Source organism: Wocania ichthyoenteri Th78 (assembly GCF_000789235.1).
In the GTDB taxonomy this organism is placed as follows: Bacteria; Bacteroidota; Bacteroidia; order Flavobacteriales; family Flavobacteriaceae; genus Wocania_A; species Wocania_A ichthyoenteri.
Genome location: NZ_KN525716.1, coordinates 3,602,543 through 3,660,213 on the forward strand (window position 1 = coordinate 3,602,543; position 57,671 = coordinate 3,660,213).

Below are 57,671 nucleotides of genomic sequence, written 5' to 3' on the forward strand. Positions count from 1 at the left end.
GGAAACCTTGTGGGTGGAGCCACGGCAGATGCTTCTTTTATTCCTAGTCTAAGTTGGGAACGATCTACTAAGACCAATTTAGGACTTGATATTGGACTGTTTAAGAATAAAATAACCATGTCGGTTGATGTTTTTAGAGATCTAAGAGATCAAATCTTATATAGAGAACCTATAGAAGTAGAAAATGGTGTTACTGCACCTTTTACTAATACTTTAGAAATGGAGAACAAAGGTTTTGAATTCATAATAAATTATAGAGAAACCTTAGGTGATTTTGGCTTTAATGTTGATTTTAATGTAGCTCATTCCAAAAATGAAGTGCTTAATCTTAGAGGGTCTGGACCTTGGATAGATGGATCAAGATATACAGAGGTGGGAGGTTCACTTGAATTGCCTTATGGTTTGCAATCTGATGGACTTTTCCAAAGTCAAGACGATATCGACAATAGTGCTACACAGATAAATGTAAAACCGGGTAACATCAAATATGTAGATCAACTTACGGTAGATACGAATAATGATGGGATTCCTGACGAAGCAGATGGTGTAATTAATGGTGATGACCGAGTTATATTGAATGATAAAAATGCATTCGTTTACGGTTTTAACCTAGGGTTTAATTATAAAAACTTAAGCCTTACGGCCAATTTTTATGGCAGAAATAATGTTAAAAGGTATATAAATAATTATGAGGGTTGGGCGTTTTTTCTATCAAATAACGCTAGACCAATGCATTTAGATAGTTGGACAGAAAACAACCTAGATGCCACTCATCCAAGGATAAGTCTTAATACAACTTCAAATGACACACAATATTCCGACTATTGGTTGCGTAAAGCAAATTATTTAAAACTACAAAGCCTTTCATTAGCGTATAAATTACCTAAGGAATTGATAGATGTATTGAATATTGATAATGCTACGGTTTCTCTAATAGGGCAAAATCTAGCGATGTTTACCAAATACCCTGGTTTTGATCCTGAGGGGGGAGGTTACCCATTACCTAGAACCATAACTATGAGTCTTCAATTAAACTTTTAATGCTAAGAAAAATGAAAAATATACATACAAAAATTATACTGATTTGTTTGGTGGCATTTACGTCTTGCTCAGACGTATTAGATCAGCCACCATTACATGCACCAGACGAATCATTGTTCTGGACTTCTGAAGTAGATGCAGAAAAAGCATTGGTAGCTCTATATCCTTATTTACCCAATGATACTTCATGGTGGGCAGAGTGTATAAGCGATAATGCCATCATGACGAATGCTTGGGGAGAAGGAGGAATGGGTCAAATAAGTCAAGGGGACTTAACACCTACGACTGGGTATTTAAGTAATGGTTTTCATGGCCAGTACAAATACGATCATATTAGGAATATTCTTTATTTTTTAGAGAATATTCAGAATATTGAAGGAACTGATAGGTTAGATGATATGGAAGGTCAAGCTAGATTTATCTTGGCAATGAAGTATTTTACGATGTCTAGATATTGGGGAGATATTGTTCTTTTTAAGGAAAGACCAGCGACTTTGGAAGAAGTAGATGTAGCTACCAGAGCTCCTCAAAAAGAAGTTTTTGAATATATAATAGAAAATCTAGATAAGGCTATTTCACTTTTGAGTGATGTACATGATAAGTCTGGAATCATAACACAAGATGCTGCAATAATGCTAAAGACCGATGTGTTGATGTGGATGGCGTCTATGGAAGATTTTAGAAGTACCAGTATTTCTGATAAAAGCAGTGTGCAACTATGGGGGGAGGCAGCCAGTACCATTGAGACTCTTATAAATAAGGGAAGGTACAGTTTGCATCCAGATTTGGTTAGCTTATTCCAAAGCTATACAAACAATAGTGATAACGAAACTGTTTTAGCACGCCAATATGTTGAGGAAGAGATTACTAATTTTATCAATATTTTAGGATTGCCAGGAGGCACTAGTTTACGTGGTGGTGGCTGGGCATCATTCAGCGCACCTAGAAATTTAGTAGACGAGTATGAGGTTACAGATGGTATGGATATTAAGGATTCTCCTTTATATGATATTACTGATCCTTTTATAAATAGAGATAAAAGATTAACGTCTTGGTTCTTACTTCCAGGGGTTGATGTGTTACGACAAGATGGGTCTTTCACTCCTTTTGATTCTCACCCTGACAATGGTAATCGTGAAGCTGTTGGAGGCGAAGGCGGCGGCGGAAGAAGTGGTTATTGGTGTATAAAACATGTTGAGATGGATAACAATCTTTGGTTCGGTCATCAAAATTGGATTATTTATAGATATGGTGAAGCCTTATTAATGTTAGCAGAGGCTCTTAATGAGTCCGACCCTTCTAATTCAAGTATAGTTTGGGCTATGAACCAAATACGTGATAGAGCAGAGTTACCTGGCGTAGATGCATTATTGGGTAATCAAGCGGCAATGCGTGATGCCATTAGGCATGAAAGACGTATGGAATTGGTGAACGAAGGAAAACGTTATTGGGATATTATGCGTTGGAAAACAGCACATATAGTATTAAACCCACCAACTGGATTTGTGTACGGTATCAATAAATCTTTGGACGATTATACTAATAGACAGGGTGATTGGACTGTAGAAAAAATTGTTGCAGAACCAAATAGGTTTGAGGATCATTTTTATTTCTGGCCTATACCTCAATCAGTTATAGATAAGAATCCTAATATTACTCAAAACCCTGGGTACTAAAAATTAATATAATCAATGAAAAGAGGAGGTTTAAATTTATTTAAAACCTCCTCTTTATAAAATTATTTTATTATTCAAATTTTATGAGTATAGAAATTTAATAACCCTTATCTAATATATTCTTGCCTAAATCTTATTAAAATATACGCCATAATAATAGTGGGATATAATATCCATAAGATTTAATACTAATTTTAAAGAACAAAATAAATTTACTACAATGCTACGAAGAATATTTTTGTCTCTTTTCCTCATTACCGTTTTACTTTCATGTGAAAAGAAAGAACAAGCTAATACTACACTAACTGATAGTTTAAGTTTTACTAGCTTAGACAAAACAGTTACTAATGTAAAGTTTTCAAATACTATTGCAGATGTACCTCAACTTAATTATTACAATTTTCCATACATGTACAATGGCGCAGGAGTTGCAGTTGGAGATATTAATAATGATGGATTACAAGATGTTTACTTTGTAGGAAATATGGTTAATAATGCCTTATATTTAAATAAAGGTAACTTTCAATTTGAAGATATTACAAATAAAGCCAAGGTATCTGGTCGTGAAAATTTAAGATGGTCCAATGGTGTTACTATGGTCGATATAAATAATGATGGATGGCTTGATATTTATATTTGCTCTTCTGGACCTTTTAAAACAAGGCGTAATCTACTTTATATTAACAATGGAGATTTAACTTTTACTGAAAAAGCTCAAGCATTTGGACTTGATGATAATGGCTATTCTACACAAAGTGTTTTTTTTGATTATGATAGAGATGGTGATTTAGATGTATACATAGGAACCTATGTGCCTACAGCCTTAGAAGCAACTAACGAATATTATGTAGAAAAATTAAAAACCCCACTTGAAGATGAAAAAGACAAATTATATAGAAATGATGGGAATAATCATTTCACAGACGTAACTGAAGAAGCTGGAGTTACCAACTTTGGATTAACACTTAATCTATCTGTTTCCGATTTTAATAATGATGGATGGTTAGACATATATGTTTCTAACGATTTTAATTCTCCCGACTTTATGTATTATAATAATGGAAATGGAACATTTACAAATAAACTAAATACAACCGTTAACCATACAGCCAACTTTGGCATGGGAACCGATGCTGCAGATATAAATAACGATGGGTTTATCGACTTAGTTCAACTAGATATGGGCAGCGATAACAATAAAGAACGAAAAACAAATATGTCTGGAATGGCTCCAGAGAAATTTTACGATGCTGTTAATAAGGGGTTGCACCATCAATACATGAAAAACAACCTGCAATTAAATAATGGTAACGGAACTTTTAGTGAAATAGGTGAGTTAGCAGGAATAGCTTACACAAATTGGAGTTGGGCAGCTTTGCTATGCGACCTAAACAATGATGGTTGGAAAGATCTGTTTATAAGTAACGGTATTAGAAGAAATGTAAACCACAATGACTTTAATAATTATGATAGATTATTACAGCAAAAAGGGGTATTACATGCAGACAATCGTCACCTTATATTAGATAAAATGCCTATAAAAAAACATGATAATTATGTGTTTGTTAATAAAGGTGATTTAACGTTTGAAAAAGGGAATAAAGACTGGGGGCTTAGCTATGAAGGCTATACACAAGGAAGTGCCTATGTTGATTTAGATAATGATGGCGATTTAGATATGGTAACGAATAATTTGAATGATGTTGCCTCTATCTTTAGAAATAATGCCATAGATAGCTTTCCAAATAATAACTTCCTGAAAATTAAATTAAAGGGTACAAGCGATAATTACTTTGGCGTAGGAACTAAAGTTAAAATAGTAAAAGGTAAAACAAAGATTTATCAAGAAATGTTGCCAACACGAGGGTATTTGTCATCCGTAGAACCCATTTTACATTTTGGCTTAGGAAACATAAAAAAAATAGATACACTAGAGGTCATTTGGCCTAATGGACTAAAACAATATGAACTAGATATTAGTACAAATAAATTAATTGAAGTTGTTCAAAATAAAACAGATAGCACAGAATTAATAGCAGAAAAACAAATATTAAAAACTCAGAAAACAATATTTACCAATAAAACAAAGATTTCTCAAATAAACTATATGCATCAAGAAAACAGTTATAATGATTATGAAAAAGAAATTTTGTTACCACATAGAATGTCTCAGCACGGACCAGCTTTATCTGTTGGAGATATAAACGGAGATAAACTTGATGATTTTTATATTGGTGGAGCTAAAGGTTTTTCTGGGCAGTTTTTTCTTCAAAATCCAGACGCAACATTTAGTAAACATTTTTCGGAAGTTATAAAAAATGACAGTCATCATGAAGATGTAGCTTCATTGTTATTTGATGCAGATAATGATGGCGATTTAGATATTTACATAGTTAGTGGAGGTAATGAAGAGCCTAAAGACTCTAAATATTATCAAGATAGATTATATACTAATGATGGTACAGGTAATTTTGAAAGAGTACTAACCAATTTTCCCGAAATTTTAGTTAGCGGTGCTAAAGTAAAAGCAGCAGATTACGATCACGATGGCGATTTAGATTTGTTTATTGCTGGCAGACAAATACCTGGTAAATATCCATACCCAACAAGTAGTTATTTGTTACAGAATAATAGTAAAAATGACGTTGTTAGTTTTGTAGATGTTACTAATGAAAAAGCAGCGATGTTAAAAGAAATTGGAATGGTAACAGATATGGTATGGACCGATTTCAATGGCGATAATAAAGTAGATATTATAACTGTGGGAGAGTGGATGCCTATTAAATTGTTAAAAAATAATGGCAATATTTTTGAAGATGTTACGACTAACTATGGGTTTGAAAATCAAACAGGATGGTGGTATAGCGTCATTACAGAAGATATGGATAATGACGGCGATCAAGACATTATAGCAGGAAACTTAGGTCTGAATTATAAATACAAAGCTTCTAAAAAAGAACCTTTTGAAGTTTATAGCAAAGATTTTGATGAAAACGGGAAAAACGATATTGTATTAAGTTATTATGAAGAAGGTAACCTATTTCCATTAAGAGGTAGACAATGTAGCTCAGACCAAATGCCATATATAAAAAAGAAATTTAAAAACTATGAAGCTTTTAGTAACGCTACAATTATAGATGTTTTAGGGCAAAATAAAATAGAAAGTTCTTTACACTATCAAGCAAATACATTTGCAACTACCTATTATAGAAACGATGGAGATACCTTTACAGCTATGCCTTTAAATATAGAAGCTCAAATCTCCTCTGTTAACTGCATTTACACAGAAGATTTTAATAAAGATGGACTTAAGGATATTGTTTTAGCAGGAAATTTATATGAATCGGAAGTAGAGACACCTAGAAATGATGCAAGTTTTGGTGTTTTTCTTAAAAATGAAGGAGCAAATAAATTTTCAGATGTATCACCTATAACTAGTGGATTGATGCTACGAGGAGAAACAAGAGGTTTAAAACATATAGAGTTGGCTGATGGTAACAGCGCTTTTATAGCAGTAAAAAATGAAGGAGAAATACAATTGTATAGCTATTAAATTTTTAAAGATACTCAGATAATATATGTTTGAAAATAAATAGATTAAATAAAACAATGTAGTTCGAAAAAATAATTCATTATCAAGAAGTGTTTTTTTAAGCCTATTTTTGGTAGCATCCACACAGTATAAGATTTATAGTATAAGCCTTAAAATAGAATGATCGTATAAAATAATTACAAATTAAATAAAACCATGAAAACAATTTTGAATAGGTCATTAAAAACTTTAACTCTAGCATTTTTTATTATAGCATTAATAGCATGCAAAAACAATAAAAAAACTCAAGAAATTCAATCTCAAGAAGAAACAGCAATTACGGGACCATTTCAAGAAGATGTTGATTTTATAAAAACCTACGAGAAAGATCTCATAGTACTAGAGTCAGGGAACAGTATGGTAGCAGTTGCACCTAGGTTACAAGGTCGCATCATGACGAGTTCTGCAAATGGTATGGAAGGAAAAAGTTATGGTTGGATAAATAAGGCACATTACGAGTTGGGAGAAATCAATCCGCAAATTAATGTTTATGGAGGAGAAGAACGTTTTTGGTTAGGACCAGAAGGCGGACAATATTCTATCTTTTTTGAAAACGGCGAAGATTTTACTTTTGATAAATGGGAAACCCCAAGACTAATCGATTTGGAGCCTTTTGATATTGTAGAACAATCAGAAAGCAAGGTATCCTTTACTAAATCAGCTTCACTAACAAATTATTCAGGGTTTACATTCGATATGCAGATTGATAGGACAGTAAGTGTTATTTCTCAAGATGAAACTTTATCCACTTTAGGAATATCTTCTATAGATGGTCTTAAAAGTGTAGGGTATAAAACTGAAAATCATTTAAAGAATGTAGGCGAAAAAGCATGGAAAAAAGAAAGCGGATTACTTTCAATATGGATGCTAGGGATGTTTAAACATTCAGAAACAACTACGGTAGTTATTCCTTATACAATCAATGATGAAAAAGTAGTTAATGTTTACGAATCATTTGGGAAACTGTCTGATGAACGTTTAATTGAGAAAGAAAACGTAGCGTATTTTAAAGCAGATGGTAAATACAGAAGTAAAATAGGTTTAGCACCACAACAAGCAAAAGATGTTTTAGGAAGCTAAGATGCCGAAAATGAAATACTTACCATAGTAAAATATAACAAACCAAATGATGTGACAGATTATGTGAATTCTAAGTGGGAAATACAAGAAAAACCTTTTGCCGGTGATGTTGTTAATTCGTATAACGATGGACCTGTAGATGGAGGAAAACCCTTAGGACCTTTTTATGAATTAGAAACATCATCGCCAGCAGCAGCTTTAGCACCAAACGAAACCATAACTCATATACAATATACCTTCCATATTGAAGGAGATAAAGCTAAACTTGATGTTATAGCTCAGGAAACTTTAGGTGTTTCTTTGAAAACCATATCTCAAATTTTTGAAAAATAATTATACAAAAACAACTTAAAAAGACTTTGTTTTAACTTTTTAATAGTTTTCTTAAAATTAGATTTTTAAAACAGATAAAAGAGTTGTACAAATGTAGTGCAATATCTTAAATAAAAAAAAGACAATTCGTTCAAAATCAAATGGTTGTATTTTGTTTTACGGAGAAAGAGGAACTATACATAATTTAATTTTTCTAGGCTACCATCTTTTGAATGGTAGAATGATTAGCTTTAACAGCTCTAATAGCTAAAAGTTCTTCGACATCTAGATAGTTTAGCGTGAATCTTAGTTTGAAATAGACAGCTTGTTTGATTATAATAGGAGGGTAGCAGGTGGTGTTTGGGCAAAATTGAACGTCATTTAAATGCCAGAATAGGTCGTTTTAAGGTGCTGCCACCTTTTACCTCTTGAAGAATATTTGAATGTTGAAACACTACCGCCGCGATTAGAAAAATCATAATTTTTGTGGTTATAGCGCACCCAAAAATCAATGAGGGTTATCGTGATAATGTCACCTGATAATGCTATCGGCTGAATAGAAATGACCCGTTTTCCTGTTCTTAAACTGCGCTTGTATTTCTTATCATAGATATCAATATATTTGATTTTGTAGGCGTCTATATATTTAGGAAGATAGCGAGTAGGGACTTCATTTGCGATGAAATTAAAAGACTGTATTTCATGAATGATGATATCTTTTGAGCGGATCTCTTTTTGCGCATTGATGTGGTTTTCAATCGCTATTGAATAGAGTTTTTTTAAATCCTTCCCGTTTGTTTGAGAAAAGCTGATAGCAAAAGATAGTAGAAAAAGCGCAAATATGGATTTCTTCATGAGCCTAAATTTACAACTTAATCACCAAACCAACCAACAAAAGCTTTGCAGCGTCCAGTCTCTTTATCTTCTTGTGCTTGTTTTCTTTTCATGCAGGCAAAGGTCAAGTTTTGTGAAAAATGTTTAAGAGAAAACTCAAGTGATGCAGCAAGAAATTCTCCACCTAAATTACCTATGACACGTATTTCGCAGAGACTACCTTTGGACATGGTATCAATAACATTTTTACCAACTTTAGGAGATTGTAGTCCTTTTTCTGCTTTCGTATAACGTCCTTCATATATCTTTTTACCATCGACAAAGATTTGAAAGATGTCCTTTACGATGTCATCACTCATATGTGCATAACAATCAAATGACATCTCATTTTTAGAATTTCCTTTAAAAGTGATTTTATACGCTTTATTTCCTTTTTTGATTTTGAGCATTTTGGCTTCCATTGAGAAGTAACCAGACATCCAAGTTAAGTCCCACCCATCTTTTTCCAGTCTATCGCTGCAAGACGGTAAGTCTTTTTGAAGCCAAGATACGATTTGACCACGTTTGTTTTCTTTGGCGATGGCTAAAGGCGAAATGACTCGATCACCCTCTTTTTTACATAGATGGGGGTTTGCTTTAATGGCGAGCAAATATGTAACGTTCACTGCATGACCTTTGCTCGATGCTATAAACAAAGCCGTAGAGCCATCTGTTTTTTGATGATCTATTTTTGCTCCAGTATCAAGCAACGCTCTTAAATTTTTGAAATGCCCGTTTTCAGCGGCGATATAGAGCGGTGATGTCTTGGTTTTATTATCATAGATGTTGGGGTCGGCCCCAGCCTCTAAAAGTTCTTTTATAATGTCATTCTCTTTCATGACGGTGGCGATGAATAATGGTGTTAGTCCGCGTGTTGTTGCTTTATTTACATTTGCTTTGGCTTTTATAAGAGCTTTGACCATTTCGATGTTTTTCTTTTGAGCGGCGTAAAATAGCGGTGTCCCTCCTGATTTTGGATGGAGAATATTTGGTCTCGCAGATGCTTCCAACAGAATACGAACACCTTGCGTAGAATTAGCGAGAACGGCCATGAAGAGAGGGGATGTTCCATAGCTATTTCTGAGGTTCACATCTGCGCCTTTTTTAATTAAAATAGAGATGAGATTTTCCTCTCCAACCTTATATTTTTCAGACAATAATTTAAGCGAAGCTGTCGCTTCTTCTGGTGTTTTTACATTTGCAAAAGGTTCGCCACTTTGAGCAGAAATATTTAAAAAGCTTATGATTGCGAAAAATTGCAACAGATATTTAATGGATTTATTCATCTAGATTTAATGATTATTAGCCTCTACGTATACAGACCTGTTTAGTGTCTACAATTATTGTTTAGTTTATTGCGAGCAGCTTGTTGCATTTTTTGTTGCCCCATCTGATTTACAAGCTGAAAATCATTAAGAGAAAAACTAGCGGAACATTTAAATTTTAAATCATTTTCATAAACAGTTTTGTTCGACGCTTTTGCCGTCCAAAATTCAATCTTGAGTGTTTTGCCTTTATATAGTCTTTCGAGCATTTTTTTATTGTTGAAGGTTTTACTATAACCATCAAAAATCTTTGCTCCATCAACAAACAACTTGATTTTCTTGTATTTGTCCCAAGTATTTGAAGTATAGAGGCGCATTTCTCCACTCCTATACACCCAAAGAGAAAACCTTTGATTTAAAGAGCAGTCTGTATCTTTTATAGTCCTAATAATTTCGTATTTCTTATCATTCCAAATTACACTCCAATCATCTTTTTTCATACGTCCAGAACAAAGAGGCGTGTTTAATTTGGATTGTAGAAGTAATTTTGTAATAGCTGAATGTTTGTTCTTTCTGGCGATCATCATTGGAGTCATTGGAGTAACTACGTTCTTAATTCTTTTACCCAATTCTCGATTTGCTTTTGCGTCTAGTAGCGATTTTACGATATCGGCATATCCAAAACTAGATGCTATATACAAGGCAGTCGTACCATCAGGTGATTGATAATCAACCTTTGCACCTGCTTTTAAAAGCTTTTGAACAAGAGGGAGGTTATTTTTTTCGGTAGCCAAATGCAGGGGTGATTTTTTCTCATTGTTAGATAAATTAACATCCGCACCTAACTCAATTAGTTTATTGATGTTTTTTGCCAAATACGATGGGTCAAATTTTATAGCTCGTGCCAATGGGGTTTCACCGTTTAAGATTTGTAGGTTAATATCTGCTCCTGCTTTGAGTAATAGTTCTGCTAAAACAAAATCTTTTTTGATAATCGCCGAATGTAAGGGCGATGGGGTTTTCGAATTGCTTATGTTTGGGTCAGCGCCAGCTTTAATCAATTTGGCCATCATTACAGGCGACCCCCACAAAGCAGAAGCATAAAGTGGTGTAAATCCATCTCCATTTTTAAAATTAACATCAGCCTTCGCATTCAAAAACAAATCAAATATTTGAATATTCTTATTTTTAACACCATGTCTAATAGCCAATGTTAATGGAGTGTCATAAGACTTAGGAATAATAATATCTGTTTTTGCTCCTGCATCTAAAAGGACTTTAACACCCTGTGTGGAATTAGCAAAAACCATGGACACAAGAGGCGTCACATTATCCTTATTAACCACATTCACATCTGCACCTTTGTTAATTAGAATAGGCAAAAGCTTTTCATCACCAGCCTTAAAGTTTTCTGAGATTAATTTGAGATAAATTGTCGCATCTTTTGATGTTTTTATTTTGGCAAAGGGATCATTTTGAGCGAATATGCTTGAAAAATGGATAATCGCTAAAATTAAAAGGAAGTATTTTATTTTCATATTCATTATGTGATGCTTCGATTTTTAATATTCAAACTGAGAGACAATGAATTTATACCCCATAGTGATTTTAAGTAGTTCAACCAGATTCTCTTATTCTTTGTAAATAGCATTATAAAATCCTTTAAATACATTATCTAGAAGGGCGGCATTTTGATAATGCATACTGACATGATGCAAAAGGGGGTTGTCTGGATTGTTGGGGTTTTTAGTCAAAATAGGTTGTACCACTGTTGCATTTCCACATTCTGTATAACTTTGGAATGTTCCCTGCCCTGCATATGTATCAATTATTTCGCTCCAAGGTTTGTAATGAATAATAGCGTTACCTCCATTTTCACTTCGGCTTCTAAGACCATTAATCATGTCATACACCTTTTTAGGGAAATCATCTGCTAATGTGGAGAGTTTGTTACATGGTGATGTCTTAGGTTGCATTTTCTTCCAAGTTGACCGTGCTGCCTTTAAATCACCAATATCGATGCTGTGACCTTTCTCTTTTTTATAGACCAAAAACGCTCCCGATTGATACAGAATATGCCCTTTATTCTCCATTAAGGCATGAAAATCTGCATAGGAGACCTGAACGGGATTGATGTTCGGATGTCTTAATTGGAGGGGTGACGGCTGATATCCTAAATAGGTATTAATACGATAGACAGTCAAATTATTAGGGTCTTTTAAATCGCCAGCCGCTTTTGTATAAACGTCAAGATTTATGACTATATCTTCACGAGAATACGATTTAGAAGCAAGCGATGAGGTTATTTTTGGTGCTATATTACGTATAGAGTGCGCCGCGTATCTAAAATAGCTTGCTTGTCCATTTTTTAAATACTCTTTCGTACGCACGAAATTGGAATCAGCACTTCCAAGCCAAACGACTTCGCCTCCCTGAGCCTCTATGGATTTCTTGACTTGCGCTAATGTTTGGCCAAGCTCAATGCCAAGAAAGTTTACCGTGTTCTCTGCTTGGGCTTCGCTTATAGGTGTAAAATTCGTTCGTGATGATTGGCCTCTTCTTTGAGCGTTTATAGATTGACTGAGTATAGCTGTGACGACACAGAGCGTTGTAAAAATTCCTTTCATAGATGTTGGATTAGTTAAAATGGTTTAAAATCTTCATATGTTATCAGCTCAAATATAGAGAAAGAATAACGTCATAAATAGCGTGCTGCATATAGCAATTACTTTAATTTTTAGAGAGGTTTAAATTCATGCTCTTGCTCTTTTATTTATTAGCGTATTTTCCTTCTGAATAACTCGCTACAATACTGCTATTAGGTGTTTTACAATTATTAGGGTAATCAAAAAAGTATATACAATCTGGCAAACCATTTACAAAAGTTACTTTTACTGATCCTTTTGCATTACCTCCAAAACCTTTGTAAATATAATTTGCTTTTATAGTTCTTGGTCTTCCTTTATTATCTTTTGAAAGTACAGATAAGCCAGAAATACTCCCAGAATTATAACGATTAAAAGCCCAGGTTTTTGCTTGATTTGCAACTAGGTCATTGACTAACTTATTAAAATTTTGCGACCCTAACGGCCCTCCTGATATTTTCATGATGGCATATTTACTACTACCCTTCATGCGTATTCCAGACTTATCAAGGGCAAATAGTTTAAGGTTTTCTTCAAACCGTCTTACACCTTGGCTATTGCATTGGTTTAATGTGAAAAATTTAGACATATCGTTATTCAGCCCTTTTCTTCTATGCATTAAGTCCACAGAATTTCCCATAGCATTTTGGTCTGTTATCATTCCAAAAAAAATAGACAGCCCGTTTGCTTTATGTATTTTTTCAATTTCTATTTTGGCATTGTATAAATCTGGTCTTGCAAAAAGACCAGTGCCATCCCATCTGTACTTTATGCAATCTCTTCTAATTTCTTGCCCATAGCCATTATACCCTACTTCTTCTTTGGCACAAACCAGCTCCATAATTTCAACTTTATTAGTAGGTAAATAATTTGAACATTTAGCACCATAGGTTCTTAAATATTGCTCAAAAATCATTAGAAAATTTGGGTCATCTCTTTTCATTTTAATGTTTTCAAAATGCCCTCTAAAAATGTAGTCATAGAATTCAGCATAGTATAATCCATCTATATTCAGCTCAATGTTTTGAGGAGTCTCTACTGGTTTTGAATCTACTCTTGAAAAAGATGATATTATTAAAAATAAAAAAAGGAGAATGGTAAACTTAAATTTCATGTTTTCTAGGTTTATATGGGTTTTTGGCTCGCTTTGGCTTGTTTTTTATATCTATGTTTCAAAATCTGAAAACCAATAATAAAGGGCAGAACAATCCAAAGAGAATACCCCATTAAATAATCAAAAAAAGAAATACTATATTTTGGCAAAGGATTAGGTAAATGACCTTGTTCTTGAAATTCTTTAATTTGTTTTTCATCTAATGGATAATAAGAACCATAGCCTTTTTTGATTCCTAAGACATAGCCATCATCTTTAAAATAAACTCCAAAGAATAGAAATAATGCAGAAGTCTTATAGGCTAAATACAAGTCTTCACCTTTAGAGCCTTTTAAGTATACGTCTTGTATTTTTTTTATTGTTTCTTGTTTGCCAAACAAACCTCTTTTCACAAGAAAAGTAGTATTTGGAATTGTTATAAAAAATGTAATAAATAAGAGTAATGTTTTCATGTCATGTAATAAGGGTTATTTTTAGTTCATTCAAGTCATTTTTAAAAAAAACAACCAGTATAAATTTAATTATTTAAGCCTATCTCTTTTTCATAGAATTGGTATTCGGAAAGGATGAATTGGTAAGTGGTAAAACTGTCCAATATTATTTCTATTCATTTAATAAAAAAGTGATTTTCAAAAGTATTACATTTATGACGTGATAAAAATTAAGATAATATTCATTACCTTCTTCTTGTTTCAAACTACTTTGGCACAAGAAAAAGACTCTATATCCACTCTGTTAGATTTTCATATAAAGCGTGATACGATAAGAAGTAAACACCTAATAAACGCATCAAATCATTTTACTTATAGTAATCCCGAAAGGGCTTTAAGGTATATAAATGAAGGGCTTTTAATTGCTAATGACAAGAACTGGGAGCAAGGGATGGCCTTAGCCCTAAATCAAAAAGGGATTATCTATTATACGATGGCAGATAACCTAAAAGCTTTAGATTTCTTTTTAAAAACATTGCGAATATCTGAGAAAATAGGTAATCAAAATTTGGTACTTAACTCATATAACAATCTTGCCAATATTTATGCCGATATGAAAGATTTTGACAAGGCATTAAATGACTATACCAATTGTTTAAATATCTCAATCCAACGAAAAGATACGATTAATCAAATTCGAGCGTATAACAATATAGGGAATGTTTATAGTGAAACAAATAAGGTAGATAAATCTCTTGGCTATTTTGATAAAGCATTGGCTCTAGCTAAAGAATTAGATAATACTTTTTTTGTCGCGGCAATTATCAATAATAAAGGGTTGGCTTATAAAAGAAAAAGAGATTATCAGAATTCCCTAATGTATTATTCTGAAGCCCTAAAGCTTTCAGATAAAATTGATAATAAATACATTAAGGCATCTGCACTAAATAGTTTAGGAAAAGTATCGGTACTACAAAATAAATATATTCAAGCACAAAATTATGCAAAAAAAGCATTAGATGTTTCTAAAAAAATAGATGCAGTTGAATGGCAAGCAGACTCTTGGCTTGTCCTAAATCAAGTCTATGAAAACGATAAAGACTATGCGAAATCTTTATCTGCTTATAAAAAACACATCCAATTAAGAGATAGTGTCACCTCTGAGGAGAAAAAAGCTGAACTTACTAAAAAAGATATGCAGTACGAGCTTGATAAACAGGATACTATTTCCAAGACAGAAATAAATCGCCAATCATACATCAAGAATACTGCCATTGGCATTGGAAGTTTTGTACTAGTATTTTTTATAATTGGATATTTCTTATACAAACGAAAACGTGATGCAGAGCAGCAAAGAAAGGCTGCTGAGTTTAAAACGAAAATGGCAGAAACCGAATTAATAGCTTTGCGTTCTCAAATGAATCCTCATTTTATTTTTAATTCCTTAAACTCCATAAGTAACTATTTGGGTAATCACGATGTTAAAAAAGCCGATGAATATTTAGGAAAGTTTTCAAAATTAACACGTGCAATTCTGGAAAATTCTGAAAATAAATGGATTTTACTAAAAGATGATTTAGAACTTTTAAAACTATATATCGAGATAGAATCGCTCCGCTTAAAAAACAAACTTAACTTCAAAATCAATATTGAAAAAACAATTGATGTTGAGAATACATTGATTCCTCCTCTTATTTTACAGCCATTCATAGAAAATAGTATTTGGCACGGTATTTCCAAAAAAGAAACAGACGGAACAGTATTGATTGAAATAAACAACGTAAATGGGAAGCTTGTTTGTGCTATTGAAGATGACGGCGTAGGAAGAAATGGTTCTAAACAAAATTTAAGCAACCAAAATTCAATGGGGTTAAAAATCACCAATCAAAGATTAGATATAATCAATAAAACGACTGATACTAAAGGAACTATTAACTACATAGATAAGAAAGATGGTTTGAGAGTGGAGCTTTCATTGCCACTTGAACTTAAATTTTAAATTGAATGTTAAAAACAATATTAGTTGATGATGAAAAACACTGTATAGAGAAGTTACAGTCATTATTAATAGATTATTCTAGTGTTATACAGGTTGTCGCAGTTTGCTCTACCGTAGAGATTGCTAAAAACCGTATCGAAACACTTAATCCGGACTTAGTTTTTTTAGATGTTCAGTTACATGAAAAAACAGCATTCGATTTACTGAAATCGATTAAAAATATTGAATTTCATATCATATTTACTACAGCTTATGATAAGTATGCCATAGAAGCTATAAAGTTTAGTGCATTTGATTATTTATTAAAGCCAATTGACAATAAAGAACTTGGTGAAACTCTAAAAAGATTAAACAATTCTATTGAAACAAGTTCTTTTTTAAAAACAAACGCCTTACTTCACAACACTTCTAAAGAAAAGAACGAAAAGATAATTATAGTGACAGAAAGAGAAACTTATTTTTTAAATGTTGCAGATATTATTCGTTGCGAAGCAGATGGGACATACACAAAAATATTTTTGTTGAAGGGTAAAAGCATCTTAACGTCTAAAACGCTAAAGTATTATGATGAGTTATTAAATACTAATAGTTTTTTTAGGATACATCAATCTCACCTTATAAATACTGCATATATCAAAAAGTATATTAAAGGAGCAAATGCATCTGTAATTATGATAGATAAATGCGAAATACCTATAGCCAAAAGAAGAAAAGAAGATTTTTTGAAACTGATTAATATGATTTAGATTTTTTAGTTTTATTTCTATTTAATCCATCATCAACAGCTTCTTCTTCTCCCGAGGTGAGAAAATCAAGTGCTATCCCATTCAGCACATTTTCTTCCATTTCGTAAAAACATCATTTCAGAAAAAGAGCTTCATTACTAAAGCCTTGGACATAATCTACACTTTTGGTTCTTCATTCCGTTAACCCTTTCTGCTGCTCTGGAAAGGTAAATTTGTCCTAAGTGGACTTGCAACAAAAAAGTGAAATACCCGATAAAAAAAAGCCCTACTAATTGTAGTAGAGCTTCCTAGCGGAGAAAGAGGGATTCGAACCCCCGGAGGTGTGACCCTCAACAGTTTTCAAGACTGCCGCATTCGACCACTCTGCCATTTCTCCTAGAGTGCCTCATCAGGTATTCCCTGAATGCGGGTGCAAATATAGAACCCTTTTTATTTCTTTCAAATAAAATATCTACTTTTTTAAAAATAAATTTTATCTCGCTTTGTATAAGTTTAATTTATCTAGCTTCATAGTAAAAAGAAAATTTCAAACCTTATTTTTGCACCTAAAGTAAAGTATTGTAAAAAAGAATGGACACTATAAAACAATTACAATGGCGCTACGCCACTAAAAAGTTTGATACAAATAAAAAATTATCCAAAGAAAAATTAAACATTATAAAGCAAGCTTTTAATTTAACAGCAACATCCTTTGGTTTACAAACCATAAGTTTGGTAATAGTTGAAAATAAAGACTTACGTGCGACTTTAGTGCCTCATTCATACAACCAAAAACAAGTTTTAGATGCTTCACATTTATTAGTAATTTGCATTCAAGGTAACATTGAAAATACCGATGTAAACAATTATTATAAAAATATAAAAACGATACGCAATACCCCAGATAGTATATTAGAACCATACAGAAAAGACCTCGAACACAAGATGCACAACATGTCCATAAAACAGCGCCAACAATGGTCTACAAACCAGGCCTACATTGCCTTAGGTAATTTAATGACAATTTGCGCCATAGAAAATATAGATTCTTGTCCAATGGAAGGCTTTGTTTCAAAAAAATACGACAGTATACTAAAATTAAAAGACAACGGATTAAAATCAGTGTTGCTATTACCAGTAGGTTACCGAGCGAAAGACGATATGTTTTCAACCTTTAAAAAAGTAAGAAAATCCATTAAAGAAACTATAATAGAAATATAATAAACATTTGGGCGTTACCACAAGGGTCGGGCTTTCAGCAGTCGCTTTTTTGTGTTGCATAGGTGCAACAACACAAAAAGAGCTTCAACAAAGCCTCAATCCCTTACGCAAAAGCAACGTCTCAATGCAACAACATAAAAAAATACATTATGCCAGGATTTGAATTATTTGGAGATTTAGAACGAAACGAAGTTAACGATGTTTTAAAAAGCGGTGTGCTTATGCGCTATGGATTTGATGGTATGCGAAACGGCCATTGGAAAGCAAAGGAGTTAGAAAAAGAATTACAAAACACGTTTCAATCCAAACATGTACAATTAGTATCTAGCGGTACCGCAGCAGTATCTGTGGCATTAGCATCTGCAGGAGTTGGGGCAGGAGATGAAGTAATTATGCCAACCTTTACTTTTGTGGCAAGTTTCGAGGCCATTATGATGTTGGGTGCAATTCCAATATTAGTAGATATTGATGACACTTTAGGCTTAAACCCAGAAGCTGTTGAACAAGCCATCACCGCAAAAACAAAAGCCATTATGGTGGTTCAAATGTGCGGAAGTATGGCAAATATGGATGCGTTGCAATCCATTTCAAACAAACACAATATACTATTAGTTGAAGATGCTTGCCAAGCCATTGGCGGTACTTATAACGGAAAACCATTAGGCAGCATAGGCGATTTAGGTTGTTTTTCATTCGATTTTGTTAAAACCATAACCTGTGGTGAAGGTGGTGCCGTTATAACAAACAAGAAAGAGTATTACTTAAATGCCGACCATTACAGCGATCACGGTCACGATCATATTGGTAATGATAGAGGCGCAGAAACCCATCCGTTTTTAGGCTATAATTTTCGTATTTCAGAATTGCACGCAGCTGTTGGTTTAGCCCAAGTAAAACGATTACCAGAATTTTTAGAAATTCAAAAAAGAAACTACACCATTTTACGCGATGCTTTATCGCAAATTCCAGAAGTAACTTTTAGAACCGTTCCAGAAGGTGGAGAAGAAAGTTATGCTTTTTTAAATTTCTTTTTACCAGATTTAGAAATTGCCAACAACGTTTCAAAAGCATTTAATGAAAATGGAGTAGATGCCTGTTGGAATTATTATAATAACAATTGGCATTATATTAGAAAATGGAATCATCTTAAAGATTTAAAATCACTCTATTCAATTTCTGAGGAAGTAAAACAAGGTTTAGAATATCTTCAAACAAAAACATTCGAAGAATCAGATCATTATGTTTCTAGAAATATATCGTGTTTAATTAAACTGTCTTGGACGGAAGATGAGGTCAGAAATAGAGCTTCAAAAATGGTTGAAATAATAAAAAGTATTATATAATTTTAATACTTTACATATTCAACAATCTCTAAACCATAGCCAATTAAACCCACACGTTTAGTTTGCTCGGTATTAGAAACTAGACTCAATTTATGAATATTTAAGTCATGAAGAATTTGGGCACCAATACCAAAATCTCGAGTATCCATATTAATTTTTGGAGCTTTGGATATTTTATTAGGTCTCTGATTTTCCTTCAAAAAAGACAAACGTTTCAGAATATTCATAGATTGAGATTCTTGATTTATAAATAGAATAGCACCTTTACCATTACTATTTATAAGCTTAAACATATTGTCTAATTGCTTGTCTACATTATTTGTAAGTGTACCAAGAATATCATTATTAATCAGTGTAGAATTAATCCTAGTAAGTACAGGTTCGTTATCTTTCCATTGTCCTTTTGTTAAAGCAATATGGACTTGATTATTAGTGGTTTGTTGGTATGCTCTTAAACGAAAACTTCCAAAACGAGTTTCTATTTCAAAATCTTCTTTTTTATCTATTAAAGAGTCGTGTTGCATTCTGTAAGCAACTAAATCTTCAATAGAAACAATCTTTAGATTTTGCTTTTTGGCCACTTCCATAAGCTGTGGTAAACGCGCCATGGTGCCATCTTCATTCATTATTTCAACAATAACGCCAGCAGGCTTTAAACCAGCCAAACGCGCAAAATCTATGGCTGCTTCAGTATGCCCTGTGCGTCGTAAAACACCACCTTCTTTGGCTACTAACGGAAATATATGTCCTGGTCTCCCTAATTCAAATGGTTTCGTATTTGGATCTATTAAAGCCTTTACCGTTTTAGCTCTATCACTAGCCGAAATACCAGTAGTAACTCCATTACCTCTTAAATCTACCGATACTGTAAATGCCGTTTCCATAGGGTCGGTGTTATTGCGAACCATCATATTGAGTTCAAGCTCTTTGCACCTATTTTCTGTAAGTGGCGTACATATAAGTCCTCTTCCGTGGGTTGCCATAAAATTTATCATTTGTGGCGTAACCTTATCGGCGGCGGCTACAAAATCGCCTTCGTTTTCACGGTTTTCATCATCAACAACAATAATAACTTTTCCATTTCTTATATCGTCTATCGCTTCGTGGATGGTATTTAGTTTAAATTCCGAAGTTTTATTTGTTGTCATAGGTTCTAAAATCATAGTACAAAGATATTGCTTATTTTAAACTATCTAAACAATTTTGTTTTAAGTCCTCATTAATTTTTACATTTAAAAAAGGATAAACTATTATGTATAAGGGCATACCAATTATTAAAAACATAATGTTTGGCATCTTTTCTTTTTTATTAATATGGCTGTAAAAATGGTTTAAATTAAAAAGGGATTTTATATAGTAAATAATGTATAAAAATAAAGCAACGGTACTAAGTTGAATTGATGCTGACTGTAACGAAGGCATCTTATTGTTTTTAAATACAAAGAATAATACTAGTAAAATAACGCCTATACTATACAACACAATAGCGAATTTTGAATGTATTTTGTAGTTAGCTGAAATGGTTTTAGAGTCATCAAATGTTTTACTAATTGATACATTATTGCTTCTTAATTCATCTATTTTAGTACCTCTTGAATTTAGAATTTTTATAGCTTCATATCTTACGTTTTCATGATGCCCAAGCGTTTCATAATTATTAATTGCATCAATAAGTTTCTCATCTGTATATGTTGAAAGAAATTTATAATTAACACTGTTTTTAGCTTTAATATTGAATATTTTTTTCAGTGGTTCTATAATATTCCCAACTTCAAATAAGCCTTTATCTTCTGTAGCTCTTTTAGTTAAAAATACACCCAATGGAAACATAACAAGTGTAGAAAACCAACTGGCAAGTATAGGGTTAAAATCACCACTTTTTGCACTATTTATGGCAAAAATACCAATAAAATGATAGGCTAAAAATAGCACGATGGCTATTACCATTGGCAAACCAATACCACCTTTACGTATTAAAGCACCAAGTGGTGCACCAACGAAAAATAGAATAACACATGCAAAACCAAGGGCTAGTTTTTCGTGAAAAGAAACAATGTGTTTATTATAATTACTTTTAGCTAATTTTTGTTCAACTTCTTTAGATTCAATAATTTGTTTCGTGCTTTTAATGTTCCTTAACGCTAAATCGAGAAGTTGTGATTTGTTTTTAGTTTCAAATAAATCTAATATTTCTCCACTATAAATAGAACTACTTGTAGGTTTTGACTTAGATTTTGGTATATCTACATTTTTTAATCTAGTAATATTGGTGCGTTGATATAAATTTTTAGAAAGTGTCTTGTGTGCTGCATTTCGTTTTTGAGTAAGCGAATCAATAGTGTAGTTTAACTCGCTTAAATTAAGCATGTTGTATTTATCTGAATACGATTTATCATCAATATCAACATTGTCATTTATTTGCGATAAGTCAATATTAATGGTATATTTTTCAAATGTACTTTTGGCAAAAGGGCTCTTATTTCTTTCTTTTAAATTTTTACGATAAATGTCATTGTAATAATTTCCATCAGATAAAATAAGTTTTAAAACATTTGATGTTTCTTTACCAACAAGCTCTCCAGAAACAGATTTTATAGTGGTTGCGTTTGATCTTTTATCAGTACCCTTAATATGAATAACAACATCATTAAGAAATTGCCCTTTATCTCCACTTTTACTTGCAAATTTTATGTTGTAATCTCCAACATCGTTAAACTGTCCTTCGGCTAAAAGCATCGCAGGCTTAAGTTTCGCAATGTTTTTTCGTAAGTTAAGCGAGTTGTATTCTGCCCACGGAATTACGTTATTAGAAAACATAAATGTAGTAAAGCCTAAAAGAACTATGAATACGCTAAGTCCAGACATGGCACGTTGCAGAGAAATTCCTGTTGATTTCATAGCTGCAAACTCATAATTCTCAGCAAAACTACCAAACACCATAATAGAGGATAATAATATGGTGAGTGGTATAACTAATGGAATTAGCTTTGGCATAAAATACGCCAGAAACTTAAAAACCACAACCATATCTAAATCTTTGCCAGCAAGCTCTTTTATATAAAGCCAAATGGTTTGCAAAACAAAAATCAGCAAAAGAATTACAAATACGCTGAGAAAAGTTTTAAGATATGTAGTTAGTATGTAACGGTCAAGAATTTTCACAAAAGTTACCTAATCTAGTTTATTGATGTAATAATCTTTGTATTTATTAGCATCAAAGGTAAATAAGGTTTTTGATAAAGGTTCGTTTGTTTTAAAAGAATTAACAGTAAGCGTTGTTTTTGTTCCGTTTTTACCAATTTGAATTAGGTTGTAAATGTGTTTTGTTTGTTTATCAATGCCTAAAAGAATGTGCTTAATTTCAGAGTTTGAATCAATTGGTGTTAATTTAACGTATTGTACTTTTCTGCCTTTTATATTTTGTTCTATATCCATGGAGTATGTATAACCATCTTCATAAAACGATAGCATTTTACTTGGAGTTATATTATCTTCTTCACCAGTATTATCAGATGAAATGGTAACTTCTTCATCTCCTGGACTAATACTATACATGGTTTTGCCATCAAAAAGACGCGTAATTCCAAGAATGTTTAATCTGTATTTCTCACCTTGCATTACCACATCGCCACGGGTTTCTTGTTTTATGTTTTCAGAAGTATTTTCAAGCACATATTTAAAGTCTAGTGAAATATTCTCATAGCTTTTTACTTTTGCAGAAACGTCTTGTAATAATGATTTTCCTTTGTTTTGAGAAAAGGCGCTAACTGAAAGTGTAATTAATAATATGCTAATAATTTTTTTCATCTTTTTAACTTTGCCAATTGCCCATTATGGGCTTTAATTATAATTCATTTTCTAAATGCTGATCAAGAGCAATTAAATCTGTCACCAAAACCTGTCTGGCTTTGCTGCCTTCAAAAGGACCAACAATACCTGCAGCTTCTAATTGATCAATTATTCTGCCCGCTCTATTGTATCCCAATTTTAATTTTCGTTGTAGTAAAGATGCAGAACCTTGTTGCGCTGTAACAATAACAATAGCAGCATCTTTAAACAGTTTATCTCGGTCAGATATATCTATATCAAGACTTGTGCCACTTTCCTCACCAATATATTCTGGTAATTGGTAGGCTTCTGGATATGCTTTTTGTGAACCAATATATTCGGTTATTTTTTCTACTTCTGGCGTATCAACAAAAGCACATTGTACACGAATTACATCGTTACCTTGTGTAAATAACATATCGCCACGACCAATAAGTTGGTCTGCTCCAGAGCCATCTAAAATGGTTCGCGAATCTATTTTACTGGTTACTCTAAAAGCAATACGAGCTGGGAAATTGGCTTTAATAATACCCGTAATCACATTAACTGACGGACGCTGCGTTGCAATAATTAAGTGTATGCCAATGGCACGCGCTAATTGTGCTAAACGTGCAATAGGTGTCTCCACCTCTTTACCAGCAGTCATTATTAAATCTGCAAACTCATCGACTACTAAAACTATGTATGGTAAAAATTGATGCCCATCATTCGGGTTTAATTTTCGTGCTTTAAACTTAGCATTGTATTCGGCTATATTTCTACATAATGCATTTTTAAGCAATTCGTAGCGATTATCCATTTCAATACATAATGAGTTCAATGTATTGATTACCTTAGTGTTATCTGTGATAATCGCGTCTTCACTATCTGGTAATTTTGCTAAATAATGACGTTCAATTTTATTAAAAAGTGTAAGCTCTACTTTTTTAGGATCGACTAAAATAAACTTAACTTCAGCAGGATGTTTCTTATATAAAAGTGATGTTAAAACCGCATTTAAACCAACCGATTTTCCTTGTCCAGTGGCACCAGCCATAAGTAAGTGCGGCATTTTTGCAAGATCGACAACAAAGGTTTCGTTGCTAATGGTTTTACCCAAAGCAATTGGTAATTGCATTTCGGAGGTTTGAAACTTTTTTGAAGCAATTACCGAACGCATAGAAACTATGGTTGAATTCTTATTGGGTACTTCAATACCAATAGTTCCTTTTCCTGGAATGGGCGCAATAATACGAATACCAAGTGCGGAAAGCGATAAAGCAATATCGTCTTCTAAATTCTTGATTTTTGAAATACGCACTCCAGCTTCTGGTACAATTTCGTAAAGTGTTACTGTTGGTCCTATAGTCGCTTTTATACTGGCAATGCCAATTTTGTAATTGCTTAAAGTTTCAACAATTTTATTTTTGTTTTCCTCAAGTTCTTCTTGATTGATAGTAATGCCTTCGGTACCGTATTTTTTTAGAAGATCGAGTGGCGGAAATTGATAGTTACTTAACTCTAAAGTAGGGTCGAATTGTCCAAAATCTTCAACTAGTTTATTGGCTAAATTATCGGTTTCGGATTGTTCTTCGGCTACAGTTTCAACCTTCATTTCTAAATCTGATTCTTCTTCTTCCTCGGTTACTTTTACTTCCAAAGGTGTTGCGGTTTCAGGTTTAGTTTCTTTTTTTACAGTAGGGTTTTTGTTTTCTAAAGGAATATCAAAAGCCGTTTTAATAGCTTTAGCTTCTTCAGATAAATTATTATCTAAAGGAATAGAAAACTCCTCATTCGCTTGAGAAAATTCATCTTTTATGTCTTTTTTAGCAGATGTGAAAAGTTTTGCAATACTTTGAAATGTGACTTTGAAACGAATGGCTAAATAGGAGATTAAACCAAATAAAAGTAGGAGTGAAGTCCCGATTTTCCCAATGTAATCTTGCAGAAACGTATTTATCTCAAAACCTATAGTTCCTCCGAGAATGTCATTTTTATCGCCAAAAAATCCAAAAAGAACAGACAGCCAAATAATAATTAAAATACCCCAAAACCAATGTTGGCGTAATTTTGCTTTGGCAATATCCATTAAAACATATACACCTGAAAGAAATACTAATCCAGAAAATATAAAAGATGCTACACCAAAGCCACGTTGGATAAATAAGTCGCTTAACCAAGCACCACTTTTGCTTAACCAATTTTGAGTTTCAGCTTCGCGCGATGTGAAATTTGATAAACTACTTTGGTCTGCTTCTCCAGTAAAGAAAAACGAAATAAAAGCAATGCATAACAATAAACCCAAAATAACTAAGAAACTACCTAATACCAGTTTTTGCTGACTAGATAGCTTTAAATTAGGCTTTTTAATTTTTCGTTTTGGTGCTTTGTTAGTCTTTGTTTTTTTCTTCGCCATATTTACTTTCCGCGAAAGCGTAAATCTTTTAATTTTAAAATTGAGTTGTAAAAACAACTCGACAAAAATACAAATTACTAACGTTTATCCTAAGGGTAATCGTATATTAAAAATCTTAGGAAGGTAAATTATAAAGCCAATTATAATAGCAAAAATACTAGCAATAAAAACTGCACCAGCAGCAATATCTTTTATTAACCCTATTTTTTTATGATATTCTGGATGCATAAAATCTGCTATTGCTTCAATAGCTGTATTAATGCCTTCTATACTCATAACCATACCAATGGCTAAACATTGCACAATCCATTCGCTAGTTGAAATATTTAATATGAATCCTAAAATAGTTACAATAATGGCTATAAAAAACTGTATTTTTATACTAGCCTCTGTTTTTAAAAGTAATATTGCACCTTTAAAAGCATAACCCACACTTTTTAAGCGATTAACTAAAAAAGAGTCTTTTTTACTCATCCAATAACGCCTCTAATGCCGCTTTATAGTTTGGTTCGTCAACTGTTTCACTTACTTGTTCGGTGTACTTAACGTTATGATTTTCATCTAATACCACAACGCAACGCGAATGTAAAGCTTCTAAGGGTCCATCAATAAAGTTCAAACCATATGCCTTTCCAAAACTTCCATCTTTGTAATCCGATAAACTAATCACATTCTCTAAACCTTCTGCACCACAAAAGCGTGCATGGGCAAATGGTAAATCGTGTGATATGCAAAGTACTTTTGTGTTTTCTAATTCGCTTGCTTCTCTATTAAATTCTCTAACAGATTGTGCGCAGGTTCCAGTATCCACACTCGGAAAAATGTTTAATACTAATTTATGACCTGTATAATTGCTTAAGCTTTTTGTAGATAAATCTGCAGCTGTTAGTAAAAAATCTGGAGCTTTTGTTCCTGATTTTGGTAAATTTCCAGATGTATTTATTGCGTTTCCTTTTAACGTAACTGTTGCCATTTTGTTTATTTATTAAATTAGAATTTAAAAATATGAATATTTAATCTTTTAACACTTATCATTATTAAAATTATTTCAACAAAAAACGCTTTATCTTTTTAATAGACAAAGCGTTTTTAATGTATTATTAATCTATGATTAAGTATCAATAGAACCTAAAACACGTTTCATAAAACTATTTAAAGCTTCCTTTTTAGGTGTGCCATCTTTTATCATTTTATTGACTTCAATAGCGCCATACATATTTGATATTAGCTCGCCAATAACATCTAATTCTTCATCTTTTATAGAAGGAACTTCTGTTAGAGCCTCTAAGGTTTCAATAGTTTCTATTACAAAATCTTCATCGTTGTCTTCAATGAATTGTATAAGGTGTTTAATTACTGGTAACTTCATTTACTAATTCTTTTAAAATTTCAAATTTGTTAGTTTGAACTTGATTTACGAAAGTTCCATTTTTAAATGTAGCAAATGTTGGTAAATTATCGACTGTTGCTAATTTTCTAGATTCTGGAAATTTTTCAGCATCTGCAATAACAAATAAAATAGATTCATTTTCTGAAGCTAGCTTTTTAAATTTGGGTTTCATTATTCGACAGTTACCACACCAAGTTGCAGAGTATTGCACAACTACAGTATTGTTACTAGAAATGATGTCGCCTAAATTATCTTGTTCTAATTCTTGAATCATAACTTTACTTTATCATTAATGAGAAGCTAAATATTTAGCAGTTCCTTTAGCATTTGGTGCCATAGCATCCTTACCTTCTTCCCAGTTAGCTGGACAAACTTCGCCTTTTTCTTGAACGTGTGTTAACGCATCAATTAAACGAATGTATTCACCAACATTTCTTCCTAATGGCATATTGTTAATACTTTCGTGTTGTACAACGCCATCTTCGTCAATTACATAAGTTGCACGATAGGTTACATTGTCGCCTTCAACTTGTACCGTTCCTGATTCTTCGTCGTAAGTTTCATTTGTTATATCTAAAATACCTAAAATACTTGAAAGATTTCTATTGCTATCAGCTAAAATAGGATAAGTAACACCTTCAATTCCACCATTATCTTTTGCTGTACTTAACCAAGCAAAATGAACTTCTGGCGTATCACAAGATGCTCCAATAACAATGGTGTTACGCTTTTTAAATTCTGGTAATGCCGCTTGAAAGGCATGTAATTCGGTTGGACATACAAATGTAAAATCTTTTGGATACCAAAATAATACTACTTTTTTCTTGTTGTTAATGGCTTCTTCAAGAACATTTACTTTAAATGTGTCGCCCATTTCGTTCATGGCGTCTACGTTTAAATCTGGAAATTTTTTACCTACAAATGACATGTGAATTTTATATTTTAATTGTTAATAATTTCTTTAATACAAAGATAACACACCACTTAAATTTTTCGATAGAAATAAAATTTTAATTTTTTATCCACTAATAGATTTAAACTATCATTAATAATAAAACCAATAATTATTTGCTATTTAAATATAGCTGCCTAATTTTAATATTTAAAGCTGCAAAAAGAAGTGTTGTAAAAGGACTTAGCCAATTGAAAATGGCATAAACAAAATACTCAGCAACACCAACACCTAATACACCAGATTGGTACGCACCACAGGTGTTCCAAGGAATAAGAACCGAAGTTACAGTTCCAGAATCTTCAAGAGTTCTGCTTAAATTTTCTGGAGCTAAGCCTTTGTCTTCATAAGCTTTTTTAAACATTTTTCCAGGAATCACAATGGCTAAATATTGATCAGAAGCAATAGCATTTAATCCTAAGCAGCTAATCACAGTAGTAGCAAATAACCCAAAAACAGTATTGGCTACCGATAATAATGCTTTAGTAATTCGAGCTAATGCGCCAATAGCATCCATAATGCCACCAAATACCATAGCACAGGCTATTAAAAATATGGTCCAAAGCATACCATTCATTCCGCCAGAAGAGAATAGTTCATTCAGCTTTTCATTTTCAGTTGTTATTTGTGTATCAGTTAAAATTGATATGATAATCGCATTTAACTTAGAATCATTTAGGCTGCTTAGTATTTCTGATTGAAATATAAATGCAAATATTCCTGCTAATATTACACCGGTTGTAAGTGCAATTAATGGTTTCGTTTTTAAAAGAATTAATACGATTACAGCCGCAGGAACTAAAAATAACCACGGAGAAATATTGAAAGTTGTATCTATTGTGTCTAATAAATTACTAATATCTGCACTTCCAGATGTTTCAATATTCATACTTATAATACTAAAAGCAACAAGTGTGATTATAATTGTGGGTACTGTTGTAATTGTCATATACTTTATATGAGTAAATAAATCTGTTCCAGCCATCGCAGGAGCAAGGTTTGTAGTATCACTTAAAGGCGACATTTTATCACCAAAATAGGCGCCAGAAATTACAGCACCAGCAATCATGCCTGGGTTTATACCTAATGCAGTTCCAATGCCAACTAATGCAATGCCAACAGTTGCAGATGTTGTCCACGAACTACCAGTTGCAATAGATATTATTGCTGCAATAATAACCGATGCAGGTAAAAATATGTCAGGACTTAACACTTGTAATCCATAATATACCATAGCTGGAATTACACCACTAACTAACCATGTTCCTGCTAATGCACCCACTAAAAAAAGTATCATTATTGGTACAAAAACACTTTTTAAGTTTTCCCAGATTTCGATTTGCATTCTGCTAAAAGATACTTTGTTAAAGGCTCCAACAATGGCGGAAACAAAACCACCAATTAGTAAAATAATTTGATTAGTATAAGCTCCAAACCATTCTTGGTCTTCAACAAAAAAAATGTTATAGGCTAGCATGCCCATTAATACTATAACTGGAATTAAAGCTTCTTTGAAGTTTAATTCTTTGTTTTCAATAATATTTTGCTTGTCTGCCTTAAACTCAGAAATATTGTCGCCGTCTTGCATATAATTATTTTTTAGTCTCGTAATGTTACGATTTTCAAAGGATGTATGCAAATAGAAATAGTTCTGTACTTTTGCACTTGATTATTTAAAACTGAATAGATTCATTAACTCAAATTGTTTTAGGAACTATTGGAGGAACTTTTTAGGTGAAATGAATTCAAAAACTTCAGTATTTAGCTTATTGCTTTACAAAAAGAATAACAGATTAAATATGAAACCTTTTGAACCTAAAGTTGATGATTTTAGTAGTGTTTTGACCTCACTTTGGGAACGATTAAAAGGAATGTAGGCTATTGAGTTATATCAATTATTATAGGTTTTAAGCCACTAAAAAAGAATTCAACGGCAATCACCATAACTATTAAACCCATTAATCTCATCATAACGTTTATTCCAGTTTCACCCAAAACTTTAATTATTCTCGAAGAGCTGTAAAGTATTAAATAAGTAAGTATAATAACTATAAGAACAGCGAAAATTAGAACACCTTTTTTTTCAATAGTATTTGCATCTTCCATCATTACTATAGCATTCGTTAAAGCTCCTGGGCCACATATCATAGGAATAGCCAAAGGAGTTACAGAAATGTCGTTTACATAGGTTTTGATTTCAGAATCTTTCAATTTAACTTTTCCTAATCTAGCTTGTAGCATATCCATCCCCATTAAGAAAAAAATAACGCCACCAACTATTCGAAAACTATTTACAGATATTCCAAAAAAATTAAATAGCAATTGCCCAGAAAAAGCAAAAATTATTATAGTAATAAAAGAAACAATTGATGCTTTTTTTGCGGTTCTGGTTCTATGGCTTTGATCTAAATCGGCTGTCATCGTCATAAAGATAGGCATGGTTCCAAAAGGATTTATTAATGTAAAAAACGATGTAAATGATAAAATTCCAAAAGCTATGATGTCACTCATTTTGTTGAATTTAAAAGGTTTGTTTTAACAAAAGGAATGCTTTATTTTAAGATTTGTAATTGTATCATACAATCACGCATCATTTTATAAGTGCGCTCAACATCGGCATCTAACCCAATAGAAAAGCGAATTAACCCATCGCTTAAACCCATTTTCTTTTGTTCATCTTCAGGAATTTCAGAAGAGGTAGAGCTTCCCGGAGCAGAAAATAGTGTTTTGTAAAACCCAAGGCTTACGGCTAAGTATCCTAAGTTTTTCTCTTGCATCATTTCCATAAGTTCGTTGGCTTTTTCTAATGTTCCAACATCAATGGTTAGCATGCCTCCAAATCCGTATTTTTCATTCATCATGGATTTGAATAATTCATGAGAAGGATGTGATTTTAAACCTGGATAAACCGTTTTTAAACCATCAGTTTCAAATTTTTCAGCTAAAAAAGAAGCATTAAAACTATGTTGTTGCATGCGAATATGTAAAGTTCTTAAATTTTTCAACACCGAAGCGGCTCTTAAGCTATCCATAGTAGAACCCAAAAGCATTGAGGCACCATTGTTTACATTTCGTAAATCGTTAATAAATTCTTGAGTACCACAAACCACTCCTCCAACCGTATCGCTAGAACCGTTAATAAATTTTGTTAAACTGTGAATTACAATATCTGCACCTAAAACTACAGGAGATATTGATAATGGAGAAAACGTATTATCAACTACTAATTTTAAATTATGTTTTTTAGCCAAGGCTGCTAAACCTTTAATATCGGCAATTTCTAAGAGCGGATTGCTAACCGATTCGCAATACAAAACCTTAGTATTTTTTGTAATGGCTGCTTCAACAATATCTAATTTTGTTATATTAACAAACGATGTTTCAATATTAAAACGTGGCGTAAAATTTTTTAGAAAAGCATAAGTTCCTCCGTAGATAGTTCTGCTTGAAACGATATGGTCACCTGCGCCACAAAGTTGTAATAAAACTGGTGTGATTGCACCCATTCCTGAGGCTGAAACATTTGCGGTTTCTGTACCTTCCATGGCTGCTAAAGCTTCGCCTAAATATAGATTTGAAGGTGATGAATGGCGCGAATATAAATAGCAACCATCTGCATTTCCTTCAAAAGTATCAAACATGGTTTTTGCAGATAAAAATGTATAAGTAGATGAGTCAGATATAGAAGGGTTAACGCCTCCGAATTCACCGAAATATTGTAAATCTTGAATGTTATTTGCGGGTTTAAAAGCCATAGTTATTGAGTTTGGTTATTTAGACAAAACTCAATCTATTTAGATTATAAAACAATATTACATTTGTAATTTAGAAAATAAATCTAATTTAATGATTAAAAATAGATCTAAAATTTACAAACTAATGATTATTTGGTATCTTTATGAAAATTTTTCGATTATGGTTTTTGATGATATAGACAAAAGGCTCTTATTTTACTTGCAAGAAGACAGCAAGCAAACCAATAAAGCGCTTTCAAATAAATTAAACCTATCAGTTACTGCGGTTTACGAACGTATTAAAAAGCTTGAAAAAGGAGGGTGTATTAATAAATATGTTGCGCTTGTTAACAAAGAAAAAATCGATAAATCTTTTGTGGCGTTTTGTCATATAAAATTAGAAAAGCATAGTCAGGATTTTGTGGTTAGTTTTGAAAAAGAAGTCAACCGATTAACTGAGGTATTAGAGTGTTATCATATTAGTGGTGATTACGACTATTTACTAAAAGTATTGGTAAAAGACATGACGGCTTTTAGAGAATTCATGGTAAAAAAACTAACAACAATCAATCATATTGGTAGTACACATAGTATGTTCGTTATTAATGAAGTGAAGCATACTACAGCAATTAATATGTAACAAATTGTATGTTTAGTAACTATAAGTTTTGTTATAAGCTATTAGGCATGAGTAACTTGTTTAGGTTTCCTACTTAATTTATCCATGAGTTTTCATTTTAATATATATAATCCTACTTTAATTAAATCTTTTTACTATTTTAGACCAGCTACTATTAACAATTAAAACAGAACTAACGCATGAAAAGATTAAGCTACATTATTTTAGGATTTCTTTTAGGTGCTTTTGCAACGTATTATTTTTGTCCAAGAGATTTATGCGAAGACATTGTAGATGTTGAAATTATTAAACCAAAAGGTGTTATAGCACCAGGACAAGCTAAAAAGCTAAATGATAATTGGACAGAATACAGAGAAGCTGCTGTAGATTCTGCGGCTAAAAAACAAGGAAGAAATAAAGACGATCGTTCTACTTGGTGGTCTTTAAACGATATTGAAAATTACATAGCTTACTCAAAGCATGTAACTGATAGCTTAAAGTATGACATGACAGGTATTCGTTTATATTTAGGCGTTTATGGAGATAATGCAGGACAAACTAAAAAGAATTTAACGACTATGTTTTTGGTGCCAACTGTTAAGAAAGGTAAGGCAAACGCTAGTATGAATCCGTTTAACTTTAGTTTTCAAAATAATGGAGATTGTCCTGAATGCCCTCCTTTAAATGATGGACAAGGAGGAGGCTCAGGTTATCCTAAATAGTTTGTGGAAGAATTTCTATTAAATAACTATGGAATAATAACACACTCTGTTGAAGCCATGGCAGCTATAACGGGTGTGTTTTTGTTTAAACTATACAAAAATACTGAAGTAAAGTATTTTATTTACTTTTTAGTTTATCTAACGATTTGTGATTTTTTTGGACAATATAAAAATTATGTTGACAATGGGTTTCTTAATTTTTTAAAAAAAACGATTTTCGCAACAAACCATTGGTGGTCAACATCTTATTGGAAAGTTGGAGCTATACTTTTTTTTGTATTTTATTACTCAAAAATATTAAAAACAGTTCAGTTTAAAAATATAATTAAGATAAGCGGTTATGCTTTTTTCTTTTTTTCTGTAATTTATATTGCTCTTAATTGGGGTAAGTTTTTTAATACATTTTTCCCAATCATAAGTATTCTAGGTGCTATTATTATATTTTTATGCTCGGTGTTTTATTTTATTGAAGTCTTACAAAGCGATAAAATATTAACCTTTTATAAGTCTATAAATTTCTATATAAGTTTTGCAATATTTATTTGGTGGTTAATTATTACACCTTTAGTGTTTTATGATATATACCATTCAAATGATGATTGGAATTTTATTTTCTTAAAATGGCAAATCTATCTATTTGCAAATATTTTTATGTACTCAACCTTTACATTTGCTTTAATTTATTGTAAACCTGATTCTAAAAATGAATAACTATTTAAATATATTTTTAACCCAAACTAAGCCTGTTTCTACAGCTTCTGAACGCTATTTGCTAATATATATGATTATGGTATTAATCATTATTACGGCTTTAGTTGTTGTGTTTTTTGTGGTCTTTCAAAGACGAAAAAACAAGTTGCTCATGGATAGGATTAAGCAGCAACAAGCTTTTGAAGAAGAAATTGCATTGGCTCAAACTGAAAGCCAAGAGCAAACATTAAAAAACATTGGTTGGGAGTTACACGATAATGTAGGACAGTTATTGGCTTTTGCAAGTATGCAGTTAAGTATTTTAAAAACTCAAGTTACTGATGATGTAAAGGATAAATTTAAAGATACCTCTGATGCACTTAAAGAGAGTTTAAAAGAAGTACGCTCGCTTTCAAAAACATTAAATAATGAGGTAGTGCTAAACATCGGTTTTGAAAAATCTATTAGTAATGAATTAGATCGTTTAAAAAGGATGAAATTTGCTTCTGCTCAACTTAAAATTAAAGGAAATAAAGTTGATTTTAGAAATAGAAAGCACGAAATTATTATTTTTAGAATATTACAAGAATTTTTATCAAACTCGGTTAAGTATTCTGATGCTAAAAACCTCAAAATCATTTTAGAGTATAAACCAAATACTTTAATAATTACTGCATCAGATGACGGAAAAGGCTTTGATATAACTACTATTGAAAAAGGTTCAGGTTTAATAAATATGCAGAGTAGAGCGGCCTTAATTAATGCTGAATTAGATTTGTATTCAAAATCAAACGAGGGTGTAACATTAACTTTAAGCTATCCAATTTAGTAATTACGAAAGCCATTTAAAAAGAATTTTCAATAGTTTTAATTTGCCTCTGTATGGCGCATATCTAAGAGGTGGGTCAAACCAATTTCCTCGTTTTATAATAGCTTTATTATGCGAAAACGTATCGAAACCAAATTTGCCGTGATAAGCTCCTATGCCACTAGATCCAATGCCTCCAAACGGTAAATTAGAGTTGCCGTAATGAATTAAAGTGTCGTTAATTACACCACCGCCAAAACAAAATTTTTCAATAGTATTTTTAATAAAAAATTTATTTTTTGAAAACACATAAAGCGATAACGGTTTTTCAAAATGCCATATTATTGATTCAATATCGCTTTCAGTTTCATAAGAAAGAACAGGTAAAATTGGTCCGAAAATTTCATCTTTCATCACATTGCTGTCTAAATCTGGCTCATCAATAAGCGTTGGCGCTATGTATAATTCTTTTTCATCAAAGTCACCACCGTGTGCAATATTTACATCATTTAGTAGGTTGGTTAATCTTAAAAAGTTTTTATGATTAATTATCCTAGGGTAATCCTCAGAATTTTTAACATCACCATAAGCTTTAGTTATTTCATGCTTCAAATTATTTATCAAATCATTTTTTATTGAAGCTTTTACAATTAAGTAGTCTGGAGCAATACAGGTTTGTCCGCCATTAAAGAATTTACCCCAAACCAAACGTTTAGCCGTAAGCTTTAAATTTATGGTGTCATCTATAATGCAAGGTGATTTGCCACCCAATTCTAAAGTTACAGGTGTTAAATGTTTTGCTGCAGCTTTAGCCACAATTTTTCCAACAGATACACTTCCAGTAAAAAAAATATAATCCCAATGCTGTTTTAAAAGTTCAGTAGAAACAGGGATACCGCCTTGAATAACTGTGGCCATCTCTTCTGGAAATATGTTTTTCACAATATCTGCTATCAGTTGTGATGTATTTGGTGTGAGCTCACTAGGTTTTAAAACTACGGTGTTACCTGCGGCAATTGCTATTATTAAAGGGTTTATAGCGAGTTGAAACGGGTAATTCCAAGGGCCAATAATAAGTACGGTGCCGTAGGGGGATTTATAAATATAATCTTTGGATGGAAATAATAACAAAGACGATTTTACCCGTTCTGGTTTACTCCATGTTTTAAGATTTTTTATTGCTAAATTAATTTCAGTTATTATTAATCCATTTTCACTTAAAAAAGCTTCAAACGAGGACTTTTTAAAATCTTTATATATAGCACCAAAAATATCTTGCTCACGCGCTATAATTTCTTGTTTTAGTTTTTTAAGCAAATTTATTCTTAAAGAAATGCCTTTAGTTTTTTGTGCTTTAAAAAAGGCTTTTTGAGCAGAAATTATATTAGGAATAGTATTCAATGTCGTTTTTTATAAAGATACTAAATTAAGCTAAGCAAGCCTTCCAAACCGAATCTTTAGGTAGTGGAGCAGTTATATGAATTGTTTTTTTAGAAACAGGATGAATAAATTGAATCTCTCTAGCATGCAGATGGATACCAGCATCTTTATTACTTCTGTCAAATCCGTATTTTAAATCGCCTTTAATGGGGCAGCCCATAGTTGATAACTGACTTCGTATTTGATGATGTCTCCCAGTTTCTAAATTGATTTCTAATAAAAAATAGTTATCGAGTTTCTTTATTGCTTTATAGTGAAGAATCGCCTTTTTACTATCGGCTACTTCTTTATTATAAGCATAAGATTTATTATTCTTAGGATTTTTTTTTAGCCAATTAATGAGTGTGTCTTCAGCTTTTTGTGGTTCGTTTTTAACAACAGCCCAATAAGTTTTACTAATATTCTTTGAAACAAATAACTTATTAAGTCGCGGTAAAACTTTGCTTGTTTTTGCAAAAATTACGAGGCCAGAAGTTGGTCTGTCTAATCGATGCACAGTGCCTAAATACACATTTCCTAGCTTATTGTATTTATCTTTTATATAGTCTTTTACAACGTCGCTTAATGGCTTATCTCCAGTTTTGTCGCCTTGAACAATATCACCAACACGTTTGTTGATGATGATGATGTGATTGTCTTCGTAAAGCACATTAAGATTTGATTTATTGGAAAGAATTTTTTCTGACACGAATTCTATAATTTTGTTTGTCTCCCAAAGACGTTAAGACGTAAATTTTTTAAGCGTTTGAGTAAGACTGAATACTGAGACTGTGAACTTAATACTGTTCATTGTCATTAGGGAAATCCTGTGTTTTTACATTATCAACATATTGCGAAATAGCACTAGTCATGTCTTCATATAAATTCATATATCTTCGTAAAAAACGTGGATTGAATTCATGTGTCATTCCCAACATATCGTGTAACACTAAAACTTGACCATCAACACCGTTTCCAGCTCCAATTCCAATAATAGGAATGCTAACGCTTTCGGCAACTTGTTTAGCAAGTTTAGCAGGGATTTTTTCAAGCACAATAGCGAAACAGCCTATTTTTTCAAGCATTTTAGCATCTTCAATTAAATCTTCTGCTTCTTGCTCTTCTTTTGCTCTAACCGTATATGTCCCAAACTTATATATAGATTGAGGTGTTAATCCTAAATGTCCCATCACAGGAATTCCAGCATTTAATATTCGTTTTATCGATTCTTTTATTTCGCGTCCGCCTTCCATTTTTACTGAATGCGCACCACTTTCTTTCATAATTCTAATTGCCGAACGAAGTGCTTCTTTTGGATCACTTTGGTAACTTCCAAAAGGTAAATCTACTACTACTAGACATCTATCAATGGCTCTAATTACAGATGATGCATGATATATCATTTGGTCTAAAGTAATTGGCAACGTGGTTTCGTGTCCAGCCATTACATTACTAGCTGAATCCCCAACAAGAATAACGTCAATGCCTGCACCATCTACAATTTTTGCCATAGTATAATCGTAAGCCGTTAGCATCGATATTTTTTCACCATTGGCTTTCATATCAACCAATGTTTTAACGGTAATGCGTTTGTATTCTTTTTTTGCTGTAGACATTTTTAGTTTCTTATTTTGATAGAATGTAAAAATAGTAAATTAAGTATTATACCAAGTGATATTTATCTCGCAAAGACAGCAAATTGAAAAAGAGCATATTGCATAAGACAGAATACAAAAGAAGAACTGTGAGTTTTTAAGAACTTGAGTAAGCTTGAAAACAGAACCTAACAATCTGTTAAATAAACTCCAACGGCTAAACCACCCTCTGAGGTTTCCTTATATTTAGAATGCATATCTTTTGCTGTTTCCCACATCGTATTTACTACTTTATCCAATGGTACTTTTACATTTTCAGGATTTGTATCCAATGCTAGTTCTGCTGCATTTATAGCTTTTATAGCACCCATAGCATTGCGTTCTATGCAAGGTATTTGAACCAATCCACCAATAGGATCGCAGGTTAGCCCTAGGTGATGTTCCATAGCAATTTCTGCGGCTACTAAAACCTGTTCTGGTGTGCCACCAAGCAATTCGGTTAATGCACCTGCAGCCATAGCCGACGATACCCCTATCTCTGCTTGACAACCACCCATGGCAGCACTAATGGTTGCCCCTTTTTTAAAAATACTTCCGATTTCACCAGCAACTAATAAAAAACGCTTGATATCTTCAAAATTTCCATCATGGTTCTCAATAACTAAATAATACATAAGAACAGCAGGAATAACACCAGCACTTCCGTTGGTTGGTGCTGTAACTACACGACCTAAAGCAGCATTAACTTCGTTGACTGCCAAAGCAAAACAACTTACCCATTTTATAATTTGTCTAAATTTAACTTCGGTATCTCTTATAGAGTAAATCCATTCTACAGGATTATTATATGGTCTTTCGCCTTTTAAATTTTGATGTATATCGTAAGCGCGTCGTCTTACATTTAAACCTCCAGGAAGGTTTCCTTCTGTATGGCAACCTATGTACATGCATTCTAGCATAGTGTCCCAAATGCGTTGTAGTTCGCTATCAATATCTTCTTCTGAGCGAATAGATTTTTCATTTTCTAAAACAACTTGAGAAATAGGCAAATTCAAATTTTTACAAAACTGTAAAAGCTCTGTGCCTTTATCAATAGGATATGGAAAAGTGCATTTTATTTCAAAGTTTCGTTTATGATTTGTACGTTCTTCTTTTACAACAAATCCACCGCCAATAGAGTAGAAGGTTGATTTTGATTTCCGTCCATTAATAATAGCTGTAAAAGTCATTCCGTTAGAATGAAATGGCAAAAACTTTCTATTGAAAACAATATCAGTTTCTGTGTTAAATACTAAAGATTTTTCACCATTAAAAAGTAATGTTTTGGTGTTTTTAATGGCAGCAACTGTTTTATCGATATCTGCCGTTGGAATAGTTTCTGGATTAGCACCACTTAAACCTAGCATTACAGCATAATCTGTGGCATGACCCTTTCCTGTTAATGATAGTGAACCGTATAAATCTACAGAAATAGTTTCAACTTTATCAAACTTATTTGCTGTTTTTAACTCTTTAATCCAACGTTCGGCAGCGCGCCAAGGACCAAGTGTGTGTGAACTTGAAGGGCCAACACCAATCTTTAGCATATCGAAAACAGAAATACATTCCATAATTACTCAATCGTTATAGTTTGGCAAATATAAATTGTTTTGCAAGCAATTATATTTTTTTTGACACGAATTTCATTAATTATCTTGAATGATTTAATCTTGTTGTTATTATACTAAGATTCGCAGAGTTTAGGTGTTCCCCGCTCTAATTAGATAGCGTCCAGAACATAAAAAATGAAGAAAGACTGTTTGCTAGCGACTGTTGACTGAAAATCTGACACTGTGTCAGCATTTTTTAGTTGGCATAAAGATTGACTTATACAAACCGAATTAAAAAATGAACATTCAACACAAATAAAAATATTATGAGTAAAATTATTGGAATCGATTTAGGAACAACCAACTCTTGCGTTTCTGTAATGGAAGGTAACGAACCTGTTGTAATCCCAAACGCAGAAGGTAAACGTACTACACCATCGGTAATCGCTTTTGTTGAAGGAGGTGAAATTAAAGTTGGTGATCCAGCAAAACGTCAAGCAGTTACAAACCCAACAAAAACCGTTTATTCTATTAAACGTTTTATGGGAAATAAATATTCTGAATCTAAAAAAGAAGCAGAACGCGTACCATATAAAGTGGTTAAAGGTGATAACGATACACCACGTGTAGATATTGATGGTCGTTTATATACGCCACAAGAATTATCGGCTATGATTCTTCAAAAAATGAAGAAAACTGCTGAAGATTATTTAGGAACATCAGTAAGCGAAGCAGTAATTACTGTACCAGCTTATTTTAACGATGCACAACGTCAAGCTACTAAAGAAGCTGGTGAGATTGCAGGTTTAAAAGTTCGTAGAATTATAAACGAACCAACTGCAGCTGCATTAGCTTACGGTATGGACAAAAAAGGAACAGACCAAAAAATAGTGGTTTTTGACTTTGGTGGAGGAACGCATGATGTATCTATCCTAGAATTAGGTGATGGTGTATTTGAAGTACTGTCTACAGATGGAGATACACACCTGGGTGGTGATGATGTTGATGAAAAAATAATCAACTGGTTAGCAGACGAGTTTAAGGCAGAAGAGTCTATGGATTTACGTCAAGACCCAATGTCTTTACAACGTTTAAAAGAAGCTGCTGAAAAAGCTAAGATTGAGTTATCATCTTCAGAGCAAACAGAAATTAACTTGCCATATATTACGGCTACTGCAAGTGGACCAAAGCACTTAGTGCGTACACTAACACGTTCTAAATTTGAGCAATTAATTGACGATTTAGTAAAAAGAACAATTGAACCTTGTCAAACGGCATTAAAAGCTGCTGGCTTGTCAATTAAAGATATTGATGAAGTTATTTTAGTAGGTGGTTCTACACGTATTCCTGCGGTACAAAAGGCGGTTGAGAAGTTCTTCGGAAAAACACCAAGTAAAGGTGTAAATCCTGATGAAGTTGTTTCTTTAGGTGCTGGAATTCAAGGAGGTGTTTTAACAGGAGATGTTAAAGATGTACTACTTTTAGATGTAACACCTTTATCCCTTGGTATTGAAACTATGGGTAATGTAATGACAAAGCTTATTGAAGCGAATACAACGATTCCTACCAAGAAATCGCAAGTGTTCTCTACAGCAGCAGATAATCAGCCTTCTGTAGAAATTCATGTATTACAAGGAGAAAGAGCGATGGCTGCCGATAATAAAACTATTGGACGTTTTCACTTAGATGGTATTCCACCAGCAAGACGTGGCACACCACAAATTGAAGTAACTTTTGATATTGATGCTAACGGAATTATTCACGTAACAGCAACAGATAAAGCGACTAATAAAACACAAGATATTCGTATTGAAGCATCTTCTGGTTTAACTGAAGAAGAAATTCAAAAAATGAAAGCAGATGCTGAAGCTAATGCTGAAGCAGATAAAAAAGCAGTAGAAAGTGCTCAAAAATTAAATGAAGCAGATTCTATGATTTTCCAAACGGAAAAACAATTAGAAGAGTTTGGTGATAAATTATCTGATGATAAAAAACAACCAATCGTTGAAGCTTTAGAAGAATTGAAAAAAGCATACGAAACTAAAGATTTAGATGTTATTACTCCTGCTTTAGATAAAATAAACGAAGCTTGGAAAGTAGCTTCTGAAGAAATGTACAAAGCGCAAGCTGAAGCACAACAAGGAGCAGGAGAAGCACCAGGACCAGATGCTAGCCAAAACGGACAAGCAGAAGGAAGCGATGTGGAAGACGTAGACTTCGAAGAAGTCAAGTAGCCTGTCCTAAGCGAAGTCGAAGGGTAGACTTTGAAGAAGTTAAATAAAAAGCTAGAAGTTATAAAAACGCAATCAAATTAATGATTGCGTTTTTTTTATATGCGTTTTCTTACTAATATTGCTACTTGTTAAACAAACTTTAAAACATGAGAAAATTAAGCATTCTTTTTATAATGTTGACTGTTATATTTACATCCTGTAATACTGAAAGTGTTGATGTACTTATTAATTCTGAAGATATAGTTGGAATTTGGAAAGGAATAACTTTAGATTATAATGGAAAAACAGTGACTAATGCTCAAGGTCAAATTATAAATGCTGATTTTATAGGTGAAGCATATGATATGAATTATACGCTTACTTTCAATGAAAGCCCAAACATTATAGTTTCTGAAGGTAGTTATAGTATTAAATTAACAACTACAGTTTTAGGACAAACATCAACTCAAGATTTGGAAAATATTGAATTTTTAGAAGCAGAAACCTGGATTAAAAATAACAATACACTTACAGTTTCAGGAGGAGGTAAATCTTATGATTATAAAATTATTGAACTAACAGAAAATGAACTTAAACTATCAGTATCAACAGAAGAAGACTTATCGCAGCAAGGAGTAAGTATTTTAACTACAGTAAATGCAATTATGTCGTTTAATAAACAATAAGTATATTGTTTTTAGTTTTAAATGATGCCAATTCAGATTAAAAATACTTTATGGTAGATATGTATTAAGTTGAAAACTAACACTCCTTTTTCAGCATAAAGAAAGAACCTTATCTAAAATATTTCTGTAGATATTTATATCACATGTTGTTTTATTATGCGTGCATAATATTTGTTATATTTGTTAAACTAATTTCAAATCATGGCAACTAAACTCACACAACTTTTAAATATTAAGTATCCAATAATACAAGCACCTATGTTTTTAGTATCGAATGTTGCTATGGTAACCGAGGCAATGAAAGGTGGTATTGCGGGATGTATTCCTGCACTTAATTACCGAACGCTTGATGAATTACGTGCCGCAATAAAAGAATTACACCACAACAAAGTAGAAGGCGGTTCATTTGGATTTAATTTAATTGTAAATAAATCCAATCTAAAATATAAAGAGCAATTACGTGTGCTTTGTGAAGAAGGCTGCGATTTTATTATCACGTCTTTAGGTAGTCCAGAAGAAACCATAAATCAAGCCCATAAAGTAGGTATAAAAGTATTTTGCGATGTGGTCGATTTAAAGTTTGCAAAAAAAGTTGAAGTCCTAGGCGCAGATGCTGTTATTGCAGTTAATAACGAAGCAGGTGGACACCGAGGTAATGTAACACCAGAAAACCTAATAAAAGAGTTAGTGGCTAATTGTGATATTCCAATAATTTCAGCAGGTGGCGTTGGTTGTAAAGCAGATATTGATAAAATGCTGAGTTACGGAGCTGAAGGTGTTTCGGTAGGAAGTCCTTTTATAGCTTCTATTGAAGCTAGCGTTACAGACGAATACAAACAAGCTTGTGTAGAATATGGTGCTCAAGATATTATAATGACTGAGCGTATTTCAGGTACACCATGTACAGTAATAAATACACCTTATGTTCAAAAAATAGGAACCAAACAAACATGGTTAGAATCAGTTTTAAATAAAAACAAAAAGCTTAAAAAGTGGGTTAAAATGATTCGGTTTTCAATTGGAATGAACGCTACAAAAAATGCAGCAACCAAAGCAACTTATAAAACAGTTTGGGTTGCAGGACCGAGTATTGAGCACACAACAGAAATTTTACCAACTAAAGATATTATTAATCGCTTGATTAATTAGGTTTAAAATTTAAAGATTATTTTGATAAGAGTATAATATTATATACTTAAATTGCTTTTTATGAAGAAAATTCTAACAGCTTTTATCTTACTTTTTATTATTATCATAGGTTTAATCTATTGGTCGGTTTCAAGTACTGACAAGGAATTCGAACGAGGAAAACTCATAAATATTGACAACATCGAGTTGATAAATTTTAAAGATTATGATTCAGTTTTAATAGCAGCCAGTATGCTTTATGAGGGAGAAAATATCAAAGAATTTATACAAGGAGAACAATATAGAGAAGCTTGGTCAACACCAATAAAAGCGCCTGTTGTTTTTCTTGACACACTTTTTGGGGGTATGACTATAATAAAAGAAGGAGGAGGTAAACAAACACACTCATTAAAACTTAAGTCTCCTAATGGCATCATGTATACTTTACGAAGTGTTAATAAGGATCCAAAGCCTCTAATTCCAGAATTTCTAAGAGTATTGGGCCTTGAAAACATTGTTGTTGATGGTATCTCTGCTCAGCATCCTTATGGTGCTATACTAGCTGCAAAACTTGCGGAATCTTCTATGGTTATTCATACTAATCCCAAATTAGTCTTTATTCCAAAACAAAAGCTATTAGGAGAATTTAATGCTAAATACGGAAACCGCTTATTTTTATTAGAATACGAATCTGATAGCGAAAAAAACTGGACATCTCTTGAGAATATCATTAAGATTATTGATACTAAGGACTTGCAGAAGCTTAAATTTGGTAACCCTAAAAATGTAATGATAAATAAGAAAGCATTGGTGCGTTCTCGATTATTTGACCTTTTAATTGGTGATTGGGATAGACATACAAAACAATGGGGATGGGCTATTCAAAAGAATGAAGGTCAATATTTAGCATTTCCAATAGCAGCAGATCGAGACAATGCATTTTTTAATATAGAGGGTGTTATTCCATCTTTAATAGCAAATGAAAACATAGAGCCCATGCTACGACCATTTGAAAGAGATATAGATTTTTTACCAGGTCTTGTTTATCCTTTTGATAGGTATTTTTTACTTCAAACGCCTAAGGCTATCTTTATTGAGGAAGCAAAATACTTGCAGAACAAATTAACCAATCAGGTTATTGATAATTCTTTACGTGTTTGGAATAAAGCAATTTCTAATCTTGATGGAAAGGAAATTACAGAGAAAATAAAAAGCCGTAGAGATAGCTTAGTTCATTATGCCGTAGAATTTAAAAAAGTAATAGATGAGCGTGGAGAACTTAACGAGGCTTTAAAAGGGTCTGAGGATACACAAATTTCACATTCACTAATGAGGTGTTTCGAATGCCAATAAAATAAAAGAGACGTTTGTTACCTAAAAATAGTATTAACCACTTAGTTAATTAACCAAAGCAATTTTAGCATTTCTTTTGTTTTTTCCAACAAACAAACTAATAGTTGCACTTGCTGTTAAACCACCTAATGTAGTAGCTCCCCATTCTCCTGTGTCGAATTTGTTATTTTCTTTACCGCTATCATAAACTTCTTTTGCAAGACCAGCTAGGGTAGAAGCACCCAAACTATACCAAAAGGCTTTCTTTTTATTCTTTGTAGTAGTGTATACTATGGTGTAGGCTGTTGCCGATATTAAAGCACCAGCACCAAAATGTAACTTATCGTCCGTAGAAATAGTTTGTGCTTTACATAAGCCTGTAAAAGATAATGCTAAAATTATAATAAATGCCTTCATATTTAATTGGTATTTGGTTACTTAGGTATAATTGTAAGTAATATTTACTGTAGCACTAATAAATATTTGATGAAATACCTTTTTATTTGATTATTGGGCATAATTTGAATTAAATTTACTAATTAATTGAATATTATTGAGCTATGAAGATTACTGCAGAAACGCAACTTCGAACGTTATATGGTTACCCTAGCGGAAGAGCAAAAGATAAAGTGTTTTCTAGACTAGATAAACATGCCATTAATTTTATAGAAAAGTCGCCTTTTTTGATATTATCTTCGTCAAATAAAGAAGGAAAGCATGATGCATCACCAAGAGGAGGAGCATCAGGTTTTGTAAAAGTAATTAGTGATTCAGAAATTATTATTCCAGATGCCAAAGGCAATAATAGAATGGATAGTTTATCAAATATTATTGAAACTGGAAACATGGGTTTAATATTTTTAATTCCTGGAGTCGATGAAACTTTACGTATTAATGGTAGCGCATATTTATCAACAAACAAAAATCATATAAACTTATTTACTTCGGAACAAAATCTACCAAAAAGCTGTATTGTTATTACTGTTGAAGAAGTGTTTTTGCATTGTGCCAAGGCCTTTATGCGCTCCAAATTATGGGATGAGTCTTCTAAGATTAATCGTGACGAATTTCCAACTATGGGGCAAATACTTAAAGATCAGTTAGGTTCTAAAGAAGCACCAGAAACTCGTAAAGCTATGGAAGAACGATATCAAAAAGATTTATAGAATTTGTTTCCAAACCTTCAAAAGAATATCTTTGATTTATTATTATAAAGGTTTAGCATTTGCTAGTTAAAAAGGAATTGTGTTAAAATCACAAGCTGTCGCGCAACTGTAAGTAATATTAATTACAAGCCAGATACTTACTTTATAATAGACAAACTGTGCTTTCGCGATTAAAGCTAAGTCAAGACATTTTTACTTAATCATTAAAATTGTTTTAATAATTAATGTCTTGCTTCTTTATATCACTGCACCAAAAAAGAAGTTATGAAAACCAAAGAAAGATTTTTAAGAGGACCTTTGTTATGTTGGGATATTTATGCAATGTACTTAACAGAACAGACTACCAACTTTAATAGAGAGACAGAATTAGATACTTTAAAAGCCTTTAAAGAAAAATTCAATTGGTCATTAAATATTGAAAAATTATTTACAGACAAGGACTTTGAAGCACTAATACTTACAGATAATAATCAACACATTCAATGGGTAAATAAGGGGTTTACTAAAATGACAGGTTACCCTGCTAATTATGCTAAAGGTAAAAAGCCTAATTTTTTACAAGGTGAAGGTTCTTCAGAACAAACAAAAAGGAGTATTAGGAAAAACTTGAATAACGGAAAACAATTTAAAGAACAAATTATAAACTATAAAAAGGATGGTACACCATATAATTGCGAAATAGAAATCTTTCCAATTAAAGATAATAATGATAAAACCATCCATCATTTGGCTATAGAAAAGGAAATTGGAATGTAAAACAGCGTTATTTAAAGCTTCAATTTATAACCTTTTTTCTCCATCCAACCAGTAAAAATAACAACTAGTAAAGCAAAAATAAAAGACCCAATAAGTCCTACAATCCCTGTATTTAAAAATTCATCAAACCTTATTCCTGTTATGTTTCTTAATGGATATACAAAATAAGGAACCATATAGCAAGTAAGTGTTGCAGTACCGGCAGGAGCGATAATTTTAGCCCAATTTGTTTGCTTTTTAATATCGGCAATAAAGTATAAAATTGCAAAAGATATAAAACCAATACCAGAGCATATGGCTAACCACGATGGTGTACCTTGTAATTTAGAAATACCCCAAATAGGTCGTGTTAATAACCCGTAACTTATAAATATAATTCCAACAATTATAAGTGTTATAAATATCCACTTGCTATGATTTGCAGATAATTTTTTATAAAGCATTGTTGCAACAATTCCCGCTGAGGTTAATGCTGGAATAGTACCACCATAAATTACAGATAAGAAGCTTAAATTTTTATTAAGAGGCGGTAATAAATCCATTTGCCCAAAAACGGCAAGCGCATTAAATATAAGAAGTAGCGCTAGCATAATGTATAAGTTTCCTTTTGAAAAAACATACACCAAAGCATTTACTAAATATGCCCAACCAATAAGTCCTAAAATACCCCACCAATGGGTTTTCATGCCAATATCACCATTAGCCCCACCTTTATAAATAAAAGCCAGATATATAAGAATTAAAATACCGATGCCTTGTAAAATAGGATGCCATTTTTTTGGTATGGGGCTTTTTTTCCAATGCATCCAAATGAGTACAACTGCTAATGCCATAAGCATACACCACCAATATTTTCCAACACCTAAACTTTCATGAGCACTTTCATAATTCACCATAAAAACACCAATTATTAAAAGCGATACAGACCTAATTATGATATGTTTAGAAATAGAAATTGAGCTATCTCCTTTATTTTGTCGCTGCTTTATGGCGAAAGGGATACTAAGACCAACAATAAATAAAAAGAGCGGAAAAATAACATCCGAAAATCCTAAATAATCTTCTGATGCAGATGCGTGTTGTAACCATTTTGGCACACCAGTAAGTGTCCAGAAATCGTTTACCCATATCATTAAAACCATAGTTAATGCTCTAAGTATATCTATAGATGCTATTCTTCTTCTATTCATATTTTTGATAAATAAGTCTCTAAAGTAAGGTTTTTAATCAAAAGTATACTTGTAAGACTACTTAATAGGAATATAAAATTCTGTTTTAAGTTTTTCTTCTGCCACACGTTCTGGGTGACTTATGTAGCGTTCTCTAACAGGTTCATCACGTAATTCATAATCAGTGTTTAAAAACCATTCGTTAAAAATATAATTATAAACATCTGCAAAATATTTGTAAGATCCTTGGTATAAAAACACAGCAAATTTCCCGCCTTTTAAAATTTTCACACCAATATCTCCAATAGGTTTAGCGTCTTTATGTATTATTAAACACGCATCGTATCTAATTTTATCTTCGTCGGTTACTTTTGGGTCGTCATACGGTAACCCAAAATGCTGAATACCTTTTGTAAATAATTTTTGGGCTTTTACTTGTTCCCATAGCTTTTTCCATGCACCCATATAATCTAACGTTTGGTAAGCTCCCTGCATTCTGTAATACAAGCATTGTTTGTCTTCAATATCTTGAATTTTTGGTTTTTTAATACTTAATGTGGCATTCATAATGTTTGATTTTTTAAAATTGAATAATTTATTTTTTCGATACTCTGTAGGCGATATTCCAAAATGAATTTTAAAAGCTTTTGATAATGATGATGGTGTTTCAAAACCAACATTATAGGCAATGGCTTCAATGTTTAAAGTGGAGTATCGAATCATTTTTGCAGCTGTTTCTAGTCGCGTTCTAGAAATGTATGCGCCAATGGGTTCGCCTAAAAGAGCCCTACTAATACGATGAAAATGAAACGGTGAAAAATGTGAGATCTCAGCAAGCGTTTTTACGTCAATTTTACTATCTAAATTATTATTAATGTACTCAATAATTACGTTTAATTTCTCGTCGTAAAAGGCTTTGTTACTTTGTTTTTGTTTCATTGTTATGTATTAGTATCACAAATGTATTTGCAAACTAATATAAACACTTTTCCAATCTTGCTCACTTTTATTTTTAATCATAAAATTTTAGTAAAACAAGCTAAATTGGTATAAGCTTTAATCAAAATTCAATAAATCTTTTCATAAATTTGAACTATGGAAGATATGATATTTTATGATAGGCTGCAGTTTGCATTTACTATCACGTTCCACTACATTTTCCCTCAGTTAACCATGGGTTTATCGTTAATTATAGTTTTTCTAAAAGGGCTGTATTTAAGAAAAAAAGTAGAAAAGTATAACGAGGCTGCAAAGTTCTTAATGAGAATTTTTGCGATTAATTTCACCATGGGTGTGATAACAGGAATTCCTATGGAATTTCAATTTGGTACTAATTGGGCAAAGTTTTCAGAACTTACAGGAGGTATTATAGGTCAAACCTTGGCCATGGAAGGCATGTTTTCCTTTTTCTTGGAATCTTCTTTTTTAGCGCTCTTTATTTTTGGTGAAAAACTAATGGGGCAAAAATTACATTTTCTTACAGGGTTTTTAGTGTTTTTGGGCTCTTGGGCAAGTGGCTGGTTTATATTGGCTACTAACGCATGGATGCAACACCCAGTTGGTTATGAAGTTTTAGAGAATGGTAAATACGTATTAGAAAATTTTTCAGCATTATTTACTAATCCTTGGTTATTGCCCGCTTTTTTACATAACCAATTGGCATCAGTAGTAACGTCATCGTTTGTTGTATCTAGCATTGGAGCGTTCTATATTTTGAGACAAAAAAATATTGAGTACGGAAAACTGTTTTTAAAAACGGGCGTTATTTTTGGCCTTATTTCTAGTTTGCTAGTTGCATTTCCAACTGGCGATTGGAACGCTAAAAATGTTGCAAAATACCAACCCGCTTCATTTGCTGCTATGGAAGGCATTTTTGAAACTGAAGAAGCAGGAGCCGAAATAGTACTCATAGGGCAACCAAATATGGTTGAAAAAAAGTTAGATAATAAAATAGCTGTGCCAAATATTCTTAGTTTTTTAACCTATCAAGAATGGGATAAACAAATAGTAGGTATGGATCATTTTGAAGCAGATGAATTGCCCGATAATATTCCAGCACTTTATTATTCGTATCATATCATGGTTGGTTTGGGTACTATTTTCATAGGTATTATGGGTTTGGCAGGATTCTTTTTATGGCGAAAAAAATTATATAATATTAAGCCCTTACTGTGGACTATTATGTTTTTAGTCCCGTTCCCATATATTGCTAATATTACAGGTTGGTATGTAGCCGAATTAGGAAGACAACCTTATTTGGTTTATGGTTTATTAAAAACAGCAGACGGCGTATCGCCAACGGTATCTTCAGGAAATACATTATTTACATTACTAGGTTTTGTTGCACTGTATATGCTTCTTGGTTTACTATTTTTAGTACTCGTTGGAAAAGCCATTCATCAGGGGCCAAAACATCAAACACATTAAATTATGGAAATATTTTGGTTTTTAATTATAGCAGTTGTTTTAGCTATGTTTTTTGTGTTGGATGGTTATGATTTTGGCACAGGTATTATCCATCTGTTTTTTGCGAAATCAGAAAAAGATAAAGAAGTTATTGCTAAGTCTGCAGGATTGTTTTGGGATTCAAACGAAGTTTGGTTAGTTGCAGCTGGCGGTATGTTATTTATGGCATTTCCAACTTTTTATGCATCGGTATTTAGCGGATTTTACCTGCCATTAATTATTGTATTATGGTTAATTATTTTTCGAGCTATAGGCTTAGAGTTTAGAAGTCAATTTAATTATCAAATGTGGAAAGATATTTGGGATAAATCCTTTGGAGTTTCTAGCTTAATGTTAGCACTGTTTTTTGGTATTGCATTAGGTAATATTGTTAGAGGTGTTAATTTAGGAGGAGTAAAAGATGGTATTTCAACTTACGAAGCACATTTCTTTTTCTTGCCCTTATGGAATTCAAGTTTTAGTCCATTAACAGCGCACCCTGGAGTTATCGATTGGTTCACTATTATTATTGGTTTGATAAGTGTCGTTACACTAGCTATTCATGGGGCAAATTGGGTTATTATAAAAACCAATTCATCTATAAACGCGAAACTAAAAAAAGTTATATTCAAGTTAAATTGTGTGTTATTAGTGCTCACTATTGTATCTGTAATATGTTGGCAAATAGTAAATCCAAATGCGCTAAATAATTTTGCTAAAAAATGGTATTTATTAATTTTTCCTTTAATTTATATTACAGGATTAACGGGATTATTTTTTATACATAAATTTAAGAAAGACGGATATGGCTTTGTATGTTCAACACTATTAATAGTAGGTGGTATTTCATCATCATTAGCCTCTTTATTCCCAGTTTTATTGCCCTCTGTAAATGAGGTAAACGAACCACTGTCTATTTACAATACAGCGGCTTCAGACTATGGTTTATCGGTAGCTATGGGTTGGGGTATTATTGGTTTTATTCTTCTTTTTGTATATATGATTGTTCAAAAAAGAATAATGGGAGGTAAGATTGACCATATGGATTATGGTCATTAAAACTTTAAGTTTATGACTGATACCTTAATTTCTTTAATTAGTGTTTTTATTGGTATCCTAGGAGGGCTTAGCTTTGGTTTTCTTTTTAAAAACTATTCTTCTGGCGTTATAGGTAATACAATTGCTGGCGTTTTTGGCAGTATTCTTTTCATTAAGGTCTTTGAGCGCTTAGGGTTTAATCCACAAGAAATAATGCAATCAGGCAGTGCAAATGTGTTACTGTTTATTATTAATATGTTGGTGTCTTTTTTTGGAGGTGCTATGGCGGTATTTTTAAGTCATAAACTGAGAACTAAATTTAATAAGTAACCTTTAGCAAAGGCGAAATAATTTTAAGTTAACAGTTAAACACTTTTCAGTTTTTGGAACGTGTTATTGTTGCTATAAAAATTACGTATATGTATATATTGATTTTCCGATAATAAAATTCTAACTTGCTTATCGGTGGATATAAACTATTGAAATGGATTTATATTCCAATTGTTAGGTATATTTAAAACTAGATAACAAATTGATTAACGCATACGAATACTTTAAAAATCATCCAAAATTCAACAAGCTTGTTGGTGATGATTTTTTATTCGTAGAATATAAATGTCCTATCAATATTGAAGAATATCAATTGTGGATAGAGAGCCATTTAATCACCTATGTCATTAGCGGTAAAAAAGACTGGATTACATCTAAAAAAACACATACATTAAATGCTGGAGATGCGCTTTTTGTTAGAAAAGGTGTGTACACGACAAAACAATATTTAGAGAACGATTATTGCGTAATGCTCTTTTTTATCAATGATAAATTCATAAAGAGGTTTCTTGTTGATAATCCATTTTTTACTAGAGAACTAAATGTTAAGGAAGAACAGAATCCTATTATTCCTATTAATACGAATGATTCATTCGAAACATTAATAAAAAGTATTTTTCATTATTTAAAACAAGGAGACGAAATTCCACGTAGTCTTGTAGAAATCAAGTTTAAAGAGCTTTTATTCAATTTAGTGCTCAATACCAAAAACAAAGAACTTTTAAATTTTTTCAATTCAATACCAGAAAGTAGTAAGGCTACTATTGAAAATGTAATGTTAGAAAATTTTAAATACAATTTAAAAACTGAAGATTTTGCTAAACTATGTGGCAAAAGTTTATCCTCATTTAAAAGAGGTTTTAAAGAAAACTTTAACGTTACACCAGGTAAATGGTTACGAAATAAAAGATTAGAACATGCAAAATCATTACTATTGGGTACAGATTTAACCATAAACGAAGTATGCTACGATTGCGGATTCAAAAATAATTCACACTTTATTCAAGTCTTTAAACAAAAGTATAAATTATCTCCCAACCAATATAAAACACAGAATTCACATAATTAATAGCTCTCCAAGTCATTTGGTCTTTAAAACACATTATTTGGACTTTTAAGAAATATTGAAAGAGATTTTAAATCTAACCTTTGCATCATTAGTTAATTGAAAAAAATTAATGATATGCTAAGTCAATATTTTTCAACAAGGAACCTTAAATCCACAAAAAGTGGTTCTGTAATTCATCAAAGACATTTAATTCTTCACGAAAAATATAAAAAAGATTCTGCATTAGCATGGATTACTGATGCTTCGGAAGTTATTGGCACTAATCTACAAGACCCATTCAGAATATCAGTTCTTATCAATGATATTATGAAAGTTCCGTTTAAAATTGGGGTTCATAGTGCTGTTGGTGGCGACCATGATTTTCCAAATCCAGGAGGTTTACTATGTGCTTCTTTAGCTTCTTGTTTTGAAAGTACCATTAGAATGATTGCCAATAAATTGGGAATAACACTCTTAGAAACCAAAATAAAAGCAACCGCTCAAATTGATGTAAGAGGTACCTTAATGATTGACAAATCAATTCCTGTTGAGTTTCAATCCATGCACATCGATGCATTAATTATTGCTGAGAATTCAAATGAAAAGCTCTTAAATACTTTGATACGAGGAGCAAAACATAGCTGTATTATTTATCAAACCATAAAACAAGGTATTCCAATTACTTGAATGTTCACTTTAAAATTAATAACCAAAAAAATAAATCATGAAAAAATCTATCATCTTTCTTTATGGAATAGTTGCCTATTTAGTTTTTCTAATTGCCTTTTTATATGCGATTGGATTCATAGGTAATATTTTAGTACCAAAAACAATAGATTCTGGTACAGAAACATCATTAGGGTCAGCAATATCAATCAATCTTATTTTATTAAGTGTATTTGCCTTACAACACAGCATAATGGCAAGGCCTGCATTTAAAAAATGGTTTACGACGATTATTAGTCCAGAAATGGAGCGTAGCACCTATATACTTTTATCGAGTTTAGCACTATTATTGATTTACTGGCAATGGCAACCCATAACAACCGTAGTTTGGGAGGCCGAAAATAATGTTGTTGTTATTTTTCTAACAGGAATGTTTTTTCTTGGGTGGCTAATCGTATTGCTATCAACATTTATGATTAACCATTTCGAGCTTTTCGGTCTGGCACAGATTTATGATAATTTTAAAAATAAACAAACTCCAAATCCAAAATTCCAAGCTAATTATTTATATAGTATTGTTAGACATCCTATCATGTTAGGGTTTCTCATTGCTTTTTGGTTTACTCCGGTAATGACGGTTGGTCATCTATTGTTTAGTGTAATAACTACATTATACATTTTAATTGCTGTAAAGTATTTAGAAGAAAAAGACCTTCGTAAAGCTATAGGAGAAAAATACGCAACATATCAAAAAGAAGTGCCAATGGTTATACCTTTCACCAAAATCAAAAAATCTGTTGATAAATAATCTTGAATCTAGATTAAGCCTAATGTCTCTGAGGTGCATAAGCGTACTTATAGAAAACCCAAAAACACTTTTTAATGTTGCATCTAATTTATTAATTTAAATCATTTTCGCTAATTCACTTATTTTGAGTATTTTAGTTTCATACATTTCCTTAAGTAAATAATTTTGGCATCTTAATATTAACCAATTAAATATATAATAATGAAGACAAAATTAGCATTTACATGTATTATGATTTTCGGATTTTTAATTATTGGATGTAAGCAGAAAGAGCAAAGCCCAGTAATAGAAGAAGTGAAAATTGACATTATTAACGATGAATTTCCTGAAGCAAAGCAGGAAGTAATGGAAACCTTTGGAGCCATTGCACAAAGCATTAAAGATGGAGATATTGATAAGTTAATTTCTTATCATGCTTACGGACCTAAGTTTACCGAATTTAAAAACGGAAAACCTCGTAATGATGGAAAGGCCAATGAAACATATGAGCGAAATGTGTTTGGTTCTGTAACAGAAGTGGTGAAATTTGATGCAAACGATTTACAAATTGCAGTGTACGGTAATGTGGCCAATGTAACCTTTCATTCCGATTTTCATCTTAAATTTGGTGAAGACCTCGTTGTAGTAAATGACCAAATTACTTTATTATTTGTTAAAACTAATAGTGGATGGAAAATGGTTCATGAACACCATTCTCCTTTAAAAAAAGAAGAAGCTAAATAGCTTTCTATAAATATAGAAATAAGTAATAGCGATTTGAATTAAAGTTCAAGTCGCTATTTTAAAATTATTCATTATAAAATAACAATCACAAAAACGTATTAAAAATTGTTTGTTTTATTTCTGTCCATTCCTCTTTCAAAATCCCATAACAGCAAGTGTTCCGTTTAAAACCATCAAACATTAGGGTGTCTTTTCGTAAAATACCTTCAAGCGTTGCACCTAGTTTTTCAACGGCGCGTCTAGATTTTATGTTGCGCTCGTCTATTCTAAATTCTACTTTATCAAATTCTAAAACTTCGAAAGCATATTGTAGCATTAAAAACTTCATGTTTTTATTCAATCCACTACCTTGAAACTCGTATCCAATCCATGTCCAACCAATATGTAACACCTTATTTTGCCAATTAATAAGTCCAAATCGTGTGCTGCCAGCATAGGTATTAGTTTGTTTATCGAATACTATAAACGGGATGATAGTTTTATGATAATAACCATCAACAGCAGTTTGCACGTAGTTTTTTAAATCGCCTGCGGTATCAATTTTACTAGGTGAGTATTGTATTAAATGAGGTTGTTGCGCGATAGGTGTTAAGTGTTTGTAATTACTTAAATCTAAAAGAGTGAGTTTTACGCGGTTGTTTTCTAGTGTTGGTGCCTTCATTGTTTATATGTTACTGCGAATCAGGCTTTTTTTTGCATGATGTGGTAATATATTTATTATTTCATTTTAATTATAAAAGCGAGTTTTTTAATGAGATTGCTACGTCATGCTTCCTCGCAATGACGTTCAGTTTAAACTAACCCATTAATTAATTCAACATTAACTTCATGTTTACCATCAAACATAATAACATTCAAATTTTCTTTAAATAAAAGTTGCGCTTTTTTTGTTTCTAATTGAAATCGTTCTTCAGTTAAATATTCATCATTTGTACCACAAATCAAACTTATTTTGGCGTTTAAAAAGCTAAAATTTTCAATATTTAATTCTTTAGGAATGCCACCAGAATGTAATACCAATTGTGCACATTGTAATTGGCGTTTTGCAACGTAACGCATAGCCACGCTAACACCTTGCGAATATCCGAATACAATTAAATTAACATCATCAGGAATGTTTTCCGCTTTAAAAATAGCATCAAAATTTTGCATCACATTTTCGGTTTCTTTTATTGTGTTTTCTTTGGTCAACCAACTAGCACCAACGTGTTTAAATTCAGATTTTAAGTAATATTTACTTGCTGCTTGTGGTGCAATAATATAATTTGCGTCTGCATTTAATCCTTTAAAATATTTTAAAAAATAGCGACTTAAGTATCCCATGCCATGACAAACAAACCACACATTTTTAGTCGATTTTGAAAGCGTATTTAGAGTAGAATAGGTATTGATTATGGTGTATGATATTTCTTTTTCTTGTGAATTCATTTACACTTATGTTTTGTACTTTTGTTAGCGATTTTAAAAATACACTATTCTATGCAATTGTCTAAAGAAGCCGTTTTATTTAAAGCCAATAAAGCTTGTAAAAATACTTTAATGGAAACCTTAGAAATTGAGGTTATAGATTTTGGAGATAATTTTTTAGTAGCTAGAATGCCTGTAAACTCAAGAGTTTATCAGCCTGACGGCGTGCTACATGGTGGAGCAACAGCAGCTTTAGCCGAAAGCGTTGGGAGTTTTGCATCGCATATTTTTATAGATACTGAGAAATTTTTTGTCCGCGGTATTGAAATTACAGCTAATCATTTAAAAAGCGTTACAGAAGGTTTTGTTTATGCTAAAGCAACTTTTTTGCATAGAGGAAGAACCACACAATTATTAGATATTAGAGTGACTGACGATGCCGATAATTTAATTTCTATTTGTAGACTGTCAACCATTTCGTTACCCAAAAAGAAATAGTTAATGACTTTGGATGATTTTTTTAATCGTATTGAAACACATTATAGTAGCAAGCTTCCTTTTGTGGTTTATAGAAAGCCTAATGAAGATGTTGTAAAAGTGTTGCTACAAGAAACAAACGATTTATATTTTACAAAAGATTTTACCGAGCAAGGTTTTGTGTTTTCACCTTTTGATGATACTCAAGATTCAGTTTTAATACCAGTTGAAACTTCGGAAATCATTTCTATTTTAGAGCTATTTGTCATTCCTGAGGAGGGAGGAATCCACTCGAATAGTAATTTAGTTCCAATTGAAACTGAATCAAAAAAAAATCACATCATCCTCATAAAAAAAGGAGTTAAAGCCATTAAAAACAATGAATTTAAGAAGGTTGTTTTATCTCGACAGGAGACTATTAGCAGTTCTGAGTTAAATCCCATTTCAATTTTTAAAAAACTTTTAAATACTTACAAATCTGCATTTGTGTATTGCTGGTATCACCCCAAAGTAGGGTTGTGGTTAGGTGCTACTCCAGAAACGTTGATTAAAATAGAAGGTAAGCAGTTTTCTATTATGGCATTGGCTGGTACGCAAGATTATAAAGGCACGTTGGATGTGGTTTGGAAAGATAAAGAAAAAGACGAGCAACATATTGTTACAAATTTTATTATAAAAAGTTTAAAACCTTTAGTTGAAAACATAAAAGTCTCAGAAACAGAAACCGTAAAAGCTGGTAATTTACTACATTTAAAAACTATGATTTCGGCACGATTGCAATCCAATTCAAACTTAAAAGATATTATTTCGTTATTGCATCCAACACCTGCGGTTTGTGGATTTCCAAAGTTAGAAGCAAAACAATTCATTTTAAAACACGAAAACTATAATCGTGAGTTTTATACTGGTTTTTTGGGAGAATTAAATTTTGAAACAAAAAAAGCACCACGGTCTGGAAAACGTAATATTGAAAATAGAGCTTACGCTATAAACAAAAAAAGTACCCAGTTGTATGTTAATTTACGCTGTATGCAATTAAAAAATTATGAAGCCATTATTTACGTTGGTGGTGGTATTACCGAAAGCTCTAATGCAGAAAGTGAATGGAAAGAAACGGTTTCAAAATCACAAACTATTAAGCGGGTTCTTTAAATTCACAAATGCTTTTAATTAAAAATATTCGTGTATTAGTGGTACAAATTTCCACTTAGGTTTTGTACT

General features: G+C 32.2%; 54 protein-coding genes, 1 tRNA gene, 1 pseudogene and 1 riboswitch (1 of these 57 cut by a window edge). Of the genes and pseudogenes, 28 read left to right on the forward strand and 28 right to left on the reverse strand.

Annotated features, from left to right (window positions below; translation table 11 throughout):
- The 4 genes and pseudogenes from RG22_RS15670 to RG22_RS15685 all read left to right on the forward strand — a co-directional run.
- A protein-coding gene (locus RG22_RS15670; RefSeq protein WP_052143781.1) for a SusC/RagA family TonB-linked outer membrane protein crosses the window boundary here: on the forward strand, positions 1–1,041 show its 3' portion. Its footprint begins 2,238 nt before the window's first position; only the last 1,041 of its 3,279 coding nucleotides appear in the window; its start codon lies off the left edge, out of view; it ends in the stop codon at positions 1,039–1,041.
- An 11-nt stretch (positions 1,042–1,052) separates the two neighbouring features.
- The gene (locus RG22_RS15675) at positions 1,053–2,717 is read left to right on the forward strand and encodes a RagB/SusD family nutrient uptake outer membrane protein (protein ID WP_034044976.1); all 1,665 of its coding nucleotides are present in this window, start codon (positions 1,053–1,055) and stop codon (positions 2,715–2,717) included.
- Positions 2,718–2,937: 220 nt separating this feature from the next.
- Positions 2,938–6,270, forward strand: coding sequence for a VCBS repeat-containing protein (locus tag RG22_RS15680; protein ID WP_034044978.1), 3,333 nt, complete (start codon positions 2,938–2,940; stop codon positions 6,268–6,270).
- A gap of 195 nt (positions 6,271–6,465) precedes the next feature.
- Positions 6,466–7,722, forward strand: a pseudogene (locus tag RG22_RS15685) (DUF6786 family protein).
- 360 nt (positions 7,723–8,082) lie between these two features.
- Here the strand turns inward: RG22_RS15685 and RG22_RS15690 are convergent.
- The 6 genes from RG22_RS15690 to RG22_RS15715 form a co-directional block, all read right to left on the reverse strand.
- The gene (locus RG22_RS15690) at positions 8,083–8,556 is read right to left on the reverse strand and encodes a hypothetical protein (RefSeq protein ID WP_034044980.1); all 474 of its coding nucleotides are present in this window, start codon (positions 8,554–8,556) and stop codon (positions 8,083–8,085) included.
- Between the two features lie 17 nt (positions 8,557–8,573).
- On the reverse strand, positions 8,574–9,860 hold the full coding sequence (locus RG22_RS15695; protein ID WP_034044982.1) for an ankyrin repeat domain-containing protein: 1,287 nt from the start codon (positions 9,858–9,860) through the stop codon (positions 8,574–8,576).
- A gap of 41 nt (positions 9,861–9,901) precedes the next feature.
- Positions 9,902–11,377 (reverse strand): ankyrin repeat domain-containing protein, encoded by a 1,476-nt coding sequence (locus RG22_RS15700; protein WP_162183658.1) that lies wholly within the window; start codon positions 11,375–11,377, stop codon positions 9,902–9,904.
- Between the two features lie 93 nt (positions 11,378–11,470).
- Complete coding sequence (locus RG22_RS15705) at positions 11,471–12,229, reverse strand: hypothetical protein (protein ID WP_156113404.1); 759 nt, start codon at positions 12,227–12,229, stop codon at positions 11,471–11,473.
- A 379-nt stretch (positions 12,230–12,608) separates the two neighbouring features.
- A complete protein-coding gene (locus tag RG22_RS15710) occupies positions 12,609–13,598 on the reverse strand; it encodes a hypothetical protein (protein ID WP_034044989.1) in 990 nt (329 codons plus the stop codon).
- Positions 13,599–13,609: 11 nt separating this feature from the next.
- A complete protein-coding gene (locus RG22_RS15715) occupies positions 13,610–14,050 on the reverse strand; it encodes a hypothetical protein (RefSeq protein WP_034044991.1) in 441 nt (146 codons plus the stop codon).
- A 250-nt stretch (positions 14,051–14,300) separates the two neighbouring features.
- Between RG22_RS15715 and RG22_RS15720 the strand changes: the two genes are divergently transcribed.
- Both RG22_RS15720 and RG22_RS15725 read left to right on the forward strand, forming a co-directional pair.
- Positions 14,301–16,028, forward strand: coding sequence for a tetratricopeptide repeat-containing sensor histidine kinase (locus RG22_RS15720; RefSeq protein WP_034044993.1), 1,728 nt, complete (start codon positions 14,301–14,303; stop codon positions 16,026–16,028).
- 5 nt (positions 16,029–16,033) lie between these two features.
- On the forward strand, positions 16,034–16,774 hold the full coding sequence (locus RG22_RS15725; RefSeq protein WP_034044995.1) for a LytR/AlgR family response regulator transcription factor: 741 nt from the start codon (positions 16,034–16,036) through the stop codon (positions 16,772–16,774).
- A gap of 291 nt (positions 16,775–17,065) precedes the next feature.
- On the opposite strand, the gene RG22_RS15730 is transcribed toward RG22_RS15725, so the two are convergent.
- Positions 17,066–17,150: transfer RNA gene (locus RG22_RS15730), tRNA-Ser, on the reverse strand.
- Between the two features lie 194 nt (positions 17,151–17,344).
- Between RG22_RS15730 and RG22_RS15735 the strand changes: the two genes are divergently transcribed.
- Together RG22_RS15735 and RG22_RS15740 are read left to right on the forward strand one after the other, a co-directional pair.
- Positions 17,345–17,974 carry an NAD(P)H-dependent oxidoreductase gene (locus RG22_RS15735; RefSeq protein ID WP_034044997.1) on the forward strand — a complete coding sequence of 210 codons (630 nt, stop codon included), beginning with the start codon at positions 17,345–17,347 and terminating at the stop codon, positions 17,972–17,974.
- A 149-nt stretch (positions 17,975–18,123) separates the two neighbouring features.
- Positions 18,124–19,317: a DegT/DnrJ/EryC1/StrS family aminotransferase gene (locus RG22_RS15740; RefSeq protein ID WP_034046209.1), complete on the forward strand. Its 1,194-nt coding sequence runs from the start codon at positions 18,124–18,126 to the stop codon at positions 19,315–19,317.
- A gap of 2 nt (positions 19,318–19,319) precedes the next feature.
- Here RG22_RS15740 and ribB read toward each other — a convergent pair whose 3' ends face one another.
- From ribB to nhaC, 10 genes are all read right to left on the reverse strand, one after another.
- Positions 19,320–20,465 carry a 3,4-dihydroxy-2-butanone-4-phosphate synthase gene (gene ribB, locus RG22_RS15745; protein WP_034046211.1) on the reverse strand — a complete coding sequence of 382 codons (1,146 nt, stop codon included), beginning with the start codon at positions 20,463–20,465 and terminating at the stop codon, positions 19,320–19,322.
- Between the two features lie 31 nt (positions 20,466–20,496).
- Positions 20,497–22,479 (reverse strand): LptF/LptG family permease, encoded by a 1,983-nt coding sequence (locus tag RG22_RS15750; protein WP_081997754.1) that lies wholly within the window; start codon positions 22,477–22,479, stop codon positions 20,497–20,499.
- A 9-nt stretch (positions 22,480–22,488) separates the two neighbouring features.
- Positions 22,489–23,124, reverse strand: a complete 636-nt coding sequence (gene lolA1 / locus RG22_RS15755; protein WP_034045001.1) for an outer membrane lipoprotein periplasmic chaperone LolA1 — start codon at positions 23,122–23,124, stop codon at positions 22,489–22,491.
- 37 nt (positions 23,125–23,161) lie between these two features.
- Positions 23,162–25,540: a DNA translocase FtsK gene (locus tag RG22_RS15760; RefSeq protein WP_034045003.1), complete on the reverse strand. Its 2,379-nt coding sequence runs from the start codon at positions 25,538–25,540 to the stop codon at positions 23,162–23,164.
- Between the two features lie 84 nt (positions 25,541–25,624).
- Positions 25,625–26,014 (reverse strand): diacylglycerol kinase family protein, encoded by a 390-nt coding sequence (locus tag RG22_RS15765; protein ID WP_034045004.1) that lies wholly within the window; start codon positions 26,012–26,014, stop codon positions 25,625–25,627.
- Positions 26,007–26,513, reverse strand: coding sequence for a thiol peroxidase (gene tpx, locus RG22_RS15770; protein WP_034045007.1), 507 nt, complete (start codon positions 26,511–26,513; stop codon positions 26,007–26,009). Before tpx ends, RG22_RS15765 begins: the two co-directional genes overlap by 8 nt.
- A 138-nt stretch (positions 26,514–26,651) precedes the next feature.
- Complete coding sequence (locus RG22_RS15775; protein ID WP_034045010.1) at positions 26,652–26,909, reverse strand: DUF6952 family protein; 258 nt, start codon at positions 26,907–26,909, stop codon at positions 26,652–26,654.
- A complete protein-coding gene (locus tag RG22_RS15780; protein ID WP_034045013.1) occupies positions 26,890–27,204 on the reverse strand; it encodes a thioredoxin family protein in 315 nt (104 codons plus the stop codon). The genes RG22_RS15775 and RG22_RS15780 overlap by 20 nt, the downstream gene beginning before the upstream one ends.
- Before the next feature lie 15 nt (positions 27,205–27,219).
- The gene (locus RG22_RS15785) at positions 27,220–27,858 is read right to left on the reverse strand and encodes a peroxiredoxin (RefSeq protein WP_034045016.1); all 639 of its coding nucleotides are present in this window, start codon (positions 27,856–27,858) and stop codon (positions 27,220–27,222) included.
- Between the two features lie 136 nt (positions 27,859–27,994).
- Positions 27,995–29,470, reverse strand: coding sequence for a Na+/H+ antiporter NhaC (nhaC, locus tag RG22_RS15790; protein WP_034045019.1), 1,476 nt, complete (start codon positions 29,468–29,470; stop codon positions 27,995–27,997).
- Between the two features lie 151 nt (positions 29,471–29,621).
- On the opposite strand from nhaC, the gene RG22_RS17910 reads away from it, so the two are divergent.
- Positions 29,622–29,759, forward strand: coding sequence for a hypothetical protein (locus RG22_RS17910; RefSeq protein WP_156113405.1), 138 nt, complete (start codon positions 29,622–29,624; stop codon positions 29,757–29,759).
- Between the two features lies 1 nt (position 29,760).
- Here the strand turns inward: RG22_RS17910 and RG22_RS15795 are convergent, their stop codons facing one another.
- Together RG22_RS15795 and RG22_RS15800 are read right to left on the reverse strand one after the other, a co-directional pair.
- Entirely contained in the window at positions 29,761–30,393 is a 633-nt protein-coding gene (locus tag RG22_RS15795) for a MarC family protein (protein WP_034045022.1), read from the reverse strand.
- Positions 30,394–30,434: 41 nt separating this feature from the next.
- A complete protein-coding gene (locus RG22_RS15800) occupies positions 30,435–31,637 on the reverse strand; it encodes an aminotransferase class I/II-fold pyridoxal phosphate-dependent enzyme (RefSeq protein WP_034045025.1) in 1,203 nt (400 codons plus the stop codon).
- Positions 31,638–31,797: 160 nt separating this feature from the next.
- On the opposite strand from RG22_RS15800, the gene RG22_RS15805 reads away from it, so the two are divergent.
- From RG22_RS15805 to RG22_RS15820, 4 genes are all read left to right on the forward strand, one after another.
- Positions 31,798–32,256 (forward strand): Lrp/AsnC family transcriptional regulator, encoded by a 459-nt coding sequence (locus RG22_RS15805; RefSeq protein WP_034046213.1) that lies wholly within the window; start codon positions 31,798–31,800, stop codon positions 32,254–32,256.
- A 179-nt stretch (positions 32,257–32,435) separates the two neighbouring features.
- Entirely contained in the window at positions 32,436–32,957 is a 522-nt protein-coding gene (locus RG22_RS17385) for a hypothetical protein (RefSeq protein ID WP_052143786.1), read from the forward strand.
- 3 nt (positions 32,958–32,960) lie between these two features.
- Positions 32,961–33,668, forward strand: a complete 708-nt coding sequence (locus RG22_RS15815) for a hypothetical protein (protein ID WP_034045028.1) — start codon at positions 32,961–32,963, stop codon at positions 33,666–33,668.
- On the forward strand, positions 33,661–34,476 hold the full coding sequence (locus tag RG22_RS15820; protein WP_034045031.1) for a sensor histidine kinase: 816 nt from the start codon (positions 33,661–33,663) through the stop codon (positions 34,474–34,476). Before RG22_RS15815 ends, RG22_RS15820 begins: the two co-directional genes overlap by 8 nt.
- 3 nt (positions 34,477–34,479) lie before the next feature.
- Here the strand turns inward: RG22_RS15820 and RG22_RS15825 are convergent, their stop codons facing one another.
- From RG22_RS15825 to RG22_RS15840, 4 genes are all read right to left on the reverse strand, one after another.
- Positions 34,480–35,847, reverse strand: a complete 1,368-nt coding sequence (locus RG22_RS15825; RefSeq protein WP_052143855.1) for an aldehyde dehydrogenase — start codon at positions 35,845–35,847, stop codon at positions 34,480–34,482.
- A gap of 34 nt (positions 35,848–35,881) precedes the next feature.
- A complete protein-coding gene (locus tag RG22_RS15830) occupies positions 35,882–36,583 on the reverse strand; it encodes an RluA family pseudouridine synthase (RefSeq protein ID WP_034045037.1) in 702 nt (233 codons plus the stop codon).
- 88 nt (positions 36,584–36,671) lie between these two features.
- A complete protein-coding gene (gene panB / locus RG22_RS15835) occupies positions 36,672–37,490 on the reverse strand; it encodes a 3-methyl-2-oxobutanoate hydroxymethyltransferase (protein ID WP_034045039.1) in 819 nt (272 codons plus the stop codon).
- Positions 37,491–37,657: 167 nt separating this feature from the next.
- The gene (locus tag RG22_RS15840) at positions 37,658–39,079 is read right to left on the reverse strand and encodes an L-serine ammonia-lyase (RefSeq protein WP_034045040.1); all 1,422 of its coding nucleotides are present in this window, start codon (positions 39,077–39,079) and stop codon (positions 37,658–37,660) included.
- Between the two features lie 305 nt (positions 39,080–39,384).
- On the opposite strand from RG22_RS15840, the gene dnaK reads away from it, so the two are divergent.
- The 4 genes from dnaK (at position 39,385) to RG22_RS15860 (ending at position 44,438) form a co-directional block, all read left to right on the forward strand.
- Positions 39,385–41,292: a molecular chaperone DnaK gene (gene dnaK, locus RG22_RS15845; protein WP_034045042.1), complete on the forward strand. Its 1,908-nt coding sequence runs from the start codon at positions 39,385–39,387 to the stop codon at positions 41,290–41,292.
- A gap of 146 nt (positions 41,293–41,438) precedes the next feature.
- Complete coding sequence (locus RG22_RS15850) at positions 41,439–41,957, forward strand: lipocalin family protein (protein WP_156113406.1); 519 nt, start codon at positions 41,439–41,441, stop codon at positions 41,955–41,957.
- Positions 41,958–42,158: 201 nt separating this feature from the next.
- Positions 42,159–43,106: an NAD(P)H-dependent flavin oxidoreductase gene (locus RG22_RS15855; RefSeq protein ID WP_034045045.1), complete on the forward strand. Its 948-nt coding sequence runs from the start codon at positions 42,159–42,161 to the stop codon at positions 43,104–43,106.
- A gap of 60 nt (positions 43,107–43,166) precedes the next feature.
- A complete protein-coding gene (locus RG22_RS15860; RefSeq protein ID WP_034045048.1) occupies positions 43,167–44,438 on the forward strand; it encodes a hypothetical protein in 1,272 nt (423 codons plus the stop codon).
- A 45-nt stretch (positions 44,439–44,483) separates the two neighbouring features.
- Here RG22_RS15860 and RG22_RS15865 read toward each other — a convergent pair whose 3' ends face one another.
- Positions 44,484–44,834 carry a hypothetical protein gene (locus RG22_RS15865; RefSeq protein ID WP_034045050.1) on the reverse strand — a complete coding sequence of 117 codons (351 nt, stop codon included), beginning with the start codon at positions 44,832–44,834 and terminating at the stop codon, positions 44,484–44,486.
- 143 nt (positions 44,835–44,977) lie between these two features.
- Here RG22_RS15865 and RG22_RS15870 point away from each other — a divergent pair, with 143 nt between their 5' ends.
- Together RG22_RS15870 and RG22_RS15875 are read left to right on the forward strand one after the other, a co-directional pair.
- A complete protein-coding gene (locus tag RG22_RS15870; protein ID WP_034045053.1) occupies positions 44,978–45,583 on the forward strand; it encodes a pyridoxamine 5'-phosphate oxidase family protein in 606 nt (201 codons plus the stop codon).
- Positions 45,584–45,613: 30 nt separating this feature from the next.
- Positions 45,614–45,742: riboswitch (cobalamin riboswitch) on the forward strand.
- Between the two features lie 105 nt (positions 45,743–45,847).
- Positions 45,848–46,339: a PAS domain-containing protein gene (locus RG22_RS15875; protein WP_052143787.1), complete on the forward strand. Its 492-nt coding sequence runs from the start codon at positions 45,848–45,850 to the stop codon at positions 46,337–46,339.
- A gap of 11 nt (positions 46,340–46,350) precedes the next feature.
- Here the strand turns inward: RG22_RS15875 and RG22_RS15880 are convergent, their stop codons facing one another.
- Positions 46,351–47,529 (reverse strand): heparan-alpha-glucosaminide N-acetyltransferase domain-containing protein, encoded by a 1,179-nt coding sequence (locus tag RG22_RS15880; protein WP_034045056.1) that lies wholly within the window; start codon positions 47,527–47,529, stop codon positions 46,351–46,353.
- 57 nt (positions 47,530–47,586) lie between these two features.
- The gene (locus tag RG22_RS15885; protein ID WP_034045059.1) at positions 47,587–48,447 is read right to left on the reverse strand and encodes an AraC family transcriptional regulator; all 861 of its coding nucleotides are present in this window, start codon (positions 48,445–48,447) and stop codon (positions 47,587–47,589) included.
- 156 nt (positions 48,448–48,603) lie between these two features.
- Here RG22_RS15885 and RG22_RS15890 point away from each other — a divergent pair, with 156 nt between their 5' ends.
- The 7 genes from RG22_RS15890 (at position 48,604) to RG22_RS15920 (ending at position 54,566) form a co-directional block, all read left to right on the forward strand.
- Positions 48,604–49,935, forward strand: a complete 1,332-nt coding sequence (locus RG22_RS15890; RefSeq protein WP_034045061.1) for a cytochrome ubiquinol oxidase subunit I — start codon at positions 48,604–48,606, stop codon at positions 49,933–49,935.
- A gap of 3 nt (positions 49,936–49,938) precedes the next feature.
- Entirely contained in the window at positions 49,939–51,012 is a 1,074-nt protein-coding gene (gene cydB, locus RG22_RS15895) for a cytochrome d ubiquinol oxidase subunit II (RefSeq protein ID WP_034045063.1), read from the forward strand.
- Between the two features lie 12 nt (positions 51,013–51,024).
- Positions 51,025–51,321, forward strand: a complete 297-nt coding sequence (locus RG22_RS15900) for a hypothetical protein (protein WP_034045065.1) — start codon at positions 51,025–51,027, stop codon at positions 51,319–51,321.
- A 202-nt stretch (positions 51,322–51,523) separates the two neighbouring features.
- Positions 51,524–52,390, forward strand: coding sequence for an AraC family transcriptional regulator (locus tag RG22_RS15905; RefSeq protein ID WP_034045068.1), 867 nt, complete (start codon positions 51,524–51,526; stop codon positions 52,388–52,390).
- Between the two features lie 114 nt (positions 52,391–52,504).
- On the forward strand, positions 52,505–53,056 hold the full coding sequence (locus RG22_RS15910) for an OsmC family protein (protein ID WP_156113407.1): 552 nt from the start codon (positions 52,505–52,507) through the stop codon (positions 53,054–53,056).
- A gap of 37 nt (positions 53,057–53,093) precedes the next feature.
- The gene (gene mddA, locus RG22_RS15915; protein WP_034045071.1) at positions 53,094–53,843 is read left to right on the forward strand and encodes a methanethiol S-methyltransferase; all 750 of its coding nucleotides are present in this window, start codon (positions 53,094–53,096) and stop codon (positions 53,841–53,843) included.
- Between the two features lie 201 nt (positions 53,844–54,044).
- Positions 54,045–54,566, forward strand: a complete 522-nt coding sequence (locus RG22_RS15920; protein WP_034045074.1) for a YybH family protein — start codon at positions 54,045–54,047, stop codon at positions 54,564–54,566.
- A gap of 85 nt (positions 54,567–54,651) precedes the next feature.
- On the opposite strand, the gene RG22_RS15925 is transcribed toward RG22_RS15920, so the two are convergent.
- Positions 54,652–55,227: a GNAT family N-acetyltransferase gene (locus RG22_RS15925; RefSeq protein WP_034045077.1), complete on the reverse strand. Its 576-nt coding sequence runs from the start codon at positions 55,225–55,227 to the stop codon at positions 54,652–54,654.
- Between the two features lie 131 nt (positions 55,228–55,358).
- Positions 55,359–55,994: an alpha/beta hydrolase gene (locus RG22_RS15930; RefSeq protein WP_034045080.1), complete on the reverse strand. Its 636-nt coding sequence runs from the start codon at positions 55,992–55,994 to the stop codon at positions 55,359–55,361.
- A 51-nt stretch (positions 55,995–56,045) separates the two neighbouring features.
- Between RG22_RS15930 and RG22_RS15935 the strand changes: the two genes are divergently transcribed.
- Positions 56,046–56,471: a PaaI family thioesterase gene (locus RG22_RS15935; RefSeq protein WP_034045083.1), complete on the forward strand. Its 426-nt coding sequence runs from the start codon at positions 56,046–56,048 to the stop codon at positions 56,469–56,471.
- Between the two features lie 3 nt (positions 56,472–56,474).
- Positions 56,475–57,602, forward strand: coding sequence for a chorismate-binding protein (locus RG22_RS15940; protein WP_034045086.1), 1,128 nt, complete (start codon positions 56,475–56,477; stop codon positions 57,600–57,602).
- Positions 57,603–57,671 lie beyond the last annotated feature (69 nt).

Bases quoted from the DNA above. Each gene is read 5' to 3' on its own strand.
- RG22_RS15675 (WP_034044976.1), top strand. From the start codon at position 1,053: ATGAAAAATATACATACAAAAATTATACTGATTTGTTTGGTGGCATTT.
- RG22_RS15680 (WP_034044978.1), top strand. From the start codon at position 2,938: ATGCTACGAAGAATATTTTTGTCTCTTTTCCTCATTACCGTTTTACTT.
- RG22_RS15690 (WP_034044980.1), bottom strand. From the start codon at position 8,556: ATGAAGAAATCCATATTTGCGCTTTTTCTACTATCTTTTGCTATCAGC.
- RG22_RS15695 (WP_034044982.1), bottom strand. From the start codon at position 9,860: ATGAATAAATCCATTAAATATCTGTTGCAATTTTTCGCAATCATAAGC.
- RG22_RS15700 (WP_162183658.1), bottom strand. From the start codon at position 11,377: ATGAAAATAAAATACTTCCTTTTAATTTTAGCGATTATCCATTTTTCA.
- RG22_RS15710 (WP_034044989.1), bottom strand. From the start codon at position 13,598: ATGAAATTTAAGTTTACCATTCTCCTTTTTTTATTTTTAATAATATCA.
- RG22_RS15715 (WP_034044991.1), bottom strand. From the start codon at position 14,050: ATGAAAACATTACTCTTATTTATTACATTTTTTATAACAATTCCAAAT.
- RG22_RS15725 (WP_034044995.1), top strand. From the start codon at position 16,034: ATGTTAAAAACAATATTAGTTGATGATGAAAAACACTGTATAGAGAAG.
- RG22_RS15735 (WP_034044997.1), top strand. From the start codon at position 17,345: ATGGACACTATAAAACAATTACAATGGCGCTACGCCACTAAAAAGTTT.
- RG22_RS15740 (WP_034046209.1), top strand. From the start codon at position 18,124: ATGCCAGGATTTGAATTATTTGGAGATTTAGAACGAAACGAAGTTAAC.
- ribB (WP_034046211.1), bottom strand. From the start codon at position 20,465: ATGACAACAAATAAAACTTCGGAATTTAAACTAAATACCATCCACGAA.
- lolA1 (WP_034045001.1), bottom strand. From the start codon at position 23,124: ATGAAAAAAATTATTAGCATATTATTAATTACACTTTCAGTTAGCGCC.
- RG22_RS15760 (WP_034045003.1), bottom strand. From the start codon at position 25,540: ATGGCGAAGAAAAAAACAAAGACTAACAAAGCACCAAAACGAAAAATT.
- RG22_RS15765 (WP_034045004.1), bottom strand. From the start codon at position 26,014: ATGAGTAAAAAAGACTCTTTTTTAGTTAATCGCTTAAAAAGTGTGGGT.
- tpx (WP_034045007.1), bottom strand. From the start codon at position 26,513: ATGGCAACAGTTACGTTAAAAGGAAACGCAATAAATACATCTGGAAAT.
- RG22_RS15775 (WP_034045010.1), bottom strand. From the start codon at position 26,909: ATGAAGTTACCAGTAATTAAACACCTTATACAATTCATTGAAGACAAC.
- RG22_RS15780 (WP_034045013.1), bottom strand. From the start codon at position 27,204: ATGATTCAAGAATTAGAACAAGATAATTTAGGCGACATCATTTCTAGT.
- RG22_RS15785 (WP_034045016.1), bottom strand. From the start codon at position 27,858: ATGTCATTTGTAGGTAAAAAATTTCCAGATTTAAACGTAGACGCCATG.
- nhaC (WP_034045019.1), bottom strand. From the start codon at position 29,470: ATGCAAGACGGCGACAATATTTCTGAGTTTAAGGCAGACAAGCAAAAT.
- RG22_RS17910 (WP_156113405.1), top strand. From the start codon at position 29,622: ATGAATTCAAAAACTTCAGTATTTAGCTTATTGCTTTACAAAAAGAAT.
- RG22_RS15795 (WP_034045022.1), bottom strand. From the start codon at position 30,393: ATGAGTGACATCATAGCTTTTGGAATTTTATCATTTACATCGTTTTTT.
- RG22_RS15800 (WP_034045025.1), bottom strand. From the start codon at position 31,637: ATGGCTTTTAAACCCGCAAATAACATTCAAGATTTACAATATTTCGGT.
- RG22_RS15805 (WP_034046213.1), top strand. From the start codon at position 31,798: ATGGTTTTTGATGATATAGACAAAAGGCTCTTATTTTACTTGCAAGAA.
- RG22_RS17385 (WP_052143786.1), top strand. From the start codon at position 32,436: ATGAAAAGATTAAGCTACATTATTTTAGGATTTCTTTTAGGTGCTTTT.
- RG22_RS15820 (WP_034045031.1), top strand. From the start codon at position 33,661: ATGAATAACTATTTAAATATATTTTTAACCCAAACTAAGCCTGTTTCT.
- panB (WP_034045039.1), bottom strand. From the start codon at position 37,490: ATGTCTACAGCAAAAAAAGAATACAAACGCATTACCGTTAAAACATTG.
- RG22_RS15840 (WP_034045040.1), bottom strand. From the start codon at position 39,079: ATGGAATGTATTTCTGTTTTCGATATGCTAAAGATTGGTGTTGGCCCT.
- dnaK (WP_034045042.1), top strand. From the start codon at position 39,385: ATGAGTAAAATTATTGGAATCGATTTAGGAACAACCAACTCTTGCGTT.
- RG22_RS15850 (WP_156113406.1), top strand. From the start codon at position 41,439: ATGAGAAAATTAAGCATTCTTTTTATAATGTTGACTGTTATATTTACA.
- RG22_RS15855 (WP_034045045.1), top strand. From the start codon at position 42,159: ATGGCAACTAAACTCACACAACTTTTAAATATTAAGTATCCAATAATA.
- RG22_RS15860 (WP_034045048.1), top strand. From the start codon at position 43,167: ATGAAGAAAATTCTAACAGCTTTTATCTTACTTTTTATTATTATCATA.
- RG22_RS15865 (WP_034045050.1), bottom strand. From the start codon at position 44,834: ATGAAGGCATTTATTATAATTTTAGCATTATCTTTTACAGGCTTATGT.
- RG22_RS15870 (WP_034045053.1), top strand. From the start codon at position 44,978: ATGAAGATTACTGCAGAAACGCAACTTCGAACGTTATATGGTTACCCT.
- RG22_RS15875 (WP_052143787.1), top strand. From the start codon at position 45,848: ATGAAAACCAAAGAAAGATTTTTAAGAGGACCTTTGTTATGTTGGGAT.
- RG22_RS15880 (WP_034045056.1), bottom strand. From the start codon at position 47,529: ATGAATAGAAGAAGAATAGCATCTATAGATATACTTAGAGCATTAACT.
- RG22_RS15885 (WP_034045059.1), bottom strand. From the start codon at position 48,447: ATGAAACAAAAACAAAGTAACAAAGCCTTTTACGACGAGAAATTAAAC.
- RG22_RS15890 (WP_034045061.1), top strand. From the start codon at position 48,604: ATGGAAGATATGATATTTTATGATAGGCTGCAGTTTGCATTTACTATC.
- cydB (WP_034045063.1), top strand. From the start codon at position 49,939: ATGGAAATATTTTGGTTTTTAATTATAGCAGTTGTTTTAGCTATGTTT.
- RG22_RS15900 (WP_034045065.1), top strand. From the start codon at position 51,025: ATGACTGATACCTTAATTTCTTTAATTAGTGTTTTTATTGGTATCCTA.
- RG22_RS15910 (WP_156113407.1), top strand. From the start codon at position 52,505: ATGCTAAGTCAATATTTTTCAACAAGGAACCTTAAATCCACAAAAAGT.
- mddA (WP_034045071.1), top strand. From the start codon at position 53,094: ATGAAAAAATCTATCATCTTTCTTTATGGAATAGTTGCCTATTTAGTT.
- RG22_RS15920 (WP_034045074.1), top strand. From the start codon at position 54,045: ATGAAGACAAAATTAGCATTTACATGTATTATGATTTTCGGATTTTTA.
- RG22_RS15925 (WP_034045077.1), bottom strand. From the start codon at position 55,227: ATGAAGGCACCAACACTAGAAAACAACCGCGTAAAACTCACTCTTTTA.
- RG22_RS15930 (WP_034045080.1), bottom strand. From the start codon at position 55,994: ATGAATTCACAAGAAAAAGAAATATCATACACCATAATCAATACCTAT.
- RG22_RS15935 (WP_034045083.1), top strand. From the start codon at position 56,046: ATGCAATTGTCTAAAGAAGCCGTTTTATTTAAAGCCAATAAAGCTTGT.
- RG22_RS15940 (WP_034045086.1), top strand. From the start codon at position 56,475: ATGACTTTGGATGATTTTTTTAATCGTATTGAAACACATTATAGTAGC.